This window comes from Pacificimonas flava, from assembly GCF_000342165.1.
In the GTDB taxonomy this organism is placed as follows: domain Bacteria; phylum Pseudomonadota; class Alphaproteobacteria; order Sphingomonadales; family Sphingomonadaceae; genus Pacificimonas; species Pacificimonas flava.
In genome coordinates, this window is sequence record NZ_AMRV01000004.1 from 1 (window position 1) to 56,857 (window position 56,857).

49 protein-coding genes, 2 other RNA genes and 2 pseudogenes (1 of these 53 cut by a window edge) are annotated in these 56,857 nt (G+C 64.8%); 27 read left to right on the top strand and 26 right to left on the bottom strand.

Going from position 1 to position 56,857, the window contains the following annotated elements; genetic code table 11:
- Positions 1-838: 838 nt before the first annotated feature.
- The 5 genes from C725_RS07225 to C725_RS07245 are packed head-to-tail and all read right to left on the bottom strand — an operon-like array spanning position 839 to position 12,287.
- Positions 839-1,384, bottom strand: a complete 546-nt coding sequence (locus tag C725_RS07225) for a phospholipase D-like domain-containing protein (protein WP_038282259.1) — start codon at positions 1,382-1,384, stop codon at positions 839-841.
- Complete coding sequence (locus C725_RS07230) at positions 1,384-3,603, bottom strand: hypothetical protein (RefSeq protein ID WP_008601470.1); 2,220 nt, start codon at positions 3,601-3,603, stop codon at positions 1,384-1,386. The genes C725_RS07225 and C725_RS07230 overlap by 1 nt, the downstream gene beginning before the upstream one ends.
- On the bottom strand, positions 3,596-7,936 hold the full coding sequence (locus C725_RS07235; RefSeq protein ID WP_008601472.1) for a helicase-related protein: 4,341 nt from the start codon (positions 7,934-7,936) through the stop codon (positions 3,596-3,598). The genes C725_RS07230 and C725_RS07235 overlap by 8 nt, the downstream gene beginning before the upstream one ends.
- Positions 7,933-10,683: a hypothetical protein gene (locus C725_RS07240; protein WP_008601473.1), complete on the bottom strand. Its 2,751-nt coding sequence runs from the start codon at positions 10,681-10,683 to the stop codon at positions 7,933-7,935. Before C725_RS07240 ends, C725_RS07235 begins: the two co-directional genes overlap by 4 nt.
- The gene (locus C725_RS07245) at positions 10,683-12,287 is read right to left on the bottom strand and encodes an N-6 DNA methylase (RefSeq protein WP_008601475.1); all 1,605 of its coding nucleotides are present in this window, start codon (positions 12,285-12,287) and stop codon (positions 10,683-10,685) included. Before C725_RS07245 ends, C725_RS07240 begins: the two co-directional genes overlap by 1 nt.
- Positions 12,288-12,913: 626 nt before the next feature.
- Between C725_RS07245 and C725_RS15320 the strand changes: the two genes are divergently transcribed.
- The 3 genes and pseudogenes from C725_RS15320 (at position 12,914) to C725_RS07260 (ending at position 16,096) form a co-directional block, all read left to right on the top strand.
- Entirely contained in the window at positions 12,914-13,459 is a 546-nt protein-coding gene (locus C725_RS15320) for a DUF6367 family protein (protein WP_051051262.1), read from the top strand.
- A 108-nt stretch (positions 13,460-13,567) separates the two neighbouring features.
- A complete protein-coding gene (locus C725_RS07255) occupies positions 13,568-14,695 on the top strand; it encodes a hypothetical protein (protein ID WP_149864593.1) in 1,128 nt (375 codons plus the stop codon).
- A 371-nt stretch (positions 14,696-15,066) separates the two neighbouring features.
- Positions 15,067-16,096 (top strand): annotated as a pseudogene (locus C725_RS07260) (IS110 family RNA-guided transposase).
- 354 nt (positions 16,097-16,450) lie between these two features.
- On the opposite strand, the pseudogene C725_RS16935 reads toward C725_RS07260, so the two are convergent.
- Positions 16,451-16,608, bottom strand: a pseudogene (locus C725_RS16935) (IS5/IS1182 family transposase); the annotation flags it as partial.
- A gap of 252 nt (positions 16,609-16,860) precedes the next feature.
- Here C725_RS16935 and C725_RS07265 point away from each other — a divergent pair.
- The 3 genes from C725_RS07265 to C725_RS07275 all read left to right on the top strand — a co-directional run bounded on the left by C725_RS07265 (position 16,861) and on the right by C725_RS07275 (position 18,670).
- Positions 16,861-17,388, top strand: coding sequence for a hypothetical protein (locus C725_RS07265; RefSeq protein WP_008601484.1), 528 nt, complete (start codon positions 16,861-16,863; stop codon positions 17,386-17,388).
- A gap of 129 nt (positions 17,389-17,517) precedes the next feature.
- Complete coding sequence (locus C725_RS07270; RefSeq protein WP_243442719.1) at positions 17,518-18,042, top strand: hypothetical protein; 525 nt, start codon at positions 17,518-17,520, stop codon at positions 18,040-18,042.
- Between the two features lie 4 nt (positions 18,043-18,046).
- Positions 18,047-18,670, top strand: coding sequence for a hypothetical protein (locus tag C725_RS07275; protein ID WP_008601487.1), 624 nt, complete (start codon positions 18,047-18,049; stop codon positions 18,668-18,670).
- 347 nt (positions 18,671-19,017) lie between these two features.
- Here the strand turns inward: C725_RS07275 and C725_RS07280 are convergent, their stop codons facing one another.
- The gene (locus C725_RS07280; protein WP_008601489.1) at positions 19,018-19,227 is read right to left on the bottom strand and encodes a hypothetical protein; all 210 of its coding nucleotides are present in this window, start codon (positions 19,225-19,227) and stop codon (positions 19,018-19,020) included.
- Positions 19,228-19,366: 139 nt separating this feature from the next.
- Between C725_RS07280 and C725_RS07285 the strand changes: the two genes are divergently transcribed.
- The 4 genes from C725_RS07285 to C725_RS07300 all read left to right on the top strand — a co-directional run bounded on the left by C725_RS07285 (position 19,367) and on the right by C725_RS07300 (position 24,175).
- The gene (locus tag C725_RS07285) at positions 19,367-21,016 is read left to right on the top strand and encodes a hybrid sensor histidine kinase/response regulator (RefSeq protein ID WP_008601491.1); all 1,650 of its coding nucleotides are present in this window, start codon (positions 19,367-19,369) and stop codon (positions 21,014-21,016) included.
- Between the two features lie 158 nt (positions 21,017-21,174).
- The gene (locus C725_RS07290) at positions 21,175-21,909 is read left to right on the top strand and encodes a Crp/Fnr family transcriptional regulator (RefSeq protein ID WP_038282265.1); all 735 of its coding nucleotides are present in this window, start codon (positions 21,175-21,177) and stop codon (positions 21,907-21,909) included.
- Positions 21,910-22,106: 197 nt separating this feature from the next.
- Positions 22,107-23,309, top strand: coding sequence for a toxic anion resistance protein (locus C725_RS07295; RefSeq protein ID WP_051051273.1), 1,203 nt, complete (start codon positions 22,107-22,109; stop codon positions 23,307-23,309).
- Positions 23,310-23,359: 50 nt separating this feature from the next.
- Positions 23,360-24,175 carry a hypothetical protein gene (locus tag C725_RS07300; RefSeq protein ID WP_008601496.1) on the top strand — a complete coding sequence of 272 codons (816 nt, stop codon included), beginning with the start codon at positions 23,360-23,362 and terminating at the stop codon, positions 24,173-24,175.
- 46 nt (positions 24,176-24,221) lie between these two features.
- On the opposite strand, the gene C725_RS07305 is transcribed toward C725_RS07300, so the two are convergent.
- Positions 24,222-25,841, bottom strand: a complete 1,620-nt coding sequence (locus tag C725_RS07305; RefSeq protein WP_078056196.1) for a sensor histidine kinase — start codon at positions 25,839-25,841, stop codon at positions 24,222-24,224.
- A gap of 133 nt (positions 25,842-25,974) precedes the next feature.
- Here C725_RS07305 and C725_RS07310 point away from each other — a divergent pair, with 133 nt between their 5' ends.
- From C725_RS07310 to xth, 9 genes are all read left to right on the top strand, one after another.
- Entirely contained in the window at positions 25,975-26,772 is a 798-nt protein-coding gene (locus C725_RS07310) for a response regulator (protein WP_008601500.1), read from the top strand.
- A 39-nt stretch (positions 26,773-26,811) separates the two neighbouring features.
- Positions 26,812-26,949, top strand: coding sequence for a hypothetical protein (locus C725_RS16510; RefSeq protein ID WP_008601502.1), 138 nt, complete (start codon positions 26,812-26,814; stop codon positions 26,947-26,949).
- 131 nt (positions 26,950-27,080) lie between these two features.
- Positions 27,081-27,728: a sigma-70 family RNA polymerase sigma factor gene (locus tag C725_RS07315; RefSeq protein ID WP_038282374.1), complete on the top strand. Its 648-nt coding sequence runs from the start codon at positions 27,081-27,083 to the stop codon at positions 27,726-27,728.
- A 303-nt stretch (positions 27,729-28,031) separates the two neighbouring features.
- Positions 28,032-30,713, top strand: coding sequence for a bifunctional [glutamate--ammonia ligase]-adenylyl-L-tyrosine phosphorylase/[glutamate--ammonia-ligase] adenylyltransferase (gene glnE, locus C725_RS07320; RefSeq protein ID WP_008601508.1), 2,682 nt, complete (start codon positions 28,032-28,034; stop codon positions 30,711-30,713).
- Complete coding sequence (gene bcp, locus C725_RS07325; RefSeq protein ID WP_008601509.1) at positions 30,710-31,183, top strand: thioredoxin-dependent thiol peroxidase; 474 nt, start codon at positions 30,710-30,712, stop codon at positions 31,181-31,183. Before glnE ends, bcp begins: the two co-directional genes overlap by 4 nt.
- Positions 31,184-31,194: 11 nt before the next feature.
- Positions 31,195-31,998, top strand: coding sequence for a ferritin-like domain-containing protein (locus tag C725_RS07330; RefSeq protein WP_008601511.1), 804 nt, complete (start codon positions 31,195-31,197; stop codon positions 31,996-31,998).
- 111 nt (positions 31,999-32,109) lie between these two features.
- Positions 32,110-33,204, top strand: a complete 1,095-nt coding sequence (locus C725_RS07335; RefSeq protein ID WP_008601513.1) for a M23 family metallopeptidase — start codon at positions 32,110-32,112, stop codon at positions 33,202-33,204.
- A gap of 56 nt (positions 33,205-33,260) precedes the next feature.
- Positions 33,261-33,587: a HesB/IscA family protein gene (locus C725_RS07340; protein ID WP_008601515.1), complete on the top strand. Its 327-nt coding sequence runs from the start codon at positions 33,261-33,263 to the stop codon at positions 33,585-33,587.
- A 24-nt stretch (positions 33,588-33,611) separates the two neighbouring features.
- Positions 33,612-34,385, top strand: a complete 774-nt coding sequence (gene xth, locus C725_RS07345) for an exodeoxyribonuclease III (protein ID WP_008601517.1) — start codon at positions 33,612-33,614, stop codon at positions 34,383-34,385.
- 23 nt (positions 34,386-34,408) lie between these two features.
- On the opposite strand, the gene C725_RS07350 is transcribed toward xth, so the two are convergent.
- The 7 genes from C725_RS07350 to C725_RS07375 all read right to left on the bottom strand — a co-directional run bounded on the left by C725_RS07350 (position 34,409) and on the right by C725_RS07375 (position 41,155).
- The gene (locus tag C725_RS07350; protein WP_008601520.1) at positions 34,409-35,557 is read right to left on the bottom strand and encodes a hypothetical protein; all 1,149 of its coding nucleotides are present in this window, start codon (positions 35,555-35,557) and stop codon (positions 34,409-34,411) included.
- Between the two features lie 129 nt (positions 35,558-35,686).
- Positions 35,687-36,481 (bottom strand): sterol desaturase family protein, encoded by a 795-nt coding sequence (locus C725_RS07355; protein ID WP_008601522.1) that lies wholly within the window; start codon positions 36,479-36,481, stop codon positions 35,687-35,689.
- A 185-nt stretch (positions 36,482-36,666) separates the two neighbouring features.
- The gene (lptG, locus tag C725_RS07360; RefSeq protein WP_008601526.1) at positions 36,667-37,767 is read right to left on the bottom strand and encodes an LPS export ABC transporter permease LptG; all 1,101 of its coding nucleotides are present in this window, start codon (positions 37,765-37,767) and stop codon (positions 36,667-36,669) included.
- Positions 37,767-39,023 (bottom strand): LPS export ABC transporter permease LptF, encoded by a 1,257-nt coding sequence (gene lptF / locus C725_RS07365; protein WP_008601528.1) that lies wholly within the window; start codon positions 39,021-39,023, stop codon positions 37,767-37,769. Before lptF ends, lptG begins: the two co-directional genes overlap by 1 nt.
- Before the next feature lie 93 nt (positions 39,024-39,116).
- Positions 39,117-39,509, bottom strand: an RNA gene (gene rnpB / locus C725_RS15360) — RNase P RNA component class A.
- A 12-nt stretch (positions 39,510-39,521) separates the two neighbouring features.
- A complete protein-coding gene (locus C725_RS07370) occupies positions 39,522-40,262 on the bottom strand; it encodes an N-acetylmuramoyl-L-alanine amidase (RefSeq protein WP_008601533.1) in 741 nt (246 codons plus the stop codon).
- Entirely contained in the window at positions 40,259-41,155 is an 897-nt protein-coding gene (locus C725_RS07375; protein WP_008601535.1) for a DMT family transporter, read from the bottom strand. The genes C725_RS07370 and C725_RS07375 overlap by 4 nt, the downstream gene beginning before the upstream one ends.
- Before the next feature lie 90 nt (positions 41,156-41,245).
- Between C725_RS07375 and C725_RS07380 the strand changes: the two genes are divergently transcribed.
- Positions 41,246-41,920: an SDR family oxidoreductase gene (locus tag C725_RS07380; RefSeq protein WP_038282267.1), complete on the top strand. Its 675-nt coding sequence runs from the start codon at positions 41,246-41,248 to the stop codon at positions 41,918-41,920.
- On the opposite strand, the gene C725_RS07385 is transcribed toward C725_RS07380, so the two are convergent.
- The 8 genes from C725_RS07385 to C725_RS07420 all read right to left on the bottom strand — a co-directional run bounded on the left by C725_RS07385 (position 41,814) and on the right by C725_RS07420 (position 48,871).
- Positions 41,814-42,818, bottom strand: a complete 1,005-nt coding sequence (locus C725_RS07385) for a CheR family methyltransferase (protein WP_008601537.1) — start codon at positions 42,816-42,818, stop codon at positions 41,814-41,816. The two genes, C725_RS07380 and C725_RS07385, sit on opposite strands and share 107 nt — an antisense overlap.
- Positions 42,815-43,945, bottom strand: a complete 1,131-nt coding sequence (locus C725_RS07390; protein WP_200858596.1) for a protein-glutamate methylesterase/protein-glutamine glutaminase — start codon at positions 43,943-43,945, stop codon at positions 42,815-42,817. Before C725_RS07390 ends, C725_RS07385 begins: the two co-directional genes overlap by 4 nt.
- A gap of 41 nt (positions 43,946-43,986) precedes the next feature.
- Positions 43,987-44,352 carry a response regulator gene (locus C725_RS07395; RefSeq protein ID WP_008601541.1) on the bottom strand — a complete coding sequence of 122 codons (366 nt, stop codon included), beginning with the start codon at positions 44,350-44,352 and terminating at the stop codon, positions 43,987-43,989.
- 70 nt (positions 44,353-44,422) lie between these two features.
- Positions 44,423-44,878 carry a chemotaxis protein CheW gene (locus C725_RS07400; protein ID WP_008601543.1) on the bottom strand — a complete coding sequence of 152 codons (456 nt, stop codon included), beginning with the start codon at positions 44,876-44,878 and terminating at the stop codon, positions 44,423-44,425.
- Entirely contained in the window at positions 44,875-47,412 is a 2,538-nt protein-coding gene (locus tag C725_RS07405; protein WP_008601545.1) for a hybrid sensor histidine kinase/response regulator, read from the bottom strand. Before C725_RS07405 ends, C725_RS07400 begins: the two co-directional genes overlap by 4 nt.
- Before the next feature lie 68 nt (positions 47,413-47,480).
- Complete coding sequence (locus C725_RS07410) at positions 47,481-48,113, bottom strand: histidine phosphotransferase family protein (RefSeq protein ID WP_008601547.1); 633 nt, start codon at positions 48,111-48,113, stop codon at positions 47,481-47,483.
- Between the two features lie 102 nt (positions 48,114-48,215).
- The gene (locus C725_RS07415) at positions 48,216-48,452 is read right to left on the bottom strand and encodes a cold-shock protein (protein WP_008601549.1); all 237 of its coding nucleotides are present in this window, start codon (positions 48,450-48,452) and stop codon (positions 48,216-48,218) included.
- 17 nt (positions 48,453-48,469) lie between these two features.
- Positions 48,470-48,871, bottom strand: coding sequence for a M67 family metallopeptidase (locus C725_RS07420; protein ID WP_038282271.1), 402 nt, complete (start codon positions 48,869-48,871; stop codon positions 48,470-48,472).
- 19 nt (positions 48,872-48,890) lie between these two features.
- On the opposite strand from C725_RS07420, the gene C725_RS07425 reads away from it, so the two are divergent.
- From C725_RS07425 to mtgA, 3 genes are all read left to right on the top strand, one after another.
- Positions 48,891-49,850, top strand: coding sequence for an RluA family pseudouridine synthase (locus C725_RS07425; protein ID WP_008601552.1), 960 nt, complete (start codon positions 48,891-48,893; stop codon positions 49,848-49,850).
- 105 nt (positions 49,851-49,955) lie between these two features.
- Positions 49,956-50,858, top strand: coding sequence for an RNA polymerase sigma factor RpoH (gene rpoH / locus C725_RS07430; RefSeq protein WP_008601553.1), 903 nt, complete (start codon positions 49,956-49,958; stop codon positions 50,856-50,858).
- A 74-nt stretch (positions 50,859-50,932) separates the two neighbouring features.
- Positions 50,933-51,655: a monofunctional biosynthetic peptidoglycan transglycosylase gene (gene mtgA / locus C725_RS07435; RefSeq protein WP_008601555.1), complete on the top strand. Its 723-nt coding sequence runs from the start codon at positions 50,933-50,935 to the stop codon at positions 51,653-51,655.
- Between the two features lie 340 nt (positions 51,656-51,995).
- Here the strand turns inward: mtgA and C725_RS07440 are convergent, their stop codons facing one another.
- From C725_RS07440 to ffs, 3 genes are all read right to left on the bottom strand, one after another.
- Positions 51,996-52,319, bottom strand: coding sequence for a YbaB/EbfC family nucleoid-associated protein (locus C725_RS07440; RefSeq protein WP_008601557.1), 324 nt, complete (start codon positions 52,317-52,319; stop codon positions 51,996-51,998).
- Positions 52,316-54,064: a DNA polymerase III subunit gamma/tau gene (locus C725_RS07445; protein WP_008601559.1), complete on the bottom strand. Its 1,749-nt coding sequence runs from the start codon at positions 54,062-54,064 to the stop codon at positions 52,316-52,318. The genes C725_RS07440 and C725_RS07445 overlap by 4 nt, the downstream gene beginning before the upstream one ends.
- Before the next feature lie 50 nt (positions 54,065-54,114).
- Positions 54,115-54,213, bottom strand: an RNA gene (gene ffs / locus C725_RS15765) — signal recognition particle sRNA small type.
- 89 nt (positions 54,214-54,302) lie between these two features.
- Here ffs and nudC point away from each other — a divergent pair.
- The 4 genes from nudC to C725_RS07465 form a co-directional block, all read left to right on the top strand.
- Positions 54,303-55,208, top strand: coding sequence for an NAD(+) diphosphatase (gene nudC / locus C725_RS07450; protein ID WP_008601560.1), 906 nt, complete (start codon positions 54,303-54,305; stop codon positions 55,206-55,208).
- Positions 55,209-55,246: 38 nt separating this feature from the next.
- Positions 55,247-55,780, top strand: a complete 534-nt coding sequence (locus C725_RS07455) for a J domain-containing protein (RefSeq protein WP_008601562.1) — start codon at positions 55,247-55,249, stop codon at positions 55,778-55,780.
- Positions 55,777-56,082: a hypothetical protein gene (locus C725_RS07460; RefSeq protein ID WP_008601564.1), complete on the top strand. Its 306-nt coding sequence runs from the start codon at positions 55,777-55,779 to the stop codon at positions 56,080-56,082. The genes C725_RS07455 and C725_RS07460 overlap by 4 nt, the downstream gene beginning before the upstream one ends.
- Before the next feature lie 136 nt (positions 56,083-56,218).
- Positions 56,219-56,857, top strand: the 5' portion of a protein-coding gene (locus tag C725_RS07465) for an OmpA family protein (RefSeq protein ID WP_008601566.1). 489 nt of this gene lie beyond the right edge of the window; only the first 639 of its 1,128 coding nucleotides appear in the window; the start codon lies at positions 56,219-56,221; the stop codon falls past the right edge of the window.

Genomic DNA, 56,857 nt, shown 5'->3' on the forward strand with positions numbered 1-56,857 from the left:
CCATATCGTTGTGACCTTCGCCGATGACCCTGCTACCCGCAAGCTCAGGAATACGAGTAAGACTGCGGAACGGCATGCGCGGCTTGCCCGTCGTTGGGACGAGCAAAACGAACGGCAGGTTTCGGGACTAACCGAGTTGTACCGGAATGACCGACATTGGGGCGCTTAGCTGCCAGTCTGCAACGCGCCCTCCATCCCGCCATACCGGATAAGCTCGAACGACGCTAAAAGCAGTCGTTCGCGCGGGCCGAGTGGTATGGCCGCCTATGGGACGAAGCTGTCATTCGGAAGCGGCTCGCTAAACGGCGGTTTTTGACAGTAGCTGCCATTCGCCCTGATCAAGGCCAGTGACCGGAACATGCCGAATTGACGACCGTCTGCGCCGCGTTCACATCTTTGGTCGCGAAACGGCACGTCGAAACTCTGGTGGTGAGCGGACCGTCCGCTTTGGACCGGCGGGTGGCGTAAACGGCCGTTCGTTTATTTGGCGGGGAAAGGGCTATATCGCCTGCCGAGATTCTACGAGCATGATCGGGCGCAGCGCTCCGGCTGCCGATCACAGCGCGCTTAATACTTTCCTTCAATGACCCGTCACAGTCGATGCCTCTTCCGCATCCGTGGCACTGCGACGCTGGTCGGTGCGGCCGCCGGGGCGTGTTCGCGGCTCGATTGCATGTATGTGTTGCTTAGTGTGCCGCGTTGAGGGGCAGGCTTGCGACCGTCGACGCGACGATCGGCATAGACGAGTTGCGAGGCCTAGTAACGCCGCGTGGTCGCCGCACCCTGAAGGGGAGCGTTTCGTCGGACCGGCCATAACGTTTTCGCCGCAGGCGGCGCATCAACCTTTCGCCAAGGACGTTACGGCGTCCAGCAGGACCTTGACGGCGGCGACGGCCGGGCCCTCGATCAGCATCCCGCACTCGAGATTGGTCGCCTTCGATCGCCGCAGCAGGTTGGCCGACCCGACATAGGCCGCGACGCCGTCGGCAAGGACGATCTTCGCGTGGAACGTCTCGCCAGTGCCGTCGGCGCCGCCGTAATCGATGATCCGAGTTGCGCGATCCTCGACCCGCCTACCTTCGGCCCCGCAGGCGAGAAGCTGCGTCGCATCGCGGAGGACAAGCACGCGCTCCGTCGCCGTGGTCGATTCGAACAGGCCCGCAGCCCAGGCCGCCCCGATGCGGTCGATGTAGGGGATCATGATGGCGAAGCGTTCGCGCGCGAGTCCAGCGATGTGCTGGAACGCGTCGGTGGTGTGCGTGAGCGCCACGTATTCGCTGGCGATGTCCGCGGCGAGTGCGCTGGCAAGCTGGCTCGGCTCGGGCGGCATCGTCACCACCAGCCGGGCGGTCGCCTTGGGCGACACCAGGACCTCCCGCGGCATCAGGCGATGCTTGGATCGAAGAAGCCGACGAGGTTGGGCGCGGTGCGCGGCTCCCACTCGGGTCCCTTGCCGCCCTTGAGAACCGCGCGCGACAGCAGCAGGTTCGAGGCGATACAGCTCACCTCGGATACCATGACGCACGCCGGGCAGGCGCCGCCGCGCGCGTCGCAGAGGCTGCCCGATCCGCAGCGCAGCGTCCTCGGGTCGAGCGCGCGCTTGAGGAACGCCTCGGCGTAGTTACGCCACATCGCGGAGATGTTGCCGAGGTCTGGGGTCATGCCCTTGCGGTAGATCACGAAGGAGAGGTCGGCGGGGAATATGTGTTCTCCGATCCCGTCGCGGTCAACGCCGGACGTGTCGGCGAGCGAGTGCATCATCTGGTGGGAGAGCGTGTGGAGCAGCAGGTAGACGTAGGCGGGCAGCGTGCGCGGGTAGCCGCCCTGGCCCTCGCGGTCCTTGAACTCCTCGAGAAAGGGTCCGAAGTCGGCGTAGCGCTCGAGATACGCCCGTCCGGCATGGTTGGCCGGCGCGTCGACGATCTGGTTTGCCTCCAGCCAGCGGAGGACCCGAGCCTCGTCCAAACGGAAGTATAGCGCCTCGTTGAGCTGCTGCGTGACGTAGACCGGGCGCTTGTTGTCGGCGATCGGCAGCTGGTCGAAAGCCTTGAGCCGGACGGGCATGTCGACGCGCTGGCCGTTGTGCTCCCGCTGGTAGATCGGCGTCGCGGAGACGCGGGTGTAGCCGAAGCTAAATTCGCATATCGGCAGTCCGCGGATCAGGACCAGGCGCTGCATGCCGAGATGGCCGAGCAGAGACCCGACAGTCTGCTGATATCTCGCCTTCCGAACCGGGTCGTTCACGACGTCGGTCAGCGCGACATCCGGGTTCATCACGTCCACGGCCGCGTGCCGCGCCATGGCCTGGTCGATGTGTTCGCGGACGAACGCGTCGTGCTGCACCGTGAGCCGAATCGGGTCGTATTGTCGCGTCCAGTCCTCACGCACTGCGATGGCCTGCAGGACGTCGGGGCTGCCAAGCTGGCCGCGTTCCGCGATGTCGTCGGCGAACCACGCTTCCCGGAGGCCGGCCGCCGCCTCGCGGTGCCGCTTGGCCGCGTCGGCCCGGCCGGAGGTCTCCGCCTTCTCCGCCATTCGCACGTAGGTCTCGTATTCGTCCCATTCGTCCGCGCGCGCCGGGTCGGCCTCGACGCCCTTGCGGATCTCGTCCTCGGATGGCTCGGCGAACGGTATGTCGTGTATCTGCGCTAGTCTGGCGACGAGGCGGTCGCGCCGCTTCGGGATCATGAGATCGACGACCGCGCTATCCTCGAACACGATGAAACTGGTTCGCTGGACATAGAAGGTCGAATTCGCCCGGTATGATACCGGGAGCATGTTGACCTCGATCCACTGGAACTGCCGGCCGCCGTCGTTCTGCTGGATCTGCAGGCGTTCGAGCGTGTCGGGGTTCGCCTTCTTCAGCGCCCTGGTCTCGCCGCAGCCCTCGCAGACGTATCGCCATTCCGAGAAAACAGGCGCAGCATTCCGCAGCTTGAAGCTGGAAGACCCGCAGGTGCACATCCTGATCTGCCGCGCGGAGCCGGTCTGCGGGTCGAAGTTGTAGTTGAACGGGCTGAGCGGCTCAATGTCGCCGGACCAATGGGCGTAGACGACGTCAACCTGCGTCCAGCGGGCTTCGTGGCCGTTGCACTTCCTCGGCAGCGGCTGCCTTGCCTGGTCAGCGACGCTGTCGAACTCGCGGGTGGAGCCGCAAATGCCGCACCGGTAGAGGAGTGGATAGGGGACGTATCCGACTTTGTCGGGGCTGGTCATCTGGAAGTCGGACCGCTGCACGCGGGCTTCGCCCGATTTCGAATCACGGAACGGGGTGTCGAGGACGAGTTCCGGCAGCGCGTCGGGCAGCACCTTCATCACCCGGTCGCGCCAGTTCGTCACCGCGTCGTTCAGGTTCTCGAAGATCAGCTCTATCGTCGTCGGCTTGAGGTCCTTCGCCTCGTTGGGCAGCGGGACCGAGCGGCAGATCCCCTTGCCTCCTTCCCACGTCATCAGCACGCCGGGCGCATAGGAGCCCGCGATCTGCACACGCGAGCGCGACATCGTCGGCGGTTCGAGCGGATCGGGATCGGCTCGCGCCGCGCCGATCGACGAAGGTCGCCGCGCCGGAGTGGTGCGCCAGTCTTTCCCAGCCTTGTCAGCCATTGCTGCCCCCGTCCGCGTCGAGTTCCGAGGCGCTGCCGCGCTGGGTCCTGATCGCCTTCATTACCTTCGCGATGTCGCGCCGGTCGATGTCCGCGGACCTGCCGCGTGCCCGCGGGTCGCGCATGGCTGCCACTATGTATCCGGCCTCGTCCACGTCCCGCAGCGATGTCATCGGCGGCTTGAAGACGGGCACGTCGGTCCAGTAGTCGCGCAGGGTTGGGATCGTCGCGAGGCTCGAGATGTGTCGAGCGAACCGCTCGACTTGGTTGTCGATCAGGCCCCGGTAGAATTCCTCATAGTGCGGCGATCCGAGGTGCGACGGGCCCTTGCCGGCGAAGCCGCTCGCCCGCAGCATGAACGAGACCAGCTCCTTGGTGAAGCCGAGGTGGTCGCGCTTCTCCAGCGCCGCGAGGCGGCTGACCTGGTCCATGTGCGGGACCTCGAACTTGCTGGCGTCTTCTTTGGCGATGAAGTCGCGCGCCTCGCGCAGCATGGCCCAGGCCTGGACGTAGGACGCCATGGTCCGCTTGATCGCGTTCTCCGCCCAGCGCTCCACGGCGGGAGGCGCGATCATGCGCTCGAGGAAGCGGTGGAAGATGTCGTGGGTCTCCACCACGTAGCGGTCGCGCCTGCTCTGCGGAGTGGGGAGCAGCATGACGAAGCCCACGTGCGTGCGGCCGACACGGCTGGACGCCTGGATGTATTCCGCGATGTCGGAAGGCAGTCCGGCGAAGAACATGCTGTTGAACCTGTCGACGTCGACGCCGTGGCTGATCGCGGAAGTGGCCACGATGTTGCGCACCGTGCCGGCGACGTCGGGGTAGTCGGCACCCGCGAACGAGCGGTCGGCGGCCTCCATCACCGCCTGGATCTCCTTCATGTCGATACCGCCGGAGATCAGCCGGCTGTCGAACGCGGCGTGGGCGCGGCCGATGCGTCGGTGCTCCTGCTCGACCGCCGCGCTTAGGGCGTCGATCACCTGGTCGCCGCCCTTCTTGTTGGTCACGTATGCGACGGCGATCCGGTGCAGGTCGACCAGCGCCATGATGTCGGCCTCGCGGCCCTGCCCGACGGCACGGTCGATGGCCGCTCGGCGCCAGTCGCCAGCGCGGCCTGGAGAGACCGCCGCACGGATTTTTGCGATCGTCTGCGGACGTCTCACCTCGTCGAGCATGCCTTCCCAGAGCGAGGTAACGATCCCGTGGAAGGCGGCGAGCACGCCGACGGTGGTCACGGTGTGCGTCGCATCGTTCGTCATGAGCGAGACGTAGAGGCGCATCCAGGGCGCCGTGGCCTCCGGTGCCTGCGCGAACGGCAGCGATGCGGCGAGCGCCACGCGGTTACCGTTCCCAGCGGGTGGGTCCGCGGGGGCCGCGAAGAATGAGTGGTAGAGGTCGGGACCCGGATACGGGAAGCGCAACGGAATGCGCTGATAGAGGGTCTCAAGCTGCCGCTCGGGGGCCGAGATAGTGGCGGTCGCGGCGATGATCTTCGGCATTCGGGCCGCGCCCCAGCCGTCGCCGCTCCAGCGTCTGGCCACGCCGAGCGCGTCGCCGGCCATGTCGGCAATGTCCTCGAGCGTCGTGTCGAGCAATGTGTCGAAGAGGCCGCTGAAGGTGCCCAGGCTCTCCTCGAGAAGGTGCGCCTCGTCCTGGATGATTAGCGACGGGAACGGATCGTGGAAGACGTGTCGTCCCGTGTCGTAGGCGGGATACACGTTCGAGCAGCGGTCGGCGGCGGGGTCTCGCTTGAGGTCGGCCTCGCTGCGCGGGTTGTCGAGGTTGCCGCGATGGTCAATGCGCCGCGCGAGGCCGAACATGCCCAGCACCTTGCTAATGGTGCTGGTGTTCTGTCCGAGCATCGCGAGCTTGTCGACGGTGCCGAGCATGATCGATGGTGCGCGCGCGTAGACGGCGTCATCCGTGAGCAGGAACGGGAGCGGATGGCGACCGCCGTGGGCCTTGTTCCAGTCGCAGGCGTCGTTGAAGCACAGTATCGCGGCGCGCTTGCCGAATTGGCCATCGGCCTCGTCGCGCCTCAGGCCTGTGGCCTCGCCGCAGACCGGGCATTCCGGGATCTTGTCGAACGCCTCGCGCGCGTCGACGTAACGCCGTCCGCGGTCGCGTTCCTGGTCGTCGCCGGTCTCGCCGTCGAGGGCGCTGTCGTCGGCATGCTCGTGGTCGCTCGTCAGCGGTATATCCGACTTGAACGCACCGTAGTGGTTCGGCGTGTTCTGGCTGCCGACCCAGAAACCCATCTCGAACGGCCAGGTGCCGACACCGTGCCGCTTGCGCACGAGCTCCGCCCTGACGACCAGCTTCAGCAATCGCTGCGCCTGCTGGAGCGTTAGCAGCCGGAGCGGGTATCGAATCATCGCGGTGATGCCGCGGTCCTTGCCGCGAAGGCGGTCGAGGAACATCGCGAACAGCAGCGTTCCGTAGAACGCCTCCGACTTCCCGCCACCGGTGGGAAAGTAGAGCAGGCTGACGCCGTCCTCGTCCAGCAGCGGATCGTGCGCCTCGCGCCACTCGTCCATCCGGGAGGCGAATACAGGCACGTGCGCCAGCACGAACGCCATCTGGAAGAGGCGCCATCCGCGGCCCGGGTCGAATGCGTCGCGCAACGCGAACGCCTCATTCGTCATGGTCCACGCCCGCCACGGCGCCGCACGCCGCTCGAGCGCCGTTCGATCCCCGCCGCCGCCAGCGACAAGAGCGTCGGCGGCCATCTTCGATGCGACCAGCAGCTCGACGCCGCGCTCGATGTAGCGCGCCTCAGCGCGCTGGGCTGCGATGTCCTTACGCAGACGCGCGGCCTCGATCGCGGCATCGGCCGGTTCGAGACCTTGGGTGACGGTATCCCTAAGCCGCGTCTCCTGGCCATCGATCCACCGCATGTATTCGCGGGGAAGCTCGAGGAGCCTGGACGCGTCGAAGGCCGGATCCTTGAGGACGGCGAACTGGAAAGGAAGTTTGAGGTTTCGCGCCACGATCCGGGGCTGCGCGAAGCGCGGGGCGCACGTGGTGCAGAGACGCAGGCTCGCACCGTGGGTTTGTGCCTCGACACCGCAGTTGAGGCCGATGGCGGGATAGTCCAGATGCTCGCGGAAGCGATACGACGGCTCGACGCGGTCGAGCCGCAGTTGCCGATGCGCGGCAGTCGGCATTTCGACTACAAGTCCCGCGTCGAAGACAGTGTTGCACCGGCCACGCGCGTCGGCCGGCGTCGGCTCGGGCGACTGATTGTCGAGCATGACGCGCATCGACACGGAGCTCGCGTCGAGGAAGTCTGTCTGGCGCTCGACCTTGACGACCACGCGGGAGAGATCGGGGAAGATGCGGTTCCGGTCGATGGGACGTGCTGCCAGCGCCACCAGGGCCGCGCGCCACTTCTCCTCGGTCAGCGTCTCGCCAGGCTGCACGGACACGTCGCGCCATGCGGTCGTTGCCCCTGGTCCGGCGACCCAGGCCTCGAGCTGAGAGGCCACCGCATCGCAGAGCGTCCGGTTGTATGCCTCGACCGCGGATGCGAGGTCGCCGTCCGGCGCGTCGCACCCGAACTCGAGTGTCGGCAGCTCGAGATCGAGCCGCGTCCACTTCCCCGGAATGGGTGCGGGGTCGATGAGGCCGAGCGGCAGCTCGCGGCGGTCGCGGATCAGTCGGGCGATCGGAGGCTGTGGCGGTTTCGCGTCCTCCGGCGTGTTCTGGTCGGTGTCTGCGACGTCCGCCGGAGGCTGCGGCGTATCGTCCGGATCCGCGTCCTCGGTGAGTAGCTTGATGCCGTGTGCGGCGTAGGCCTTCCGCCTGACCTCGGCCAGTATCTGCGCGCGGGTTGCGCGCACCTTCGAACGCTTCGCCTCGTCCATGCCCTTCCAGTCGGGCTTGTCGACGCCGGCGCCTTGCAGGGCCGGCATGCGCTCGGTCCGGATCGCGTCGTCGATCTGCTGCTGGATGTTCGCCCGCAACCGGAAGTCGAAGTCCAGCTCGCCACCGCCAGCGATCAGGTCCGCCCAGTCCGGGACGACCCTGACGTAGACGGAGAAGCGGGGCGTGATGCGCATCGTGGCTCCGGAACCGGCGACGGACATTAGATCCACGCCGACGGCGGCGACCCTGATGTCGGTCGTCTCGTCGGCTTGGCCCGACGTGTCGAACCGGGGCAGGAGCTGCCCTGCGAAGATGCCCCGCCTTGGCGAGCTGCCGAGCAGGTTCCGCCCGTGCTCGTCGCCGCCGGCGACGCGTTTGACCAGCGCGTTCACCAGTGCGTCGCATACCGCCTCCTTCAACTCGACGTCGATCTTGGAGAGCTCGCTGTTCGACTTACCCTTGATCATCCCTTGAAGCTCCGGACACTATCGACGACGGCCACGTGCTCCTCTGCCATGGACCGCAGCAGTCGGATCTGATCGGTGCGGTCTCGGTTGCTGGCCATCGTAGCGTGGGGGTCGGTGAGGATGCCCCGGAACGCATCATGGAACACGTTGCCGTAGCGCAAGCGGTGCGACCGCTGGGCGACTACCGCCCACCGCCAGAAGTTGCTCGCCATGCCCTCGCCGATCTCGAGGGCCTTGGTGAAGCGCATGAACGTCTCTCGATCGCTCGGCGCGTGTGGGACCACGTCGTGCAGGGGCTTTTCGAGTTCATTGGCCAGGTCGATCCAGTAGCGCGCACGTTCCGTCGTGACCGACTGGTCCCCCATTCGCGCGACAAGTGTCCGCAGCTTCGCCTGGATCGACGGTTCAGGGATTGCCGCGAATCGTTCGGCCACCAGCTCGTGGTAGTCGCGGATCTCCTCTGAGGCGGTGGCCTGGATGTTCACCAGCGTGCGTGCCCGCTCGACGAAGCTGTGGCCGATCACGCAGACCTCGTCGCCCGGCTTCACTGCCGAGGCCGGACGCTCGACGAACGAGGTGGTGGCGGCGCCGTCGTCGCGCAGCACGATCTCGGTGCTGCGGCGTGCGATTATCCGCTGCTTGTTCTTTAGCTCGATCTCGACGAGTTTGCGTTCGCCCCGACCGCCGCCGCTCAGGTCGACCACGGTGCCGTTCGGGAATTCAATGTCGTCGGTGGGCATCTCGAACCGGACGACGTGGCGCCCGATCTCCTCAACCCTGGCCTTCGCCTTCGACGCGAAGTTGCGGAGCCGGACGGCCAGCGGCGCAATTCCGATCTCATTCGCCAGCCGCTCGGCATCTCGGGCGGCGAACGCCAGCGTGTCGGCGTCCGCGAGCACTGCCACCTGTTCGGGCAGCCATGGCTGGCTGAGCGTGGTGAGGATGGCGGTCCGTGTGGGCGCGACGATGACCACGCGCTTGAACTGGTTCCTGGCGCCCTGCGGCAGGTCGGCGACCGCCTTAAGGACACGCTCCCCGCCGAACCGGACGAACTCAGACTCAATGCGCGCCGCGAGCTTGGGCTCGGTGCCGCTCAACCGGTCTGCAGCGAACTCGGCGACCAGGTCAGATCGGAAGACGAACACCGATTTCGAGCTCGACCGCACCGCCGGCTTCACGACGGACTCGAGCAGCGTCGTCATCGGGGTCGCCGCGTTGAAGGTCCGCATGATGTCCCGCGCCTTGCCGAGCGTCCCGCCGTCGGCGTCGACCTGGCTGGCGAGGCTGCGGGGATCGGCGAGCGTGCCGATGTCCGCGGCCGCCCGATAGACCGATAGCAGGTCGCTCGCCGCCGCGGCCGAGGCCTCCCGCTCCATGAAGCGGGCCAGTTCCGCGAGGGAGCCGGGCAGCGAGGCAGTGCGACGGATGGTGGCCATCAGGTTCCGGGCGGTCTCCGCTCCATTGGGATCGCCTCTGTCCGACAGGCTGTTCGCCAGGTGGCGGACTGCCTCTATCCCGTGCGCCGTGTCGCCGAAGAAGCCGCCGGCCTCGATGCGGGCGCCGCCCTCGAACGGCGATGGCGAGATGGAGACGGGCTGCACGATGTCCGGCGTCTGGGAATAGGTCACGTGCCCTGGCGCCGGGATCTGCTTGCCGTTCTTGCCAGGTCGGCGCGTGCCGAGGATGTCGAAGCGCGCGGTCCGGTAGGTCCATGGATCGTCGGCGATCGCGAGGACGCCGGTGGCCGGATGCACCTCGCGCAGGCAGGCTACCATCTCGGACGCCTTCTCTACCCAGTTCCACCCGAGCCTGTTGCGGGCGTTCCTTGTCAGGTCGAGGATGAGGAGGTCGGGGCTCCGCTTGATGGCGCGGAGGTCCACACCGATCCGCTCGCCGGCGCGGAGAGTGTAGAGGAAGAAGTCCGCCTTGTCCCGGTCGTCCGCCTCGTTCGAGCGGCTCTGCTTGGCGATGTCGGTCTTCGAGCGCGTCCGCCAGAGCAGAAAGCTGTTGGACGCCCGTTCGCCTCGCGGCGTCGCGTGCGGGACGATCTCGTCCAGGATCGGATGCTCGAATTCGGCGTAGTCGCGGCCGTCCGACGCGCGTCCGGTCAGGTTGCGGACACGGCCGAGCACCTGGTGAAAGTCTTTCGCCGCGTCGCCGCCGCCGTTCATGTATCGCTTGACGTGCTCGAAGTTGACCGCGCCAAACTTGTGGCGGCCCACATGCACCTGACGCGCCTGCGCGTGGGTGCTGCGGGCGTAGGGGAAGACCACCGCACGGACCTCGTCGGACCGGCGCCGCACCATCTCGGTTGCGCCCTGCGACGTCACCCTCTCCTGCTCGGCGCTGCCGACCGCCGCGATGGTTAGCAGCGCCGCGATCGCGGACGGCGAGATGCGGACCGGCGGCCACGGCATCACCACCTGAACCGAGCCGTCCGATGCGACCTCTGCGGCGGAGCGGACGATACGCTGATAGGCTGGCGTGACGGCGGCCACCTCGCTCAACCCGAGCCGGTGGAACGGTTGCGCCGCGAGCGCCGCCATGTAGCGCTCAACGTCCCGTGGGTTGCGTTCGGGTGCGGCCGGGGCACGCGGCACCAGACCGGCCGCTTGCGAGCGCTCGGCCCTTTCCTTCGCCATCTTCGACAGGAGCGCCTGGCGCTTGTCGAGTGTGGCCCGGCGCTGCTCGGCGCGGTCGTCGAGCCCCGTGCCAGGCGGCTCCTTAAATGGTCGGTTGCGCGCCATCAGGCGTCGACCGTCTCTGGCGCATGCCGGTATGCGGCGCTGGCCGCGGCCTCGGTATCGCCGTCGGCATCCTCGAGGGCGGTGGCGAAAGCCGTGGGTGGCGGCAGATCGAGCTGCCGTAGCAGCGTCACCGATACCGCGGCGGTGCCCGATACCCTGCGGTAGCGTTGGTCGACCGCGGCGGTATTCAGCAGCTTGACCGCCAGCTCCAGCTTCTCGGTGTCCGTGCCGGTCAGCACGATGGTGTGGTTCTCGGTGACGAAGCCGCCCCACTTCGACACAACCGACGGATCGACCATCGCGGCGATAAGCCGCCGGGGCTGCTTGTCGTTGGTCGTACGCTGCATGACGGCGGCGGTGCCGGTCACGATCGCCGCGCTGTCATCGGGGAAGGTGACGAAGTCGGTGCCGGCGTTCTTCTTTCCGCGCGGCATGCATGCAGTGCCGGGCCGCACGTTCTTGGCCCAGATGAGCGGATATCCGCGCTGGCGCCCGCGCAGCTTGGCGACGAGCCGGTCCTTCTCCCGGTTCCACACGAAGTAGCCGGCGCGCGCCGTCACGCCGTAGTCGGCCAGGGTCGAGCCGCCGACGAGCGTCGGGTCGATGGCGGGCAACGGCCATGCGTCCCACGGCTCCGCCGGCAGAGCCTGCCGGATTGCCGCCACGGCCGAGGGCATCGCCCCGACGACGGGGAAGCTGACGGCGGCGGCTGCGGCGTGGGCCTTCCCCTTGCGGGCGATCAGCACACTGATGTCCTGCGCCACGTCGATGAAGACGCCGTCGCGCCCGGGGATCGAGCCGACGGCGAGCACTTCCGCCTGGGAGCGGATGAACGCGCGCATGCGGTCGTATAGCGGACCCGCCCGAAAGCTGGACGGGATCACCAGCGCGACGATCCCGCCGGGCCGGGCGTGCCGGAAGCACAGTTCCGCGAAGAGCGCGTATTTGTTGACGTGTCCGCTGTGCGCGACCTTGCGCCATGCCCTGCCGCGCACGTCGTCGAGGCCGACGCGACCGTAGGGCGGATTGGCGATCACGAGACCGTAGGACGCGGGTATCGTGACCCGCAGCGCGTCACCGGTGATGATCACCTCTCGGTGGAGCGGCGAGCCCAAGCGCTCCGCGATCAGGCGTCCGGAAAGCGTGGCGAGTCCCGTGTCGATCTCGATGCCGTTGAGGCGATATGCCACCTCCTTGGGGTTGAGGCCGGCGATGGCCATGCGGCCAGCGAGGGTCGAGAGGAACGCCGCGCCCCCGGCCGCCGGATCGAGCACGGTGTCGTTCTCGATGTCGAAGCCAGCCTCGATCGCGAGATCCACCACGGCGTCGGCCACGGTCGGAGGCGTGAAGTAGGTGGCCTGCGACCGACGGATCTTGGTGGGCAGCAGAAGCGTGTAGAGCGTCCCGACCCAGTAGTGGCGCTCGTCCACCGGGAGCGCCTGCAACGCGCAGCGGAAGACGTCCAGGCCGGGGTCGCCGATGTCAGCGAGGAGGTCGAGGCAGATGTCGGCGCGGGCCTGGGGCGTGGTTGCCCGTTTGGCGAGCGAGCGGGCGGTTGTGCGCGCGTGCGCGAGCAGCGCTGCCTTCGTCCCCCTCGCTTCCATCCCGCATCCCCCTGCGCCGATCCCACTGCGCCCAGCAGTTATAGGACGGCGTTTTCTACCCGCAAAACCGTTCGGGGCCAGTTTCTTATCGTATTTGGATTCACTGCGACCGCAATGATTTCTTTCCGAGTTCGAACCCGGGTGCAGCGACGCCGCTCTTGAGTTCTTGGTCCCGAGGGAGAAGAGCTTCGCCTTTTAGGCCTGCAAGCCGATTTAGCGCATGCTGCGCAAGCTCCGGCTCCCGTGTGGAATATCGCGGAGTAGCCCGCCGCCTGTCTTGAGCGGCGTTTCGGCGATTGCCGATATTGGCAACCAGTCAGCACTACAAGACATACGCGACGCTTGTGCTCGCGTGGTCGGTGCTCAGCGCGGCCGGCAGGCCCACGATCTCGAAATCGCTCCAGCTGTAGCCCTTCGACAGCAGGCCGCCCTTGATGTCGGGATATGGGTCATCCGGCTCGCGGCAGGTTCCGACCAGCGCCCGTCGTCCCCAGCCGCTTGTTCAGAGGTCTTGAACAAAGCATATAGGAAGGCTCTGACCCGTGCTCGATAAATGGTACAACTGACTGCTGTGGTTCGGTGGTCAGATCCGAGGTCGAGCCGGAGCGAACGGAATATCTACAGTGATGACGCTGAATGAATTGCTTGGCTTTGCAGAGGTAGACGATCTCGGCACCCGCTTTCCTTACCTCATGCTCGAGATCGACGATGAGCTTCTGCGAGCGGTAGGGTTGCCGCTAGATGAAGGCGCTGGGTGGCGGGACTCTCGTGTTAGCGGCCTCAAGTACCGCATCGACCCCGCTAGACCGCAGATGATGCAGAAAAGGCATGTCCATGTCGCCGCTGCAAAGCACACGTCGACCAAGTCGAAGCAGGTGTCGTGGGACGACGAGGGCGGCCGGCATGACCGGCATTCTTTCAATGACAAGCTCGGCGCTCGTGGCGATTACCAAGACGTCGCGCACATGGCGCTCGGGTTGCCGCCGGAAACCATCCTTGAGTGGGTGGAGCCTGCCCGCGCCGGCCGGATCGTGACCCTACTTGAGGGGCTGGTCGGGAGTTCGGACCACGCCGACGCGCCGCTCAAGATGCGCGTAGTCTCGTCGCTGGGAGGTGCCGGCGGGAAGCGGACGGCGCTCGACGACGACGTGGAACTCGGACTGCCGCGTTGAAGCCAACAGCCTGACGGCTTGCGGGCGAGAGCGCGCTTTTCGCCTGATCCAGGTGCATAGGAGTGAGTTCGATCCAGCTTCTCGGGCCGCCGGCGACGGGCCGCGGCCGTGAGCGGCGTGGAAGTCGCCCGTCTGGCGGGTGCGCCTATCCGTACGTCGCCGGCGCCGGCCCCGAGCACATCGTGGGGCGGCCTGCACGAAGGGCTGATTAAATTGCGTCTTTGCCACGCCCGTGGCCGGTCGTACCTGCTACCGGACGCTCTGATTGGCTTCGGAGGCACCCGCTTCTTCCTTCCTAGCTTCTTCGGCCCGCGTGAGCTCGTCTTCGAAGTGCCATCCACCAATTCGCCGTTCGGACCCAAGCACCACGTGGCGACGCTGTATATTGATGTCGCCGCGCCTCGTGCGGCCGCAGCTACGCGCGTGGCGGTCACGTTCCGCTCTGACGACCGGGTGCGCGTCTACGACGACGGCGCCCAACTCTACCGTTGCACCTACCGCTCTCCGCTGGCCATTAGGCTTTCTGACCAAGTCGCGGGTGATTGCGTCACGCTGGCCGACGGAGATTTCGGTTTCACCGTCTATCACCACACGACCGCGGCGAACGCCGCCCTAATCCATTCCAGTGGCGAGCTGTGGTCGAGCACTTGGAACCTGGCCGGCACCGCAGAACTGGCAAACGTTTCGCACCTCTACTTCACGACGCTGTCGACAATCGAGGACGAAGCGGACCTGCGGCGTGTGGCGATGAGCTCTTTCGCAACGATCGGATTTCAGACGACCTCCGACCGATATCGCGAGGCTGCCGTCGCCCTGCCGGTCTACAAGGGCAGCGTTGACGCGCGTGGTTCCGCTATCCGCTTCGTAGTGCCGCTCAAGATCATTGCTCCGCCGCACCTCTTGTTTCATCCGCTGACGCGAGCCGAACAGGCCTACTACGAGGTGGTTGGACAGGAGATCGTGCGTGTGGCTGTAAAACCGAGCGTCGCGGGCACGATCACCAGCGACGAGGTCGGGGTACCGCCTCCAGGGCTCAAGCGGTTCAGCTACGTCGTCGAGGGCGACGCCTCCGGGTTGGACGGTCTGGTCGAGTCGATGCGAGAGGCAAGTGCATTCGGCGTTGCTCACATCGAGCCGTTGAACGTTGGACTAGATCTCTTCGAATTCTGGCAGGCCAATAAGAATCGCGACCTGCATTCGGGGCGGACTTTCGAGGCCCGCCTCCTACGGCATTGACGATCCGAAAGAACGGAGATGCGGATCCGCTCGATTAAAACCTGAATGAGCGTCCGGTTTCAGGATGCGTCGAAGCCAGCTTGGATGACCGATTATGGGTCATCCCGCGTATGGCGGGAACGCTGATGTTCATCGGAAGGGAGTGATCGAGGGCCAGGTGCGCGAACGTCAGCTATTGTCGGGACCAAACGTGTTCCGGAGTGAACGCGAACGACCGGGATTGGTCGTTAGCGGCCACCGATGAGCTGCCTCTCAACGTCAGCTTCGCTCTTTCGATCTGCTGAAAGCTGTCTGTCAGCAACTGATGCTGTGGACGGCTCTCCACCCCTCCTGCGGTAATATCGCGGGGTTGAGCTGGAAGGAGAGTCGAGATGGGCGACGTCGTTACGATCGGTCTGGATATTGCGAAGTCGGTGTTCCAGGTGCACGGGGTTGGAGCGGATGGCGAGGTTTTGGTGCGCCGTCGGCTGACGCGAGCGCGGATGCTGCCCTTCTTCGCGAAGCTGCCGCGTTGCCTGATTGGCATCGAAGCCTGCAACAACTCGCACTACTGGGCTCGTGAGTTGACCGCGCTTGGTCACGACGTGAAGCTTATGCCGGCGCAGTACGTGAAGCCGTATGTCAAACGGGGCAAGAAAGATGCTGCCGATGCGGGAGCGATCTGCGAGGCGGTGACGCGACCGACGTTGCGTTTCGTCGCGGTGAAGAGCCCGGGAGCAGCAGAGCCTGATGATGTTGCACCGTGTGCGGCTGATGTTGAACCGGCAGCGCACACAGATCTCGAACGCGATCCGCGCGTACATTTCGGAGTTCGGGGTGGTTGCTCCCGTCGGTCGGCTCGGCGTCGAGAGTTTGCTCGAGGTTGTCGCCGATGCCGAAGACGATCGCGTTCCGGCGGATGCGCGCCTTTGCCTGAAGATGCTGGCAGCGCAGCTCGAAGTCGTGAAGCGCCAAATCCTCGAGAACGACCGCCGCGTGCTCGGCAGCGCGCGTCGAACTGAGCTTGGCCGCAGGCTGATGGATATTTGTGGCGTCGGGCCGCTGCTGGCGAGCGCGTTCGTCGCCTCGGTCGCTGACCCTTTTGTGTTCAGGACCGGTCGTGACCTAGCCGCCTGGATCGGGCTAGTGCCCAAGCAGAACTCGTCGGGCGGGAAGCAACGGCTTGGCAGCATCACGCGTGCCGGCAACCGCTACCTCCGGCAGATGCTCGTCGTCGGCGCGATGGCGGTGATCCGCTACGCGGAGCGCCACGGCACGAAGAGGCCTTGGCTGGTTCAGCTGCTCGCGCGCCGCCCGGCTAAGGTTGCCGCGGTGGCGCTGGCGAACAAGAATGCTCGCATGGTCTGGGCGCTGATGACCAGCGGAGAACGCTATCGCGAGCTGATGCCGATGGCGGCGTAGAGTTGAGACGCGGAGGGGCCGCGTCGACGAGGTTGGAAAGGGCAAAGAGGAGTTGATGCACAAAGCCGTTTGAAACCGCCGGATCGGGAAAACCCATTTTGGGACGTGGCGCTTCGAGCGCGAGCTTTAGGTCGGAAACCGGTTCACGCGAAAGGCATCATGGCCAGCGGCGCATGACACAGCCGCATCGAAAGGCCAGACACATGGCCGCCTCGACCAGCGGAATGCAGAACTTCAAATACCCCTTGCCAACGGAGGGACGTCCACACCCGGCGCAAGTTCTGCCGAAGAAGTCGACCTCAGCGACGATCGATGAGAAACGCAGCTTACAGGCGACCTGGCTTCCGTTTCCCATCAGGCTAGTGCGAGTCTCCGAAACGGCGCAAGCTTCGCCATTTTCCGGCAGTTTTGTACAGTCGCGGCGAGGTGGAACTCATCTTTCGCTCCTTTGGGACGCGCAGCCGCCAGAGATCCAGCTTGAGAAGGTGGTTTAGGTGAGGGAAGAGCGTTTCGCCCTACTTCTGCTGGCGCCGTGACAAAGGACACGGCTCGGTGATGATCCTACGCAGCCGCGCGGACGCGGCTAGCATCGTAATCCTGAAGCTGATTGCCGAGGCTCTGCCAAAGGGTGGGTGAAGTTGCGCGCCTGGGCGCGCCCAAAGATCTGAAGAGAAAGAAGGGTGGCTGAACGTCGAAAGACGAAAATTTACCCTGCGCCGGGGCCAGCGGCCGGACCTCGGCGCCTCTTACAGAGGCTCTTTTGCATGAAGTATCCAACACCCGCAGACCGCGCCGAACCGGCGCGCATCGAAGCTTGCGCACAGCGCCTAGCCGAACATTTAGGCTGGAAACCGATCGCACGTCCCGAGCTGCTGCCGCCGCCGCTGCGCAACTATCTTTATGAGCCCTCCGCGGACCTCATCCTGATCTCGTCGGTGAACGAATGCCTTTCCAACGTCCTGGCAGGTATCCGTTCGGTGCGCTGCACTGCGCTGATGGTGGAATGCGGCAGGCGGACCGATGGCCGGCCCACGCTCTACTGCGTTCTCATTCGATGCGTGCGCGGGAGAGAATATACGCACGCAGAGCTGCGTCTCTGGGCAAGCGAAACCGGGGATTTGTTCCTCGTACCCGACCCAGACGGTACGGAACCGGACGGCGCTAGTTACGCGCTGCGCCGCTGCCGGATCGAACCGGCTGACGCGCCCTTCTCGAACGCGCGCGACCTCGAGCGCGGACTCGCCCGAGCCGAGACAATGTTTCTAACCGAGCGGCCGCAGGCCGTGCGCTGACGGCGCGAGCGCAGCTGTCCCCAGAAATGAACGGTGCTTGGCCGGTGGCTGAGCACGATAAATGAAAAAGGGTGTGACACGCGGCCTTGCTCTGCCGCCGCGTACACTCAGAATCCAAAGGCAATTCCGATGACCATTACCTTATTAGACCGTCCGGGAACGGGCGAACCCTTGATGCCGCCCGCGCGCCGCAGCGTAGCAGCGCGCGTGCATGCGTTTGCAACCGAGATCGACGATCTGGTCGATACACGCATATCGCGCGCCGATCCGGTCCTCGCGGGCTGTGTCGTGATGCACTATGCCGGGATCATCCTCGCTGGCACGTCCTGCCGGCGCCCGCTGCTCTTTCCGGAGGGCGAGGTACTTGCCCGGCGGTCGGGGCTCGACCTCATCCTCCTCCGCTTCGATGCGCAGCCGCGCGGCGTGACCTTCGATATCAGGCTTGAAATGGATGGTAGCTGGCTCACCAACTTTGCGGTGTGGCGCGGGCAGGGTGAGATGTGGCTTGTGCCTGAAGGCAGCGCGGAGGGCTGCATCCAGGTCACGCCGTTCGGTCTCGAGGTTGGACTTCCGGCGCCGTTTTCCTCTTTCTGTGAACGCGAAAAGGGAATGGTCCGTGCGCTCACCTTTCCGAGCTTTAAGGAGGGGTACTAATCTCATGGCGAAGACAGCAAAAGCTGCCCCGGATAAGAGTGCTGCAGCAGAACTGAAGAGCTTTACCAACGGCGCCGGCGCGCATCCGAACTTTTCGTTCACACGCTATTGGTGGGACGGGGATGGGCCGCGTGACGGGATCAAAAGCTGGGTCGAGAAGAAGCTCGCGCCCGGCGAAGACCCGGTGTTCGGCAAGGCCGCGAAATCGGAAGTGCTCATCCCTGACGCGGCGTCTTCCGACTACGCAGAGGCTGGTTTTCTCTTGGAGCAGTTCGACACGAAACTTCCGGCGTTCGAACGGCATGCGTTCATCCAGGTAAAGATCACCCTAGAAGAGAGCATCTCGTGGACAGCGGGCTACGAGAAGGTTCGCGCGTATGCGCGAGAGCACTTCGTCGGTGATGGCCATCCCGTTATCATTGTTGCGCATGTGCCAGGCGCGGCGGGCTCGGCGAACGCAAACCATGTGCACATCATTGTCCTGAGCCGAACGCTTGGGATCAACGGCTTCGGCCAAACGAACCACACACTCTGCTCCGACCGGGGACACGGTCATGCTTGGGAAATGTGGGGGAGAGGAACGAGACACTCTTCGAGTGCCACAAAGGCCTCCTCGGCCCAGCACTGAGGAGAAGGCCGCTTTCAATTCCTTAGCTGATGCGCTCATCTTCCTAAGTTGGAGATGAGCGCATCGAGAGGCGTCAAGTGCTTTCGGAATTTTCTAATGGGGGCGAAGTTTGCTTCACCCAGAATTCATGCCTTAGGGCCCCTTACGAAAGCGTTAAGCGCTTGGGGGCATCGCTGGGGGCACAGCCACAGAGATACAAAAGAATTTAGGAACAATTATATGGAAATATCGATGTATTTCGAATCCCACCCTCTCCGCCATTTGCCTCCGGTCGGCCCGTATGGTGCGGTATCGCCGCCGATTGCCGCATTCACGCCTGGCGCTGATCGTCACGCGTTGGCAGCCGCTTATGTCGGTGGCGTTCGGGCTTCTTCCACGACGCAGATCGGATGATCGCCGGGATTAGAGCCGCCGCCCAAGTCTAGACAGATATCGTTATAGCGCAACTGATGGAATTTCATGCCAGTCCAGAACGCTGCGGCAGCGACGAGAAGGATGGCAAAGATCCAATAGCGGTTGTTCGACCAATAGCGGTTATTCGAAATGCGTCGCCTCATGTGTATGTCGCCTTCACGCGTTGCTGTTTCAGCTTATTTTGAAAGTTGTTGCAAGGAACTTCATACCGGCGCGAGCCTTTGTGGATAGGTTGATTGATTGCCATGTTGGCAGCCTGGACAGGATGACGCAGTTCTCCCGATGTTGAAATCTCTCAAACGAATTCTGACAGCTAAGAACATCAATCTCAACTATGCAGCCGCGTTGCTTGTCATTGCGCTCCTTCTGGTCCTGACCGCAATCACGGCATTTCTGAACTATCGGGAGACGCTGGGGAACACCCGTCAGGAGTTGGGTAGCCTTTCGCGGCTCCTTGATGAGCAGACGAGCAACTTCTTCGGCAGCGTCGACCTGGTGCTCGACAGTCTGGCAGAGGCGCAGCCCCAGGCGCTGCCGCGCTATGATCCCGACTTTTCCGCCACTCTCCGCACGCGCGCGAACGGCATTCCTTACGTGCGGGCGCTGTTCATGATCGATGCTCGCGGCGAGCTGGTGCAGGATTCCGATCCGCATGCATCCGTTCCCGTCGATCTGTCGGATCGCAGCTACTTCCGTGCCTTCCTCGATGATCCGGATCTCACCTTCCTCATCGGGGAGCCGATCGTCAGCCGGACGCAAAAGGTCCGCTCGATCCCGGTGCTTCGTAAGCTCACCGCGGCGGACGGCGCGTTTGCCGGATTGATCGGCGCGTCGGTCGAGCCGCGTTATCTGAACGCCTTTTACAACGAGCTTGAACTGGACGATGCCGCCGCCGTCGCGCTGTTCAGCACCGACGGCATGGTGCTCGCCTCGCGCGCGCCGGGCGACGACCGGATCGTCTACAGCCCCAGGCGCTTCTCAATACCGGAACATCTGCCCGAAGCCGGCATGGTCCACAGTGATGCGCTGGATGGGCGCGACCGCATCATCAGCTACCATCTTCTACCCGAACTCGGGCTTGGGGTCGCGGTGGGCGATGGAATGGACAGCGTGCGGCGGCAATGGTGGCAGGCGACGTGGCCGATGCTGCTGGCGGTGGGCGCCCTCGTCATTCTCATCGCCTGGCTCACCTATGTGCTCGACAGGCGGCAGAAGGAGCGGGTGCAGCAGGTCCAGCGCGCCATTACCACGCAAAAGTTGGAGGCGCTGGGCCAGATGACCGGCGGGATCGCACACGACTTCAACAACGTGCTGGCGGCGGCGGCGGCGAGCCTGAGGCTGATCCAAAGCCGCGGCCCGACACCGGAGATCATGACTGCGACCGAACAGGCGCTGGCCCGAGGCGAGAATCTTGTGCGACAACTCATGTCGTTCGCCCGGCGCCGCGACCTCGCCGTTGCGCGGCATGACGCAAATGCCCTGATCGCCAATCTCGACCAGGTGCTCAAGCACGCGGCCGGGCCGGATGTCCGCTTGAAGATCGAACTGGCCGAGCGTCTGCCGCTTTGCTGGACCGATCAGACGCAGTTCGATGCAGCGCTCGTCAACCTGGTCGTCAATGCACGCCACGCCATGCCTGACGGCGGCACGATCCGAATCACCACGGCGCTGGCGCAGCGAACCACGGACGCAGGCGAGCTTCCGCCAGGAGCTTATGTCGCGGTGATCGTGACCGACACCGGCGTCGGCATGACCCCGGCAACGCTGGAGAAGATCTTCGAGCCCTTCTTCACCACCAAGGGCGAGACCGGCACCGGCCTCGGTCTCGCGCAGATTTACGGCTTCATGCGTCAGGTTGGCGGCGCCGTTCTGGTGGAGAGCGCACCGGGACAGGGATCGACGTTCCGTCTGCTGTTTCGCAGCGATGCATGACCTTTGCCTAAGTCAGGAGAGCGGCGTTACCTGCTCGACCCGTTGTCAGCTTCTGAGCGTTCGTCCATGCTCAGGGGCGAAAAACGGATACTGTTGCGCATCGATAACGTCTTCCTGTCCGTTCAGCCCCTGTGAAACAAACAAAAGGGGTACGGCGAATGAGTGCGGAAAGCTGTCTGGTGGCAAAGCTGGGCCATTATACGGACTTGGGCAATGCGGACCGGCTTCTGCTTCAGGATTTCGAAAAAGAAGAACTGACATTCAAGAAGCGCGATCTCGTTCGGCGGGAGGGAGAGCCGACGCGATCCTTGTTCGTCGTGAAGCGGGGCTGGTTTTTCGGGCATTCCATGCTGCCGTCTGGGAAGCGCCAGGTGCACCGCGTCTTTCTTCCCGGCGATTTCATCGGCACGCACGAAATCGTGTGTGCCGAGGCCACCTACGATATCTCGGCAGCGTCGGACGGTGTTCTGTGTCCGTTCGATAAGAGTGGGCTGAAGGTGGTTTTCACCCGTTCCCCGCGCCTGACGGCCCTCCTCTACTCCATCGAGGCGTTGGATCAGGTGACGCAGGACGACCGGCTGCGCGCCGTATCGCGCATGGACGCCGCAGGCCGTCTGGCGCATTTCTTTCTGCAGATGTTCAGCCGCCTGCGCATTTCCGGCGAACAGGTCGGACGTTCGATCCGGCTGGAAATGAGCCAGGAGCTGATCGGCGACACGTTGGGTCTGACGGGCATTCACGTGAACCGGACGCTGAAGCAGTTATCCGATGAGGGGCTTATCGAACTATCCGCCGGCGTACTGACCTTGACGGACGAGGCTGGACTGAAGGCGCTGTGCGATTTCGATGACATGCACTACCGTATCGATACCAGCTGGTTCCCGGATACCTGATCCCTCGGCAGGTTCCGCGCGTTCCCTGCGCCGAACCGGCCGCATACCCTTGCCCGGACGAAGCGTATTGCCTACCTAATACACAAGGGGAATTGCGATGCGGGGTCATCCGCGCATTCGCGATTGCTTGAGCGGAACCGGACAAAAGCGGCTATGCTTTCTGTCGGCAAGCCCGCCGCGATGATATGTGGGAGACGATGATGAGCCAGACGGATACCGGCGCCGAGACGAAATTGAAGCTGGACGCGCCGGACCCCGTTGTGAAGGTTGACGGCGAGAAAGCGGCGGGCCTCGTTCCCATTGACGACGAGAAGAAGTCGCAGCTGGAGGCGAACGTCGAAAGCTTCATCGCCGAACTGACTCAGCAGGACGCGAACTCGCCGGAGTTCGGACGCCGTGTCGATCAGCTGACGTCTTTGGGGCGCAGCGAAATCCAAGAGGCCGCGAGCTATTCGAACCGGTTCCTCGATCGTCCAACACGCGCCATGAACAGCGAGACCGATATCGGCAAGGATCTGACGGAGCTGCGCCGGACGGTGGAGGATCTCGATCCGGGCAAGCGCGGCAATCTGCTGACGCGCAAGAAGCTGTTCGGTCTGATTCCCATGGGATCGAAGGCGCGCAGCTACTTTGCCGGCTACCAGTCCGCGCAGACGCATATCGCCGCGATCCTCGACCGGCTGGCGAGCGGCAAGGACGAACTGCTTCGCGACAATGCCGCGATCGATGTGGAGCGGCAGAACCTGTGGAAGACAATGGGCAAGCTGGAGCAGATGATCTTTGTGGCGAAGACGCTGGACGCGAAGCTGGAGGCGAAAGCGGCGGAGCTCGATCACAGCGATCCCGACAAGGCGAAGGCGATTCGCGAAAGCGCCCTGTTCTATACGCGCCAGCGGGTCACGGACCTGCTGACCCAGATGGCGGTGACGGTGCAGGGCTATCTGGCACTCGATCTGGTCAAGAAGAACAACGTCGAACTGATGAAGGGCGTCGATAGGGCCTCGACGACAACCGTGTCGGCGCTGCGGACCGGCGTGACCGTCGCGCAGGCGATGACCAATCAGAAGCTGGTGCTGGACCAGATTACCGCACTGAACACGACGACGGCCGGTGTCATCGATTCGACCGGCGAGATGCTGCGCACTCAGACGGGGGAAATTCACAAGCAGGCCGCCTCTGCCACCATTCCGCTCGACACACTGAAACGGGCCTTCGAAAATATCTACGCCACGATGGACGAGATCGACAGTTTCAAGGTCGAGGCGCTTGGAAACATGAAGCAGACGGTTCAGCTTCTGGAGGGCGAGGTCGAGAAATCACGCGGTTATATCGCGCGGGCAGAAGGTACGGAGCAGGCGAAACTCGCCGGCACCAAGCCAGCCTTCGCCGCGATTGAGTAGGGCCCCGTGACGAACTGTCCCTTCCACCCGCCGTCCGGAGTGCATGTACGATGAGCAATGTCGACACCGTCCTCGCGCGATATGATGAGATGAACGCCCGCGCGGAGCGGAAACTGCGCGAGCTTGCCCGCTCGCAAGAGGGGCGTGCCGCCGCCAGGCGTTTGCGGCAGCGGGGCGGCAGCGGCGTCCGGACGCGTGTTATTCGCGCAGCCGGGGTGCTCGTCGCGACCTTCATTGCTCTGGCGCTGTTCTACGGCGTCTTCGGCGCGATCGGCATCGACGGCTTCATTCTTCTGGTGGCGGCGCTTGCGATCGCGCTCGGCACGGCGCTGTTCTGGCCGGCTCGAAAGGCTCCGGCGCCGACCATCGACACGATACGCAATGCGGAGCTTGCCGCTCTTCCGGTTCGGGTCGAGCGCTGGCTGGAGGCGCGGCGTGCCGCGCTGCCGGCGACAGCCGCGCGCCAGGTGGACGAGCTTCTGCTCCGCCTCGAGGTGCTGGCAACTCAACTTGAGAAGGTCGAAGGCAGTGCACCTGTGGTGCAGGATGCGCGCAAGCTGATCGGAGAGGAGCTGCCGCGTCTCGTCGACTCGTTCACCAGCGTGCCGGAGGCCTATAGGCAGCGAGGCAGTGAGGCAGAGGCGCAGCTGCATGAGGGGCTGGAAACGATCTCCGCGGAGCTGAAGCGCCTGTCGGAACAGCTTGCGCGCGGCGATCTCGACCGCCTCGCGATCGAGGGACGTTTTCTCGAAATCAAGTATCGGCAGGGCACCGCCGCGTCAGGCGGCGATGAGGCGGGTTCGCCGCAGACCGCGCCAGCAGGAGCGTCGGGGCCGGCGGGCTCTGGCGGTCCGGGGCAGGGGTGACGCCGCAGCGCGTCTCATCGCATCCGCCGAGGGAGGACGGCCGAAGCTATTCGTTGCCGAGCCGAAAGCTCAGCATGATCGTGTTCGCATCCTCGTCATAGGACAGTTCACCACGAAGTTGCCGAGTCATGCCCTGGACGATCCGGCCGCTTGCCGTGCGGAGGCCCTCACCGGAAAGGGTGGCGCCGCCGATGTCGTCTCCGGAGATGGTGAGCATTCCGTGCCCCTCGTCCGTGCGCAGCAATTCCACATGCGCTTCCATGGACAGACCAGGCTCCAGACGCGCGGCTTCCCCCGCGAGGAGTTCCGTGATCAGGAAGGACAGCGGCACGGCGGCGTCCTGTCCGACGAAAACGCGGTCGAACCGGTTGGTTAAGTGCACGGCGACACCAACGACGTTTTCGATGCTGCTCTCGAGACTCGCAAGCAGATCGTTCAGCAGCGCCCCGACATCGACCCCGCGCGCATGGTCGTCGGCATATAGCCAGCGATGCACGAGGGCCAGAGCTTCAACGCGCATCTGGATGATGCCATAGGCTCGCCGCTCTCCGGCGACATTCGTATCCCGCGCCTTGATGCTGAGCAGACTGGTGATGATCTGCAGATTGTTCTTAACACGGTGATGGACCTCGCGGACAAGGCGCTGCTGCTTTTCCAGCGCAGCTTCTCGATCTTCGCGATCACGCCGCTGCTTATCGGCAAGGGAATCGTACGATGCGGCAAATGCGGCGAACTCCGCTGTATTGCCGACGCGGGGCTCCAGCGGATCAACGACCCCGCTTCTTGCACGTTCGTCGATGCCGGCCTGCATGGTGCGAAGCGGGCGGATCACGAGCCGCCGCAGTGTCAGCCAGGCAATGGCGAGGGCCGCCAGCCACATCACGGGCGGGGCTATGATCGACGCGAGACGTCTGGCCGAGAATGCTGGGACCGGCTCGTCATACTCGATCATCAGGCCGTTGATCCGCGTCGGTGCGCGAAAGCCATAGCGCCCGTCCGAAACCACGATCGGTTCCGGCATCTCCAGGCTGGTCGGCTGTTCGCGGGTCACCTGCACGGCGAGGCGCGACCCTGCCGGCCGTGAGACTTCGTTCAGCCGCGCCTGTAACGCCGTCAGAGGGATGACCGCCGCGATACCGGAGGGCGTGGATACGGCTGTCCGGTCGCGTACGGCGAAGATGACGTTCCTGCGTGCGGCATCGAAGAACAGTTCGCCCGGCCGTCCATTGTCCTCGCGAAACCCCTTGGCCGCATAGCGCGCCTCTTGCGCGTTCAGATCCGGCCCGCCCGGCGATCGGCAGGTGACGCGGCCCGACGCATCGATCTGGCTGACGCTTTCGAACATGGGCTCCAGATCGACGATCCGCGTCAAGGCCGCCTCGCATGTGTTGAGATTATCGTCGAGATCCAGGCGCAGGCTGAAAGCACGCAGGGCCAGCCCCTCATCGGTGATGATATTGTCGACCTCGTCGGCCAGTCTGACCGCGCGGCGCTCGATAAGCGCGATGCTTTCCCGATATGCATCATCATAACTGATCGCGGACAGGCCCGCGGAAATCAGCCCGATCGGCAGAAGCGCGATGGTCAGCGCTGTCAAAACCCGCCGCGACAGGGGTTTCGACATGCTGGATGAACTTCGCGTGGAAACTTCTGCCGGGTCGCTCATTGTGCCCTATTGAACCCGCCTTACGGCGGGCCGTTCCATTACCGCTGCCCTTGCTCTTGGCGAAAAACCCGTTTCTAAGGGCGGCGAATGAAATGAAGGCCGGACACAGTCTGGCCAGAGGAGAGAAATCTAGATGTCGCTCGCCACTGAAATCGCCCCTCATCTGCCGTATCTGCGCCGCTATGCCCGCGCGCTTACCGGCTCGCAGAGCGCGGGCGATGCCTATGTCCGCGCAGCGCTTGAAGCGATTGTCGAGGCGCCGGAATCCTTTCCGAAGGACGTGGACGCGCGCATGGGACTTTACCGGACGTTCCACGCGATCTGGGGCTCCGCGAACGTGGATGTGAAGCCCGATCCGGCCGAATCTTCCGAATTTGAGAAGATCGCCCACGAGCGTTTGGCCGGCATCACGCCGCTGTCGCGTCAGGCGCTGCTGCTGACCGCGATGGAAGGGTTTTCGAACGAGGACTCCGCCTATCTGATCGACCGTGAACCGGAAGAGGTCAGCACGCTGGTCAAGGAAGCGCTGAGCGAGATCGAGAAGCAGACGAAGACCAGCGTTCTCATCATCGAGGACGAGCCGATCATCGCCATGGATATCGAGAGCATCGTCGTCGATCTGGGCCATGAAGTGACAAGCATCGCAGTGACGCGCGACGAGGCCGTTGCGGCGGCCGAGGAGCAGAAGCCTGGGCTGATCCTCGCCGACATCCAGCTGGCCGACGATTCCTCCGGCATTGATGCGGTGAAGGACATTCTGGAAAAGTTCGCCGTACCGGTGATTTTCATTACGGCCTTCCCGGAGCGCCTCTTGACGGGCGAGCGTCCGGAACCGACCTTCCTGATCACGAAGCCGTTTCAGCGGTCCACGGTAAAGGCCGCTATCGCTCAGGCGCTCTTTTTCAAGTCAACGGCAGCAGTCCCGGCCTGACGGCTTGCTGACGATCCAATCGAGTAAAAGGGGTTTGCTATGGACGAGAATCACGAAGAAGTCGCGAAGGAGCAGGCAAGGGCAGGGGAGACGCCGCACGTCGGTAGGTATGTGCTGCTGATTTCGACGGTGCTGCTCGCCATCGCCTTTCTGGTAATGCTTGTCGTCTTTTCCTAAGTTTATAAGAGTTTCTGGCGGGGGTTCGAATGGCTGATCTGGCCGAAAATCAGAATGAGGCAGTGACCGGCGACGTCGGCGGTTTCCTGCGTTCGGTCTTTGCGGAGAGCGCATCGCAGGCGCTGCCGCCGATGTTCGCCGAACTCCTTGATCGGCTTCAGTCGGCACCTTCGCAGGCGCCGAAGCCGAACACCGAGCAACTGTCCGACGGTGATTTCAAGGCGGAACTCGCGCAGGTAATTCCCCATCTGCGTGCGTTCGGCCGCTCGCTCAGCGGCAATCGTGACGTCGCCGACGATCTCGTTCAGGAAACCCTTTTGAAGGCGTGGGCCGCACGGCACCGCTTTCAGGCGGGCACGAACATGCGCGCCTGGACCTTCATCATCCTTCGCAACCTGTTCCTCAGCCAGATGCGCCGGGCGCGCTTCAAGGGGGAATGGGACGATTTTACCGCGTCCAAGCTGCTCGCCGCGCCGGCGGGGCAGGACCGGCAGATCGAACTCGCCGATCTGGAGCGCGGACTGCTGCAACTGCCGCAGGCCCAGCGGGAGGCGCTGATTCTGGTGGGCGCGGGCGGTTTCGCCTATGAGGAGGCGGCCGCCATCTGCGACTGCGCTGTCGGCACGATAAAGAGCCGGGTGGCGCGCGGCCGGGCCGCGCTGGAAACGATCCTTGCCGACGGCAAGATGCCGACGCGTACGGAAAGTGTGCCGTCTGGCGCCACCGAGGGGGCGCTGTCCAGCATCATGTCGCAAGTCGACAATCTGTCCAGCCGGTAGGCGGGGGCGGGCGCAGGTCCGTAAGTGCCGCCGGGAGCGTCATTCGCGTGGACGGCGCGACGCAGCTATTTCAGCTTATCCAACGTTTCCTGCAGCGCGGGTGACAGCGGTTCGTCGAGCGAATCCCGATACAGCTTGCGCAGAGAGGCACCGAACCGGCGATTGCGCTCCGATTGGGTGCGTTCGTTGTCGGTCGGGTCGTAAGGCGTTCGTTCACGGTCTGGGCGGGAAGATGGCATGTCCTACAAACACCGGGTCACGTTGGCGCGTTCCGTCCACTGACCGCAAAATTCGCGGAGCTTCATGACGGACGCCATTCAGGATGCGGTGGACCGGGCGCAGCGTTATTCGCCGTTCCTGCGCGGCATCGTCCGCCGCCGCCCGGACTGGCCCCGCGCTCTTATGGACGAGGGGCCGGATGCGTTCCTCGCGCCAGCACTCGCGGCGCCTTTCCACGGAACCGAAGAGGAGATTCGGGGCCGCCGGCAGCGCACGGCGTTCGGGGCCGCCATCGCCGACCTCTCCGGGGTCTATGACCTGACGGCGGTCGTCCGCGCGCTCAGCGATTTTGCCGACCTTGCCATAGATTGGGCTGTCCGCACGGCAATATCAGAGCGCATTCCTGGTGCTCGGCCGGAGGGGTTCGTCGCGCTTGCGCTCGGCAAGCTGGGCAGCCGCGAACTCAACTATTCCAGTGACGTCGATCTCCTTTACCTGTTCGACGGGGACCGGTTGCCGATGCGGAGCGGGGACGACCCGGCGGAGGCGGCTAACCGCATCGCCCGGCGGATCTCCGAACTTCTCCAGCGGCGTACCGCACACGGCTATGTCGCGCGGGTGGATTTGCGACTGCGGCCCGATGCGGAAGCGTTCGGCATCGCCACTCCGGTGCGGCGCGCGGAAATCTATTATCAGGGCGAGGCGCTGACCTGGGAACGCGCCGCCTTCATCCGCGCGCGCCCCGTGGCCGGCGACATCGCCATGGGCGAGCAGTTTCTGCGCACGATCCAGCCGTTCATCTGGCGTCGATCGCTCGACTACACCGCCGTGCAGGCGATCGAAGATGTGTCCTTGCGCATTCGCGACCATGCGAAGGGCCCGGAGCGCTTCGGTCCCGGATTCGACCTGAAGCGAGGACGCGGCGGGATTCGGGAAATCGAATTCTTCGCACAGGCGCACCAGCTGATCTTCGGCGGCCGGGACGAGTCCCTGCGCATGCCGGAGACCCGCGCCGCCCTCATCGCGCTGAGCGCGGGGCGGCGCATTCAGGTCGAGGACGCAGCCGAACTGTCCGCGACCTATGAGGCGCTTCGAAACGCCGAACACAGGCTGCAGATGGTCGACGACGAGCAGACGCACAGCATTCCGGCCCGCAAGGAGGAGCGAGAGGCCCTGGCGGGGCTGGCCGGCTGTTCCAGCTTCGCCGCCTTTGCCGAGCCGCTCCTCCCGCGTATCGAGCATGCGGCTGCGCGGTACGAGGCCTTCACCTCGTCCGCTGCGCATCCGGCCGTTCCGCGCGGCAAGGCTTTGGCATCATGGCTCCGCGAGCAGCGATTGGCCGCGCCGAAGGAGCTGGCCACGCTGATCGCCAAGTGGCGGGAGGGCGCATATCGCTCGCTGCGCAGCGACCCGGCCCAGCGAGAGCTGGAGAATGCGCTGCCTGTGCTGGCGGAGGCGTTCGGACATCTGACGGCGCCGCACAATGCGCTACGCCGCTTTGACGACATGTTATCCCGAATGACGTCGGCCGTCCGCTTCCTCGCGCTCACGACGGCGAACCCGGGCATTGCGAACCTTCTTGCCCGCGTCATGGGGCACGCGCCGATGCTTGCCGGAAAGCTCGCTCGCCGGCCGGAGCTGCTGGATGTGCTGATCGGGGCGGACCTCGATCATGGCGCATCCGCTGCAGACTACCGGAAGCAGGCAGAGCGCCATGTCGCCCGGAGCGGCGATCTGGAGGAAGCGCTGGATGCGATCCGGCGCTGGTCCGGCGAGCAGCGGTTCCGTATCGGCGTGTCGCTTCTCGAGCGCCGTATCGATCCGCTGGACGGGGCACGCGCCTATTCCGACATTGCCGACGCAGCGCTGGTCGCCCTGATGCCGGCGGTGGAACTCGCTATGGCCGCGCAGCATGGCAAGCTTCCGGGCGGCGCGGTGCCCATCGTCCTGGCCTTCGGTCGCTATGGCGGGCGGCTTCTCACCGACCAGTCCGACCTCGACCTCGTGTTCCTCTTCTCCGGCGAGCATGACGCCCCATCGGACGGCGAAAAGCCGATTGGGGCGACGACCTATTTCAACCGGCTGTTCCAGCGCTTTGTATCGGCCGTCACCGTGCCGACCGCTGCCGGGCCGCTTTACGAGGTGGATACGCGCCTGCGCCCGTCCGGCAGTGATGGGCTGCTTGCCGTCAGCGTGGACACCTTCACGGACTATCAGCGGCAGCGGGCGTGGGCCTGGGAACATATGGCGCTGACGAGAGCGCGTCTCGTCTTGGGAGACGCGGCGGCGCAGGAGGTGTTTACCGGAATCGAGGCCGGTCTTTACCAGGAGCGTGATGCGGGCGAACTGATGCGCCGCGTGATCGACATGCGCGCCGATATGGACCGGGCGCATCCCCAATCCGGCCCGTTGGATGTGAAGCGGGGACGTGGCGGTCTGATCGACCTGGAGTTTATCGTGCATTATCTGCAGCTCAGCATGCAGACCGGCTTCAATCCGGATCTGCGCCTGGCCATCGACGCGCTCGCCTCTGCCGGCTTGCTGTCTGGGGAGATGGGAGAGGCGCACGATCTTCTTGCGCGGTTCCTGGTCCTGTCGCGGCTGGTCGGGGACGAGGCGGAGGGGCGCAACTCCGCGATGACGCGCGCCATGGTGGCAGAGGCTTGCCACCGGGCGGGGTGGGACGACATGAAGGCCGCCATAGGAGATGCCCGCCGCACCATCGCGGCGGAGTGGAAGCGAATTTTTGGAGAAGCCAAGACATGACGAAGGATCTCTCGGCTGGCGATGCGGCCCCTGATTTCGAACTGGCCGGCGAGGATGGTCGCACATTCCGCCTGAGCGATTTTCGGGGGCGCAAGCTCGTCCTCTATTTCTATCCGAAGGACGACACGCCGGGCTGTACCAAACAGGCGATCGGCTTCACGCAGGAGAAGGATGCGTTTGCCGAAGCGGAGACGGACATACTCGGCGTTTCGAAGGACACGGTCGAAAAACACGGCAAGTTTCGCGCGAAGCACGACCTGGACGTGTATCTGGGTAGCGACCCGGAGGGGGAGGTCATCGATCGTTACGGTGCCTGGAAGGAAAAGAAGCTGTACGGCCGAACCTTCATGGGGATCGAGCGCTCGACATTTCTGATCGACCGCGACGGAAAGATCGCGCGCGTCTGGCGAAAGGTGCGCGTGAAGGATCATATCGACGCGGTGCTGGCGGCGGCGCGGGATCTGGACTGACCGATCAGCGAATGACCAGCGTCTCCAGCATCGGGGCTGCCGCGCGGGCGGTTCTTCTGGCGGCCTCGCCCCCGGAAAAGGCGGCGCTCAGCCGTGCGCTCGCGGAGCGTTACCGGGCCGGGGATCTTGCCGCAAACTGGGACACCGCCCTGCCGTTGCGTCCTGCCAGGCCTGCGAGACCCGAATTGCTGCCGCCGTCACAAATGCCGAAGCGCGGCCGGGCCGGGTCGGAGCGTTCGCGCATCGCTCTTCTGCATGCCCTCGCGCATATCGAACTGAACGCCATCGATCTGGCCTGGGATGCGGCGGGCCGCTTTGGCGGCGCGATGCCCGCCGCCTTCACCGCCGACTGGATCTCCGTCGGCGATGACGAGGCGCGGCACTTCCTGCTCCTTTCGGATCGGCTCGCGGCCTTCGGCGCGGCTTATGGCGATCTGCCCGCACATGATGGCCTTTGGGAGGCGGCGATGGCGACCAGCAACGATCTCGCCGCGCGCCTGGCCGTCGTTCCGCAGGTTCTGGAGGCGCGGGGGCTGGACGTTTCCCCCGCCACGATCGCACGTCTGCGCGCGGCCGGGGACGATGCGAGCGCGGACGTCGTGCAGACCATCTATCAGGATGAGATCGGTCATGTCGCGATCGGCAATCGCTGGTTCCGCCGATTGTGCGAATCGGCTGGGAAACCACCGCCCGACCACTTCCGTTCGCTCGTTCGGCAGCATTTCAAAGGCCGCGTAAAACCGCCGTTCAACGACTCGGCGCGCGCACAGGCCGGACTGACGATAGACTATTATGTTGGCCTTGATCGCCATTAACCAAGCGAACAGGAATTGGGCTTAGGCCTTCGGGCTGGCAGGTTTTATTCGAAGAGAGGGCCGGCGGCCCGGGGCGAAGCAGCCCGCGGCCGTTCGCTGGGGAAGATCTTGATGACAAAATCAGTGCTGTCGGGCGCACAGGCCGCCTTTCGCAAGTTTTTCACCGACCGCGAACTGATGCACTATTCCGAGCGTACGGGCATGCAGGTCCTGCGACTGACGGCGAAGAAGCAGCTGCTGTTCGCCGCCGGCGTCTTCGGCCTCTTCTCCTACAGTGCCGCCATGACCGGTATCGCCGTTGCGGGGCCTGGCGATGCACCCACCGCGGCAGAGCGGGCGGAACTCGCGCAGATGCAGGCGCAGGTTGCGCAGTTGCAGGATGAGGTTGCGGAGAAGGCCGCGGCGCTTGAGGCGCGGCAGGACATGCTGGCGGAGGTTCTTGTCGGCGAGGAGGGTCAGGTTCTCGGCAGCGGAGACGAGACGGAGACCGCAGGCCTGATGGGCCCGCTGAACGCCGTGGAGCAGCGCCAGTTCGCGCTTGCAGAACTGGCGACGGACGAAGCCCGCGCGCGCTTTGACGCGCGCCGCGCGCACCTTGAGAAGCTCGGCCTGCCGGAGGCTCGCTTCACGCACGCCGCCGATCTGGGCATGGGCGGTCCAGAGGTCGAGGTGGGCAGCGCGGAGGCGGATCTCGGCGGGTCCGACGCCCGCTTCAAGGAACTCTTCCTCAGCTGGAAACGCCTGGACACGCTGGAGAAGGAAATGTCCGGCGTTCCGAAGCGGAAGCCGGTGCAGAAATTCACCTACACCTCCGGTTACGGGGTGCGGCTCGATCCGTTCCGTGGCACGACGAAGATGCATACCGGCGTCGACATGGCGGGTCCGGTTGGCGAGACGGTCGTGGCGACGGGCGCGGGTGAAATCATCCGTGCGGGCTGGACGGGCGGTTATGGCAAGATGGTCGAGATCGACCACGGCAAGGGCCTGACGACACGCTATGCCCATATGTCGAAAATCAATGTGAAGACCGGCGACCGGGTCGGCCCCGGTGAAACCATCGGTGCCATGGGTTCCACCGGCCGTTCGACGGGTTCGCATCTGCACTACGAAGTGCGTCTGGATGGCCGCGCGGTTAATCCCATGCCGTTCCTCGAAACCATGGATGTGGCGGTTCGCGAGGATACGAGCGCCATCGGCGGCGAGTAAGGCGCGCCGGTTTTCTTCGGCTTGAGGGAACGAGGCAGGCTGCCTATCTTCCTGTCATGGCCAGCGTGACCCTTTCCCCCTCCGCCGCGGCGCGCGTCGCCGCAATCGCGGCAAAACAGAATGTCGCCCCGATCCTGCGCCTGAGCGTGGAAGGCGGCGGCTGCGCCGGATTTCAATATAAATTCGGGCTGGCGGACGCTGCCGATGCCGACGATATCGTCGCGGAAACCGACGGCGTGACCCTGGTGGTCGATCCGGTCAGCATGGATCTCGTCGGCGGATCGCAGGTGGATTTCGTGTCCAACCTCGGCGGCGCGTCCTTCCAGGTGAGCAATCCGCACGCGGCAAGCGGCTGCGGATGCGGCACCTCCTTCTCCGTCTGACATCCGCCTGATAGGGAGGCGGGCATGAGAATCGCCACCTATAACGTCAACGGTATCAAGGCCCGCCTGCCGCGCCTCCTGGAATGGTTGGCAGAAACGCAGCCCGATGTGGCCTGCCTGCAGGAAATCAAGTCGCAGACGGATCTGTTCCCGGTGACGGACATCGAGGCGGCAGGCTATCACGCGCTCGTTCACGGCCAGAAGGGGTTCAACGGCGTCGCTATTCTGACGAAGGAGCCGGCGCAGGAGGTGCAAGTCGCGCTGCCGGGCGATCCCGACGACGATCACGCACGCTATATCGAGGCGGATTATCGTGGCGTTCGGATCGCCTGCCTATACCTGCCGAACGGTAATCCGCAGCCCGGTCCGAAATTCGATTACAAATTGTCCTGGATGGAGCGGCTGCGCGCACGCGCGTCTTCGCTGTATGAAGCGGAGATTCCGACCGTCATCACCGGCGACTTCAATGTCGCCCCGGAGAACCGGGATGTCTTTTCAATGCGCGCGATGGCAAACGACGCTCTGGTGCAGCCGGAAAGCCGCGCGGCCTATCGCGCCATCCTGGCGCAAGGGTGGCTGGAGGCACTGCGCGCGGTGCATCCGCACGATGACAAGCTCTACACCTTCTGGGATTATCAGGCAGGATGCTGGCCGCGCGATGCAGGGCTGCGCATCGACCACCATCTCCTCAGTCCGCAGATCGCCGACCGTCTTCTCGATGCTCAGGTCGACCGGGAATATCGCGGCCGGGAAAAGGCCAGCGACCACACGCCCGTATGGATCGAAATCGCGGACTGAGGAATGCCCACGCCGTGGCGGCGTTACAGGGCCTTCTCGTAGACGCGGTAGGTCTTCGTGATCTTCGATTTGATCACGTCGGCAATCGACAGCATCGGCTTGTTGTCCTCGAGGATCCAGCCGATCTCGCCCCGGGTGGCGCCGTAATTCGCAACGCTCGCGCGGCGGATATGCTCGATCATCAGGAACGCCATGAAGGTCGCCAGGCGGCCCGATTGATGCGTTTTCCGCACGCCCATCAGAGGAACGCGCATGCGGGAAACCTGCGGCCGGCGCAGGCGCCAGAGCAATTTCGCCCAGCCAAAGGGAAACAGGCGGCCGTTGAGGTCCTGCGTCAGCTCGTTGAGGTCGGGCAGGGTGATCATGAAGGCAACGGGCTCGCCGTCCACCTCGCAAATGCGGATCAGGTCTTCGTAGACGATGGGTTTCAGCTTCTTGCCGACATGCGCCACCTCGGCATCGGTCAGGGGCACGAAGCCCCAATTGTCCGACCAGGCGTCGTTCAGGATTTCCAGGATCAGGGCGGCCTCTTCGTCGAAGCGCGACTTGTCTACCTGCCGCATGCGGATGCGATCCGATTTCTCGGCGAAATCGACGATGCGCGCCACGGCGGGGGGGAATCCCTCCTCGATCGGGAGTTCATAGGCGTAAATCGTCTTCGCCGTCTGATGCCCGTCCGCCGTGACGAGATCCTCGTAATAAGCAAGATGATGTCCCATCATCACCGTCGGCGGCAGGTCGAAGCCGCCGACCAGAAGGCCGGGCTCGTCCCAGATCGACAGGCTGAAGGGGCCCAGCATGCGCGTCATGCCCTGCTGGCGCAGCCAATCCGCGGCGGCGGTGAACAGGGCGTTTGCGATGCGCTGGTCGTTCTCCGTCTCGAACATGCCCCACTGGCCGGTGCCGGCACCCATATTCTCCAGCACCAGCTCGTCCACCTGGGCGGAGATACGCCCGACGACGCGGCCGCCGCGCTCGGCAAGGAAGAATGCTGCGCGGGCATGCAGGAACCATGGATTGGTCTTCGGTCCGGCGATCAGCTGATGGACATCCATCTTCAGCGGCGGACGCCAGCTCGGATCGTCCTTGTAAAGGCGAAAGGGCAGGTCCACGAATGCCTTGTAATCGGCCCGACTTTCGCAGCGGCGGACGGTGATATCTTGCATGTTCACGGACATTTCCCCTTGCCGCCGATGGTGGCGGTTCCCGCCGCTTCGGTTGTTCCGAATGTCCGGCGGATGAAACAAAACGCGCCGCCGCACAAGGGCGCGGCAGCGCGTGAAATCTTTGCGAGGCCGGGGCTAGGCTGCCTCCGTGCCCTCCATCCGCTCCTTCGTCTTGGCGCGGCGTTCGGGCTTCTCATAGGTGCCGCCGGACATCTTCGAAACCCAGGGCCAGCGCTTGGCGGCCTCCTCGTCATAGCCGAGGTTGAACACCGTGGCGGATTTCCGCGGCCGGTCCTTGCGCTCGTAGAAGGTGCCGAACAGCCGGTCCCACGAGAAATCCGTGATGCCGAAATTGCCGGTCTCGTCATGGAAGTGGTGCGCCATGTGGCGCGCCTTCATCTGCTGCAGGAACTTGTTTCTCGGCTTGTAGGCAAGGTGCTGGATGCAGTGGACGAACTCGTACACGCAGGTCATCAGCATGCCGGAGGCCAGCGCGACCCACAGACCGCCCATGCCGCCGATGACATAGCCGACCGGGCCCATGATCAGGACGATCGCGGGCAGGGTGGTGTAGAGCGCGCCGAACAGTACCTCCAGATGATTGGGGTCCTGGTGATGGTCGAAATGGATCCGCTTCCACGTCGTCGCGGTCAGCGGCGATTTGTACATCCACTGCGAATGCAGAACCCAGCGGTGCAACACGTACCAGGCCAGCGGATAGGCGACGACGGCGATACCACCGGCCAGAATACCCTCGAACAAGGTCGGCGGGTTCTGCGCCGCGAGGTAGATGGCTGCGGCCGAAAGGACCAGATAGGCCTGAATCGCATAATACTGGAAGTACGCGATCACCAGGTCCTTGAATGTCATCTTGTCGAGATAGTGGGATTTATTCCACATGCCGACACGATAGCCCTTCAGAATATTCACCTGTCTACTCTCTTCTCTTTTGGAAACCGGAACGGGCTTGCCGTTCCTGCCGCTCTCGACGCGGACTTTCTCTGGAGCATAATATAGGAACGCAATGCGGCGATTTTGCGGCCCGGCGCTGTACCGAACCTGAATCGAGCCGCTATCCGTCACTTTTATGCAACAGTGTGGGCGCCGGCGGGGCTCTATTCCTCCGTTCGGAAGATCAGCGCCTCGCCGACGATCAGGAACAGGAGGAAGGGCCCCCAGGCCGCCAGCAAGGGCGGAGCGGCGCCGAACTGACCCATGGCCAACATGGCATTGTCAGCCACGAAATAGGCAAAGCCGAGGCCGAGACCGACCACGGACCGGATGAACATCTGGCCGGATCGGGCAAGTCCGAACCCCGCGACCGCACCCAGCAGGGGCATCAGGACGGCGCTGAGGGGTTTGACGATTTTCTGGTGCCATGTGGTGCGCAGGGCGGCGGTCGACGCGCCGGTGGCCTCCATCCTGTCGATTGCGGCCGACAGTTCCATGCTGTTCACCTCGTCCGGGTCGGGCGAACGAACCGTGTAGACGTCAGGGTCGATTCCGCGCCCGACCATCAACGGAGACGACCGCACCTCCTCGCCGGTTTCGACGTCGAACCGGCGCACCCCCTCCAGTCGCCAACCCTCATCCCCCGCATAGGTCGCGCGCGTTCCCCTGATGTCCGAAACGAGGCGATTGTCATCCCGGCGAAAGACCCGGACGTCCGTCAGCACCATGCCGGCACCCGTTCCGGACACGCGCTCGGCATGAACGATATCACTATCTCCGGCCTGCCAGCGGTCGCTGCGGTCGTCCGGCATTTCCGGGTCATAAGCGCCATAATCCGCCTTCTGCCAGGCATCGAGTTCCGCATTGGTGCGAGGCAGGATGGTCTGAGCGAAGGCGAAGTGCAGGCCGCCGACCAGCAGCGCTGTCAGCATCATCGGCGCCATGATGGCGTGCGGCGACATGCCTGCGCCCTTCATGATGACGATCTCGCTGGACTGGCTGAACGAGGACCAGGTGAGGAGCGCGCCGAGCAGAACCGCAAATGGCAGGAAGGTATCGGCGAGTTGCGGCAGGCGCAGCTTCACATAGTGCAGCAGTGCCGCATTGCCGTTTCCGGGCGCCGCGAGGATCACTTCCGACTCGGTCAACAGATCGAGGACCTGCAGCAGACCGATGAGAACGAAAGCGAAGGCGAGAATGCGCAGCGCGAAGGTCTTCGCCTGATAGCGGGCAAGCATGTTCGAGGGCCAGGGGGAAAGCCGCATCACGCCTCTGCCTCTGCCTCTGCCGCGCTGCCGGGTTCGCGCCTGCGGCGGCGAAGAAGGCGAAGGGCCGCGCGCAGCGGCCGCGCTGCCTTCGCCGCCGTCGTCTCCAGCATGCCGATCGGCTGCCCTGCCGGCCGGAACGCCAGGACATAGAAGAACCACACGCATAATGCCGCAAAACCAGCGAATGCGGCCCATTGACTGAAGACGATCGGCACCTCCCCCGCCGCGCCTGACCGCTCCGCGCTTTCGGAAATCTCGTTATAAACGACAAGGATGATCAGGGCCGCGAACACACCGAGCGCACTGCCCGATCGTTTCGGCGGCACCGCCAGGGATATGGCCAGCAGGGGTATCAGGAAGGGCACCACGATCTGTACCAGCCGGCGGTGAAAATTCGCCTGAATTTCGCGTTCGATCTTCGCCGTCAGATCGCCGGGGCTGCCGATATTGCGGTAGAGCTCGGCGATCGTCAGTTCGGCATCGTCGCCCTGTGAGCCGCGTTCCCGGAACACATCGATCTGCGGCAGGGGAACGGCAAGATCGTAATTTTCGAAGGAGAGCACCCGCGGTTCAGGTTGGTCGGGACTGTCATGGACCAGCGTTCCCTCGCGCAGGCGCAGAAGGATGATGTTCGGATCGTCTGTCGACAGAAAGGTGCCGCTTTCGGCGGCGGCGGTTGCGCTGCGCCCGTCCGCGCCGCGCGTATTCAGGAAAATGCCGCGCAAGTCCGCGCCGCTGTCGCGGCTTTCCTCGACCCGCAACGTCGTTCCTTCGGCGACCGTCACGAATTCGCCGACCTTGATGGACGCCCCCAGGGCGCCCGAACGAAGCTCGAACTCCAGCCCCTCATAGGCATAGCGGGTGACGGGTTGGATAAAGCCCACGATGATGATCGTGAGTGCCGACAGCGCCGCTGCATAGGCATAGGGCACGCGCAGCATTCGTACGTAGGAGATGCCCACCGCGCGCATCGCGTCCAGTTCGCTCGACATGGCCAGTTTGCGAAAGGCGAGCAGGATGCCGATCAGCAGGCCGACGGGGATGCCGAGGCCGAGATATTCGGGAAAACTGTTGCCGAGCAGGCGCCAGACGACCGAAATCGGGCCGCCCTCGTTCACCACGAAATCGAACAAACGCAGCATCTTGTCGAGCAGCAGCAGCATGGCTGCAATCACAAGCGTCGACAGAAGCGGCAAGGCGATCAGGCGCGCGAGGTAACGATCGAAGCGGGTCAGGGTCACAGCTTCGCGCATAGCGGAGGGGGGCGAGCGGGGAAAGTCGGTATGGCCGCTGCGCCCTCTCTGTCCGCGGCCGGCCGCCGCCATGCGGCCTGCGCCGCAGGGCGTGAGGTCAGAGGGCCTGTAAGCCGGGTTCTGTCCGCCCGGACCTTGCGGCGAACGGGTTGGACGATCATTCCTCTAGGACCGCACTTGCGTGCGGCCGCCAGCAACCTACCCGGGCGGTCCAGGCCGGATCTGGCCCATGCGCCGCCCCTATTCGGTCTTGCTCCCGGTGGGGTTTACCATGCCGCCTGCATTGCTGCAGTCGCGGTGCGCTCTTACCGCACCCTTTCACCCTTGCCCTTGCCGCCAGAGGCTGCGCGGGCGGTTTCCTTTCTGTGGCACTTTCCCTGGGGTCGCCCCCGCCGGGCGTTACCCGGCACCGTTGATCCGTGGAGCCCGGACTTTCCTCCCCGCCTGCCTTTCGGCGCCTGGCGCGGCGATCGTCCAGCCCTCTGACCTTCCCTTCAATTAGGGTCGGGGCAGGTGCGTGCCAAGCCTCAAGGCGCCCGCACTGCGGCGCGATAGCAGCGCAAGAAGGATCGTGCGCGTTTCGGCATCGATCGTTCCATCGACCCGGTCCGGTCGCCAGCGGCGCTGGAACGCCGTGACCGCCCTTTCCGGCTGATCCGCCTCGTAGCCGAAGCGGCCGAGAGCGCGCATCGTGCCCACGTCCGACCAGTGCGGATCGTCCCATATGTCATCGCCGCCGGCATGGGGGCGGGCCTCCGCCTGCCCTCGCTTCGCCAGCGTTTCCCACGGGAATTTTTCGCCCGGATCGTCCTTTCGGTCGGGCGCGAGGTCGGAATGCCCGATCACGTTCTCCGGCGCCACGCCGTGCCGTTCCAGAATGTCCGGAAGCAAGCGCGTCAACGCTTCGATCTGCGCTTCGGGAAAGGCGGCATAGCCATGCTCGTGACCGGGATTGGCAAGCTCGATGCCGATGCTTGCGGAATTGACGTCGCGGACGCCGCGCCAATAGCCCCTGCCGGCGTGCCAGGCGCGCCGGTTCTCCGGAACCAGTCGCCAGATTTGCCCGTCCTCTTCAATCAGATAGTGGGCGGAAACCTCCGCCTCCGGATCGCAGAGCCGTTTGCGGGCCGCCTCCGCAGACAGCATGCCGGTATAATGCAGAACGACGATGCTGACCGGCAGCGCCCGCTCGTTCTGGTTTGGCGACGGGCTCTCGGCGATGTCGGGCCCGGCTGTCACCGGCGCGCTCTCCTCACCCACTGTTCGGCGATCTCCGGCTCCTTCTTCGCGCTGCGCAGGGTGATGATGGCGACGCCGACGAAGCTGACGAGCGCACCGACGACCAGCCCGGTCGTAATCGGCAGGTCGAAGTAAAAGACGGCAACGCCCGCGGAAATGAGCGGTGTCGGCAGCGTCAGCGGTACGATGACGCTGACATCGTATTTCTGCAGCAGCCAGCTCATGCCGGCATGGCCGACCAGCGAGGAGAAGATTGCCGAAAAGGCAATCCATCCCCAGACGCCCAGCGGTGCGGAGAACGAGGAGACCAGCGCGCCGGGTTCGAAGATCAGCGATGCCGCGCCCAGAATGGGAACGCTGATGAGCGCGAGCCAGCCATGGATGTTCATCACCGGAACGCCCTGCAAGCGGCGGAAGAGCAGAGAGCCGACGGCCCAAAGCAGGCTGGAGATGACGGTCAGGCCGACGCCAAGGCGCTCCGACCAGATGGCGGGATCGAACCCCATGATGACGATGCCGACGAAGGCGAGCGTGACGCCGGCGATGCGGATCCAGCGGATGCGCTCGCCGAGGAAGATGACGGCAAGGATCAGGCTGAACGGCGCGCCGAGCTGCGCCGCGATCGCAAGCGCCGCCACATTGTCGGTCACGGCCAGCGAGGTGTTCACGAACAGCATGAAGCCAGCGCCGGCAATGATGGCCGTGGTCGCGATCAGGCGCATGCGGCCCGGAACCCAGCGAATGAACGGCAGCGTCACCAGCAGGGCGATGGCGTAACGCAGCGTCACGGCGGCAAGGGGCTCGACCGCGTCGACCGCCACCTTCACGGCGATCATGTTCATCGCCCAGCACAGGTCGATGAAAACGATGAAAAGAAGGTGGATCGGGGCCATGGTTCTCGGGCTAGGGACTTTGCGGCTTCAGGGGAACGAAAAACACGGCGAAAACGCTGGCAGAGGCATATCAGCAGGAGCACAAGAGACATGCCGAAATGTTTGATCGTCGGCGCGAGCCGCGGCATCGGGCGGGAATTCGTCGCGCAGTATCTTGCCGACGGGTGGGAGGTTCACGCCACGGCGCGCAAGGAATCGGATTGCGCCGAACTCCGGGATTCCGGTGCTTCCGCCTATCTCGCCGACGTTGCCGATGAGGACGCGCTGTCCCGCCTGGCCGGCGATCTGCCGGGCGATTTCGACCTGATCGTCCACAATGCCGGGGTCGGCACGCAGGAGCGGGAAGGTCCGATCGACGATGTGGACCCGGCGGATTGGGAACGGGTGATGCGGATCAATGCGCTCGGTCCGATCCTTTCCGCACGCCGGCTGAAGGGCAAGCTGAAGGCGCCGGGCGGCACGTTCGCCGTGCTCAGCTCGCTGATGGGCTCGATCGGCGACAACGGCTTTGGCGGCTATTGGACCTATCGCATGTCGAAGGCGGCAGCGAACATGGCGGTGAAGAACATGGCCATTGCGTTTTTGGAGGATGGGATCGGCGTGGTCGCCCTGCATCCAGGCCACGTCCAGACCGACATGGGCGGCAGCGGCGCGCCGGTCAAACCCGCTGATTCGGTGTCGGGAATGCGATCGGTGATTCGCGATGTTCGCCCCGGGCAGGATGCACTGTTCCGCGACTATCAGGGCAAATCGCTGTCCTGGTGATGTCGAGGGTGGGACTGTAATAGCCTCGGCTGCCGGCGGCCGGCCGGAACAGGTCCTGAAAGCCGAACAGCGTTTCGGCCGCCCCCAATATGATAACGCCGTCCGGGGCCAGCGCCGTGCGCAGCCGTGCCAGAACCTCGGCCTTTCGCTCGCGCCCGAAATACATCAGCACGTTGCGCGCGAAGATGATGTCGAAGCATTCCCCGCCGGGCAGGGGGTGCATCAGGTTTCGCGGCAGGAATCGCACGCGGGAGCGAATGTCGTTTTTCAGCCGCCACCGTTCTCCCTCCTTGGTGAAGTGCTGCAGCAGCCTGTGGGTGCTGAGGCCGCGCTGCACCTCGAACTGTGTGTAGAGCCCTGACCGTGCGCGGGTCAGGGCCGATCGCGACAGGTCGGTTCCGAGAATCTCGATACCCCATCCGTGCCAACTGGCCCGCTCCTCGGCGAACATCATGGACAGGGAATATGGCTCCTGCCCCGTGGAGCACGCGGCGGACCAGATACGCAGACGGCGCTCTGCGCTGCGCGCTGCCTTCAGTCGCGGCAGGACGCTCGCTTGCAGCTCGTCGAACGGGGCGCGGTCGCGAAAGAAGAAGGTCTCGTTGTTCAGGAGCGCCTCGGCGATGTCCGGCTCCAGCCGCGACGGGTCCTTGGCCAGCGCAGCCGCAAGCGCGTCGAGATCGGCGCAGCCTTCCCGCCGCATGATCGCCGACAGGCGGGCTTCGAGGAGGTAGGATTTTTCCTCGGAAAACTTCAGGCCGGAATAGCGCGCGCAGAGATCGGCATAAACCGGAAAGCTGCGCGGCGGAGCGGCGGTGACCGGCCGCAGGGCGGGCGCAGCACCGGCTGCCGCGCAGCGGGCGGCGGGCCGCGGGAAGGGCGATGCCGGAGCGGTCATGCCGCAAGCTCCGTGCGGATCAGGCGCGACAGGGCGCTGAGGGGCAGCACGGCGTCGCTGAGGCCGGCGCGCGCGATGCTGCCCGGCATGCCCCAGACCGTCGATGTCCTGGCATCCTGCACGTAAAGGCGCGCGCCAGCGGCCTTCAGCTCGCGCGCGCCCTCCAGACCGTCGGAACCCATACCCGTCAGCACGATTGCGAGTGCGTGCTGGCCCCAGGCGGCGGCGCTTCGAAACAGCGGATTGACCGACGGCCGGCAGAAATTTTCCGGCGGCGCGTCGGTCAGAATGGAAACCGCCTTGTCGTTCCTCGTGCGTCTGACTTCCAGATGACGTCCGCCCGGCGCCACGTAGATATGCCCGGACTCCAGCACTTCGTTATCCCCGGCTTCCCGTGCGGGATGTCCGCTCGTGCGTGCCAGATGCTCGGCGAAGACCGCCGTAAAGGTCGGCGGCATGTGCTGCGTGATGACGATCGGGGCAGCGAGCTGTGAAGGGAGGTTCGCCAGAAGGGTGAAGAGGGCGTTGGGCCCGCCGGTCGATGCGCCGATGACGACGATTGCCGGACGGGGGCCGGGCGAATATCGAAGCGCGTTGCCGATCCTTTGCGGCGCCTGCGCCGCCCGCTGCGCCGGGCGCAGCGAACGGCCCGCGGGCGCGCGGCGACCGAGCGCCTCGATCCGGCGCAGGAAATCCGCGCGAAACCCCTGTGCCTGGCTGCTCGCCCAGCCGCTGTCCGGCTTTGCAAGTGCATCGGCCGCGCCCATTTTCAGCGCGTCCATCGTGATGCGCGCGCCGCGGCGCGACAGCGTCGATGCCATCAGGATGCGGACGCCCGGCGACAGCGCCAGAAGTTCTGGAAGAACATCGAGCCCGCCAAGCTTGGGCATTTCGATGTCCAGGATGACGATGTCCGGATTGCAGCTTGCGATCAGTTCGCGCGCCTCCTCTCCGTTTTTTGCAGCGGCGACGATGTCGATACCGGCCTCGCGCAGCCAACGTTCGAACAAGGCGCGCGTGACGCCGCTGTCGTCGACCAGCATGACGCGAATGGGCCGGTCCGCGGGGCGTGGGTCAGGCGGACCGGCCGCTGGAAAGGGCTCTGTGGGCATAACGCCGAATGTCATGTCGCCGTCCGAAGGGCTCGCCGGCTTCGCGTCGGGCCCGGTCAGATCAGACCGACCTGCTCCAGCTTGGCCTTGATGATCTCCCGGTCGAACGGCTTCATGATATATTCGTCCGCACCGGCATCCATGGCGGCGCGAATATGCTCCATGTCGTTCTCCGTCGTGCAGAAGATCACCGTCGGGCGCTTCTCCGCCGGTCGCGCCCGCAGATTCTGCAGGAACTGCAGCCCCCCCATGACAGGCATGTTCCAGTCGAGCAGAATGACATCCGGCATGGCCGAGCCGCAACGATCCAGCGCCTGTTGACCGTCTCCGGCTTCGTCGATGTCGAACGAGAAATCCTCCAAGATACGTCGCGCGACCTTTCGGATCACCTTGGAATCGTCGACGATGAGGCAGGAATGCATGGTTGAACGTCCTTTTTTGCGGGCGGCTATGGCCTGTATGATTCTTTAGAACGGACTGGTTGCCAGCCCGTTAAGCAGCGGCAACGATCTGCGCATCCGGGCACCCGGACAGCAGCGCCGCCGCGTCGAGCTCCAGGATCAGGTCTTCTTCCCGTCGCACGATCCCGCGCGAGACGGCGCGCCAGTGCGCCGGCAGGGTGGGTGGATCGGGCTCGCGGTCCGCCTCGGAGACGGCCAGCACCTCGCCGACTGCATCGACGATCAGCCCGTGCGCCTCTCCATCGAGGGATACGACCACGCACATGCTTCGCTCGCCAATTGTTGGTGGAAGACCAAGACGCGCGCGCAGGTCGATGGCGGTGACGATATGCCCGCGCAGGTTCATCACGCCCGCGATCCAGGGCGCCGCACGGGGCACGGGCGTCACTGTTCCGAGACGGATCACATCCTGCACCTGCATGACGTCGATGCCGAGCGCGCGGCCAGCCAGGCTGAGAGTAACGATTTGCGTCGCCGAATGCGTCATGCCGCGCGGTCCTTCAGGCTGGTGGCGAGTAGAGTCAGAAGGCGCTCACGGTCGAACTTCGCGACGTAGCGATCGAAACCCGCCGCGATCCCTGCGTCCATATCGTCTTCGCCCGCCAGGGAGGACAAGGCGACCATCGGTACCTTGGCCCAGGCGCCGCCGCCCCGAACCGCGCGGGCGAAATCGAGACCGGATTTTCCGGGCATTTCGATGTCGGACAGGATCAGATCGACGCGCTTTCCGCTTTCCCGCATGGCCAGCGCTTCGTCGACGCCCGCCGCGGTCGTAACCGTGTATCCGGCGGAATCGAGGAGCGGTTTCAGCATGTTACGAAAAAACGGGCTGTCATCGACGACAAGGATGTCGGCCTTGATACTGCCCGGGGTTGGCCGGGCGCTGTAAAGCATGTCGCCTTCGCGGTCAGAGCGGCGGCGCAGCAGATATGCGACATCGATGAGGTCGGTCGCCTTTCCTGCGATGATTGCAGTGCCGAGGCGGGCGGGGTCAGAGGAACTGATCTCCAGCGAAACGGCGGCATCCACAATATCGACGACCTCGTCGACGGCCAGGGCGACGGTGTCGTGGAGGTCGGAGAAAACCAGCGCGATCTGCCGGCCCGTCTCGGCCGGGCTCCACGCCTCGTCCATACCGACGAGCGGAACCAGCCGCTCGCGCAGTTGCACGACATAGCCTCCGCCGGCGCGTTCCACGGCAGCAGCGTCCAGATCTTCGATGCGTGTGACCAGCGACAGCGGAACGGCAAAGGGCTGTACATCCCGGCCGGCGCGAAACACCAGCATCGCATCGCGCCCATCCTCGGGCGCTGCGGCCTTGTCGTCATTCGCCGGATCCTCCCCCGCCACGTCGGCGAGATCGGCGGCGATCCCGTTCATATCCAGGATCATGATGACGTTTCCGTCCCCCAGAATGGCGTTGCCGGAATAGAGCGGAAGGTCGGAAAGCGTACGGGACACGGGTTTCACGACCAGTTCCTCCGTGTCGTAAATACGGTCGACGATGATCCCGAAATGAAGACCGGCACTTCGGATCACCAGAACATGGTCGGCGGCGGTGGGGGGGATTTCCGCATCTTCAGCGGCGTCGCCGTACAGGGCCGTGCTGAGGCTTGCCAGCGGCAGCAAACGTCCGCGCAGCCTTAGGACGGGGGCACCCGCGACATGCTCGATTCGGTGTTCGCTGCCCTCGCCCGTGCGCACCAGCTCTGCGACGGCGATCTGCGGAACGGCAAATCGCGCCTCCCCGACGCCGACGATCAGCGCCGGCATGATGGCCAGCGTCAGCGGTATGCGCAGCTTGAAGCGCGTGCCTTGCCCGGGGGTGCTGTCCACCTCGATCGCGCCGCCGATCTTTTCGACGTTCGCGCGCACGACGTCCATACCCACGCCGCGGCCGGACACGTTCGTCACCGCTTCGGCCGTGGACATGCCGGGGTGAAAGATCAGTCGGCACAATTGCGGTTCGCCCGCTGCCTTTGCCTCCGCCGCCGTCATCACGCCCGACGCGACGGCCTTCTCACGAAGCCGGTGCGTGTTGATGCCTCGCCCATCGTCCGCGAGGGTGATGGTGATATGCCCGCCCTCCTGCGTGGCCGAGAGGCTGATCGTGCCTGTTTCGCGCTTGCCGGCGGCTGCGCGCTCGGCGGGCGCCTCCAGGCCGTGATCGGCGGAATTGCGGACCATATGCGCCAGCGGGTCCTTGATGAGTTCCAGCATCTGCCGGTCGAGTTCGGTGTCGCCGCCCTCCATGACCAGATCGATGCGCTTGCCGAGGTCGACCGCGAGCGTGCGCACCATGCGCGGCAGGATGTTCCAGGCGCCGGAGATGGGCTGCATGCGTGTACGCATGACGCTTTCCTGCAACCGCCCGATCTGCGCGCTGAGCCGGTCGATGGGGAGGGCGAGGTCGGCCGCGTCTTCACGCCGGCGTTCCTGCATCAACTGATTGCGGGTCAGAACCAGTTCCGACACGCTGGTCATCAGTTCCTCCAGCAGGTCCACGGACACGCGAATGGTCTGCGCGGCGCCGCTTCGACCGAGGGCCGGAGGGTCTTGGTCCTCCGAGGGGTCAGTAGATGCGGGTTCAGGGGGCGCGCAGGCGGCCGAGCCGTTCCCGGCTTTGTCATCCTGCGCCGCGCGGTCCTCAGCGGCGAGCCCTTCGAGCCTCTCGATCAGGGCGGTGTCGTCGCCCTCGGGTTCCGTCTCGGTCTGGGCGAGGCCGGCGGTGATGCTTCGAACCCGGTCGATGGCATCGAGTGTTGCCGTGACGATGGCCGCGTCGACGACGATCTCGCCGTCACGAACTTTGCCGAGCAGCGTCTCGGCGGCATGGGCGACCCGTTCCAGCCGTGGCAGACCGATGAATCCGCAGGAGCCCTTCACCGTGTGGACGAGGCGGAAGATCGTCGCCAGCGCTTCCATGTCATCCGGGTCGCGCTCGAACTTTACCAGCTCGTTGTCGGCAGTTTCCAGATTTTCCGCAGTTTCGTTCAGAAACTCCTGGAGAAGTTCGTCCATGCGCTGAGCGGTCCCCGAAATGATCTCGGGCCCGGTTTTGCGCAGCCAGTGGTTAAGGTGGCTTTAAATCAGCCCGGCAGAGTCACGCCGAAGACGAGGACGCCTTCCTCCTCCATGATGTTGACGCCCACGCCGGCCTCCTCGGCCAGCATGTGCACCAGATACGCGCTGGCGGCGCGCGGCGTCAGTTCCTCCAGCGTGACGCCCCCGGTCAGGGCGCTGCGCAGTTGCTCGTCGAGGAGTACGCGCGGTCCCTCTGCCCGCACGACCACTTCGGTGGCGCCGTTATGAACTTCGCTGGCAACGAGCAGCGTTCCGCCGCGCAGCAGCGCATCGCCGGCGATCATCGCGAGATTCAGGAGCATTTTGACCGCGCCCTTGGGCAGGGAGTGGCCCGCCACCTGCCATTCCACCTGCGTGCGCTTGTCGGACCCGAACAGCCCCTCCAGCGCCGCCTGCGCCTCCCGCGTATCGACATTGTCGCCGAAACCGCCAGCGGCACCGAATGCAAGGCGGAAGAACTTCAGCTTGTTCGCGGTCTGACGTGCGCTGTCCGCAAGCAGTTCCATGCAACGCGCGCGCATGTCCGGATCGGTTTCGTCGGCGAGCAGTTCGACGCCGTTATAAAGCGATCCCACCGGGCTGACGAGGTCGTGGCATAGGCGCGAACAGAGGAGGCTGGCGAAATCGGCGGAATTCATAAACCCTCTTCAATCGGTAGCGATGACCCTAAACCCCTCACGCGAAGCTTGTCACCCCGATAAGGGATCGGACAGCCTCGATATGAGACGGGAAGCAGACCGCTAGCCGTCGTTGCGACCCACCGAACGGGGCTGAATGCGGCGAATTCCAAAGGCAGCGACGCGGCCGTCGTGAAGTTGGGTCAGTTCGAACTCGACCCGGTCGCCCTCGCCCACCTCGTTCAGTCCGCTCGCCTTTAGCGCGGAAATGTGAACGAAAACGTCGACCGCACCCAGATCCGGCTTGATGAACCCGAATCCCTTCTTGCGGTCGAACCATTTCACATTGCCCTGCGCCAAGACCTGCCTCGAATCCCTTAGAACCGTTTCAGCGTGATAGGCCGAAACCGCCCGTGAAGACCAGTTTCACCTGTAACATAGGCGCCTATCGCACCGGGCGCTGCGATGATCCACAGCCGCCCATCGGGGGCCGCGCGTGCTGCATCCGTGACGGAGGGCGCGATGTCGCCGCTCGGATGCGAATGGAAGTAGCCAAGAAGCGCAGAACCGCCGCTGCGTGCGGCGCGCTGGACCGCGAACAGCGCCTGCGGATCGATTTCGAAATGGCGCTTGGGCTCGGCTGCGACATTGGCCGCGGGCAGGGCCGTATCGATGCGCGTTCCCTCGCCCAGCAGCAAACCGCACGCCTCTTCCGGCGCCGCGGCAGCAGCGTGTTCCAGAATTTGCGCGGACGCGCCCCTTGCGATTCGCCACGTCATCGACGACAGCGACTGCCGAATGACGGACGCTTTGTCGACGGTAGAGGTATGGATTGCGGAGACGGCGGCCGGCATGCGGCTCGACCGCGCGCTGGCCGACGCTCTTCCGCAATTTTCCCGCGAGCGGCTGAAGGCCCTGCTGAAGGCCGGGGCGGTGCAGGGCGGGCGGGGTGTCGAGCGCACCGCCAGCCGCAAGGTGACCGCTGGAGAGCGGCTGACCGTCGATGTGCCCGCGCCGACGCCTAGCGCGGCGGAGCCCCAGGATATTCCGCTCGACATCGTGTACGAAGATGCGGGGCTGATCGTCGTCGACAAGCCGGCGGGCCTCGTTGTGCATCCCGCTGCCGGCAATCGCGACGGAACGCTCGTCAATGCGCTGCTGCATCATTGTGGCGGAGAACTCAGCGGCATTGGCGGCGTCACCCGGCCGGGAATCGTCCATCGCATCGACAAGGATACCTCCGGCCTTCTGGTTGCTGCGAAAACGGCTCATGCCCACATGGCGCTCGCCGCGCAGTTCGCCGCGCACAGCGTCGGCCGCCGCTATCTCGCCATCACGCGCGGCGTGCCGGTGCCCCCGGCCGCCCGTGTCGAGGGAAATGTCGGCCGCTCCCCCAAGAACCGCAAGAAGATGGCGGTGCTGGACGATGGCCGGGGCAAGGCCGCCGTCACGCACTACCGCACGCTGCGCGCCCTCGAAGATGCGGCGCTGATCGAGTGCCGGCTGGAGACGGGGCGCACGCATCAGGTGCGCGTCCACATGGCGGCGCAGGGCTTCCCGCTTCTCGGCGATCCGCTGTACGGCGGGCGCGGCGTCAGGTCGCAGTCCGCGCTTCTGAAGCGTCTCGGCTTCGCGCGTCAGGCGCTTCATGCCGCGATCCTGCAATTCGAGCATCCCGACCGCAAAGAAATTCTCACTTTCGAAAGCCCGCTGCCGGCGGATATGCAGGAACTGGTAAGCGCGCTTTCTCGTTCTTGACATGAAGGGAAATCGCCGGGCGGCGCCGTATATAAAGGGCCGCTGAAAAGCGAAACGCAGGCGGGCGCCGTACCCGGACCGCCGGCGAAGAGAGGATAAAGAGGCATGGCAAACGCAGTACCGGCGACGATCCCCGCACTGGGCGGGGGCAATTCGCTCAACCGCTATCTCAGCGAGATCAAGAAATTCCCCGTCCTCCAGCCGGAGGAGGAATATATGCTGGCGAAGCGCTGGAAGGAGCATCAGGATCGCGATGCCGCCCACCGTCTCGTGACCAGCCATCTGCGTCTCGTCGCGAAGATTGCCATGGGCTACCGCGGTTACGGTCTACCGGTCAGCGACCTGATCTCGGAGGGCAATGTCGGGCTGATGCAGGGCGTCAAGAAATTCGAACCCGACAAGGGGTTCCGCCTGTCGACCTATGCCATGTGGTGGATCCGCGCTTCGATACAGGAATTCATCCTGCGGTCCTGGAGCCTCGTGAAGATCGGCACCACGGCGGCGCAGAAGAAGCTGTTCTTCAATCTTCGCCGCATGAAGAGTCAGATCGATGCGCTGGAGGACGGTGACCTGCATCCGGACGACGTCAAGAAGATCGCGACCGAACTGAAGGTCTCGGAGGATGAGGTCGTCTCCATGAACCGCCGCATGTCGCGGGGCGGTGACACCAGTCTGAACGCGCCGCTGCGCGCCGATGAAGGCGACAGCGAATGGCAGGACTGGCTGCAGGACGACGATCCGCTGCAGGACGAGATTGTCGCCGACGAGCAGGAGGCGGATGTGCGCCATGATCTTCTGCTTGCCGGGCTGGATACGCTGAACGACCGCGAGAAGCATATCATCACCGAGCGGCGCCTGACGGAGGAACCGCAGACCCTGGAGGAACTCAGCCAGGTCTACGACATCAGCCGGGAGCGCGTGCGTCAGATCGAGGTGCGGGCCTTTGAGAAGCTGCAGAAGGCGATGAAGGACCTCGCTGAAGAGCGGAAGCTGCTCGAACCCGCCTGATCGCCATCTGCCTTTGACCCGCTCCCCGATTTCCGTTTAAGCCTCGGAAATCAGGGAGGGGTACAAGGCGGTTTATGGCATTGGCACGGAAGAAGCGGCGTGGATTCCGCAAGAAGAAGCGCCAGCCCCTCCTGCGATTTATATTTCGAGCGCTTGTCGCCGTTTTCGCCTTCTCGGTTCTGTGGACGCTCGCCTACCGCTTCGTTCCCGTTCCCCTGACGGTTCCGATGATCCAGGATTATGCCGGGGGCCGGCCCGTCCGGCGCGACTGGGTATCCTTGGAGCGCATCAGCCCCGATCTTGCGCGCGGTGTCATCGCGGCGGAGGATGCCAAGTTCTGCGCGCATGACGGCTTCGACGTCGCAGCCATCGAGAAGGCGCTGGAGGAAAATGAGGAAGGGGGGCGGCTGCGTGGCGCTTCGACCATTTCCCAGCAGACCGCCAAGAACGCGTTCCTTTGGCCCGGGCGCAATTTTGTGCGAAAGGGGCTCGAGGCCTATTTCACCGTCCTGATCGAGTTCCTGTGGGGCAAGGAACGGATCATGGAGGTCTATCTGAACATCGCCGAGATGGGACCGGGCGTCTATGGTGCAGAGGCTGCCGCCGAGTATCATTTCGGCAAGTCCGCCGCCCAGCTGACGCGAACCGAGGCCGCCCGCCTGGCGTCCATTCTCCCAAACCCCATCGAGCGGAACGCCGGCACCCCGGGCCCCTTCGTCCGCCGCCACTCCAGCAACGTCCAGCGCTGGATCGGCATCGTCGAAGCCGATGGGCAGGACGATTGCATCTACGGCTAGGCCGCGCCCATGCGACGCCCAAGCCGCTGCACCAGCCGCTATGATCCTTGCCAGCCTCGCTCGGCCGAGGGACGTGACGATCGTGCTCCGCTGCCTAAAGGCGGTCGAAGCGTTCTCATCTCCCGGCGCGAAACGGGGGCAACCCTGGCACCTTTCTGGTGCGACAGTTTGACCTCGCGAACGAAATACAGGGAACGCTGTTTCGCCTCGTTGAAAATTCGGCCGAGATATTCCCCCAGCGGCACCGCGGATTTCTGATGCCGCTCCTCATCGCTTGCGTGGCCCTCGGTTGGCATCGTTGGAGAGGTGGGGGCGCCAGTCCGCCCGCCGCCACCCCGTCTTAGAACGGAAGTTTGAAGCCTGGGGGGAGGGGGAGGCCGCTGGTCATCTTGCCCAGCTCTTCGGCGGATTTGGCATCGGCCTTGCCGCGCGCGTCGTTGAAGGCGGCGGTGACGAGGTCCTCGACCATTTCCTTGTCGCCCGGCGTCATCAGGCTTTCGTCGATGCTGACGCCTAGGATGCGGCCCTTGGCGGTCGCGCGGACCGTGACGAGACCGCCGCCCGCCTCGCCGGTCACTTCCATCGTGTCGAGCTTTGCCTGCGCCTTGTTCATTTCCTCCTGAACGCCTTGCGCGGCCTTCATGATGTCTTCGATGTTGTTCATAACGCGTTCCTTTGCGTGCTGTGGGCGGAGACGCCCGCGCCGTCCGCATCCTCCGTTCCCGTCAGGTCATATTCGATCAGCTGGGCGGCGGGAAAGATATCCATGACGCGGCGCACGGCCGGATCGTCGAGCACAGACTGCCGTTCGGCCGCCGCGCGGGCTTCCTTTTGCTCCTGAACCGTCGCGGCGCCGGCCACATCCTCGAAACGTACGGAAAGGTCGACGCCGAACTCCCGCCGTACCTCCTCCCGAAGCTCGCGGACGCGCTCGTCATGCGCGCGGCCGGACAGCACCAGTTCCGTTTCGCTGAACCCGACGCAGGCCACCTGATCGTGCAGCCACGCCTCCACCTTCGGTTCCGCCTTCACGAAGAAATCGAGAAGCTGGTCGTATGATTTCGGCAGCCCCTGAAAAACCGGCTGACGGGGCGGCGCTGGGTGCGCCTGCGCCGGCGACGCGAGCGCGGTCGGGGCGGCGGTAGCCGCAGGAGCCTCCGCCGGTGCGGCTTGCGCGCTGCTTGCCGCCGCGCCGTCCAGCGCCTTCAGAAGAGCGCCCGGATCGGGCATCTGCGCGGCGTGGATCAGGCGCAGGATCGCCATTTCCGCCGTTTGCAGCGCCATGGTACCGCGCTTCACCTCTTCCAGTCCCTTCAGCAGGAGCTGCCAGAAGCGGTGCAGCACACTGGCGGACAGCTGGTCGGCCCATTCCGCCAGCTTCTGCTTGCCGTCGGCGGAGGTGACGAGGTCGACGTCCGCGCCCACCTGCATGCGCGTGATCGAATGCACCGTCTCCAGCAGCGCCTCCAGCGCCATGTCGGGACCGACGCCGAGCGTGTACTGCGCGTTCAGTTCGCCCAGCGCGCCCTTGCTGTCGCCCTCCAATATGCGTGCGAGCAGGTCGCGTGTGCGGTTCCGGTCGCTGAGGCCCAGCATGCCGCGCACCGCCTCTGCCGTGATGGCGCCGGACCCATGCGCGATGGCCTGATCGAGGAGGGAGAGGCCGTCGCGGACGGACCCCTCCGCGGCGCCGGCGATCAGCTTCAGCGCATCCGGCTCGATCTCCGCGCCTTCCTTTGCCGCGATCTCTCCGAAATGCTGCGCCAGCCGCTCCGCCGGAATGCGTTTCAGGTCGAAGCGCTGGGTGCGGGACAGGACGGTGACGGGGACCTTGCCCACCTCCGTCGTCGCCATGATGAACTTCACATGCGCCGGCGGCTCCTCCAGCGTCTTCAGAAGCGCGTTGAACGCGTTCTTCGACAGCATGTGGACTTCGTCGATGATGTAGATCTTGTAGCGCGCCGACACGGCGGCGTAGCGGGAGGCGTCGATGATCTCGCGCACGTCGTCGACACCGGTGTTGGAGGCGGCGTCCATCTCCACCACGTCGATGAAGCGCCCCTCTCCGATGGCGCGGCAGGGTTCGCACTGGCCGCACGGGTCGATGGTCGGGCCGCCCTTGCCGTCCGGCCCGATGCAGTTCAGCGCCTTCGCGATCAGGCGCGCAGTGGAGGTCTTCCCGACGCCGCGCACGCCCGTCATCAAAAAGGCGTGGGCGATGCGGTCCTTGCTGATCGCGTTCGCCAGCGTCTGCACCATGGCATCCTGACCGATCAGGTCGCCAAAGCTGGTGGGCCGGTATTTGCGCGCGAGCACCAGATAGGGCTGAGCCGGCGCGGCGCGGCCACCCTCGGCGGCGGGTGCGTCCACGGCATCCTCGGTGGGCGACTCTAGGGAAAATTCCGACATGGCCCCGAACCTAATGGCTCCGGCCCGGAAAAACGAGGGTGCTTTGACGTTGAGGTGGGAGCCGGAACGACCCGCAGACGGTATCGTTACGGCTGCTTCCTTCCGGACCTGACCGGGTTCGCGAGCGCCGCGTCCGCCCGACTCCCGCGCCGCCATATGGAGAGGCGAAGGGCGCTTGGCAAGTTCTGTCTCGGGGGAGTTGCACCCGCGCCCTCGCTCTGCTTCAGGAGGACGCAGCATGGTAGATTTTTTCGACCGCCCGTTCACGGCTGCCGCGACGGGCTTCACCGGGTCCGCCCTAGACCGGGCCGATGCGATGCGCGGCGACGAGCAGGCGGTTTTCGCTGCGCGCATGCATCCCGGCGCGCGCTGGCTGATGCTTGACGATCTGCGGCCGCACTGCACGGCGGACGGGGCGCTGCACTGGGCGCGCCGCGCGGATCTGCCGGAGGACGCCGAACATGTCTTTCTGGGGTTGCAGGACGGCCTGCCACGCTTCGCATGCGCGGGGTGCTATGGCGATGACGACGCCGCGCCGCAGGACGCGCGCGCGGCCGCCATGCACCTGCCGGCTGGTGACGGCGCCGTGCTGGCGCAGGCGCGCTCGCTCATCGACTGGCACGGCCGCCATCGCTTCTGTGGCGGTTGCGGTGCCCCGACGGAGGCGCGGAAGGCGGGCTATGCCCGGCAGTGCACCGGCTGCGGCCTTGAACATTTTCCGCGCACCGATCCCGTCGTCATCATGCTGGCCCTGCACGGTGAGGGGGCGGGACAGCGCGCGCTTCTCGGTCGGCAGGGGCGTTTCCCGCCCGGCTTCATGTCTGCGCTCGCCGGCTTCGTCGAACATGGCGAGAGCCTGGAGGAAGCCGTACGCCGCGAACTGTTCGAGGAAACCGGCGTGCGGACGCACCGCGTCGCCTATGTCGCCAGCCAGCCCTGGCCATTTCCGTACAGCCTGATGATGGGCGCGTTCGCGGAGGCACCATCCGATCAGATCAAGGTCGACGGCGAGGAGATCGTGGAGGCGCGCTGGTTCACCCGCGACGAAATCGCCGCCGCGCTGGCCGGGGAGGGCGAACTGCAGGTGCCGCCGCCCATGGCGATCGCGCACACGCTCTTGAAGACCTGGATTGAGAACCCATGATGGGGGATCACTGTCAGTTGCGAGATTTGTCCTAGACGATGGCACCACCGAAGAAATCCTGGGGCTTCCCGCGCTGGGGAGAATATGAGGCGAAAGGCTTCGACGCCGCCACCGTGCGTATCTGCGATCGGCACGGCTGTGAGGAACGGGGTGACTGCCCGGCACCGAAATCGCCCAACAGCAAGGATCGCTGGTATTTCTGTGAGAAGCATGCCGGTGAGTACAACCGGAGCTGGAATTATTTCGAGGGGCTGACCAAGGAGCAGCAGGCGGAGCGCCAGCGGGAAGAAGCCGCCGCGGCGTCTCATTCGACCGCCGCGCAGTGGGGCTGGGCGGGGTCTGGAGACGGGTCGCGCAGCCGCGCCGAGATGGACGCGCTGGACCTTTTCGGCCTCGATCCCGATGTGGATTTCGACCAGATCAAGCTCGCCTACCGCAAATGGGCCAAGGATCATCACCCCGATCGCAAGCCGGGCGACAAGGAGGCCGAGCGCCAGTTTCAGGCTGGGCAGGCCGCCTACGACATTCTGAAGCGCGCCGAGGACATGAAGGAATGGAAGGGCGCGGATTGAAACCGGTCCGCGCGCGCTGGAACGGCGCCATTCTGGTCTGCGGCAAATGCTCGAAGAAGGTGAAGGGCGGTTTTGGCCGCGGCGGGAGGAAACCGCTTGCAAAGGCGCTTCGAAAACATTGCCGGATCGCCAAGGGGCACGAGGGGCATGTCGGCATTGTCGAGACGAAATGCCTCGATATTTGCCCCAAGGGTGCGGTCGTGGCTCTGAACTCGGCGCAAACCGGCCTTTGGCACATCGTGCAGCCCGGCGCCGACCTCGACGAGGTGGCGCACACTCTGAACCTTGACTGCCCGAAATAGCGTCCTGCCATCTCCGGACGCGCGTCTGGCCGGTGCCCTTTCCGGACCGACTGCAATCATCCTGTCATGGAAACGCGTCATGCTGGCGCCCGTTCGGCCGCCCGCAAGGCCGTGCCAGATAAAAGGGATTTACCGAATGAGGACCTTATCCTGCGCTGTCGCAGCGCTCCTCGCTGCAAGCGCGCTCGCGCCTGCGGCTGCGAAGGACAATTCGCTCTACATGGGTATCGAGGGCGGCTATCTGCTGCCGGGCGATGCCGAATTCACGGATGGAGACGACGTTCGCCGTGTGACGATCGATCATAGCGGCTCATATGACCTCGGTGCCTTCGCCGGTTATGATTTCGGTTTTTTCCGCGCCGAGATTGAGGGTAGCTACAAGCGCCTCGAGGGCGATACCATCTATGTCAGCGATGCCGTTCCGGCTCTGCCCGGCGGTGGTGAAGGCCTCGATTCGGCGCTCTATCGCAGCGGCACGTTCCCGAATGCCACCGACGATTCGCGCATCCTCAACGGCATGCTCAACCTGATGATCGACGTTGGCGGCAATGACGGGATTGGCTTCATGGCCGGCGGCGGCGCCGGTTTTGCCAGCCTCGACCTCGAATATGCGCTTGCTGATGGCGGCCCCAACATCGTCGACGACACGGATTTCGCTTTTGCCTATCAGGGCGTTGCGAAGATTTACGGGCCGGTCAGCGACAATGTCGATTTCGGTCTGAAATACCGCTACATGCGCGTGCCGGAATTCGATGCGGCGTTCGCGAACAGCGCG

What these genes read in the sequence shown, in the direction of transcription:
- C725_RS07225 (WP_038282259.1), bottom strand. Translation starts at nt 1,384, where the DNA reads ATGCCGCGGGAGGTCCTGGTGTCGCCCAAGGCGACCGCCCGGCTGGTG.
- C725_RS07230 (WP_008601470.1), bottom strand. Translation starts at nt 3,603, where the DNA reads ATGGCTGACAAGGCTGGGAAAGACTGGCGCACCACTCCGGCGCGGCGA.
- C725_RS07235 (WP_008601472.1), bottom strand. Translation starts at nt 7,936, where the DNA reads ATGATCAAGGGTAAGTCGAACAGCGAGCTCTCCAAGATCGACGTCGAG.
- C725_RS07240 (WP_008601473.1), bottom strand. Translation starts at nt 10,683, where the DNA reads ATGGCGCGCAACCGACCATTTAAGGAGCCGCCTGGCACGGGGCTCGAC.
- C725_RS07245 (WP_008601475.1), bottom strand. Translation starts at nt 12,287, where the DNA reads ATGGAAGCGAGGGGGACGAAGGCAGCGCTGCTCGCGCACGCGCGCACA.
- C725_RS15320 (WP_051051262.1), top strand. Translation starts at nt 12,914, where the DNA reads ATGACGCTGAATGAATTGCTTGGCTTTGCAGAGGTAGACGATCTCGGC.
- C725_RS07265 (WP_008601484.1), top strand. Translation starts at nt 16,861, where the DNA reads ATGAAGTATCCAACACCCGCAGACCGCGCCGAACCGGCGCGCATCGAA.
- C725_RS07270 (WP_243442719.1), top strand. Translation starts at nt 17,518, where the DNA reads ATGACCATTACCTTATTAGACCGTCCGGGAACGGGCGAACCCTTGATG.
- C725_RS07275 (WP_008601487.1), top strand. Translation starts at nt 18,047, where the DNA reads ATGGCGAAGACAGCAAAAGCTGCCCCGGATAAGAGTGCTGCAGCAGAA.
- C725_RS07280 (WP_008601489.1), bottom strand. Translation starts at nt 19,227, where the DNA reads ATGAGGCGACGCATTTCGAATAACCGCTATTGGTCGAACAACCGCTAT.
- C725_RS07285 (WP_008601491.1), top strand. Translation starts at nt 19,367, where the DNA reads ATGTTGAAATCTCTCAAACGAATTCTGACAGCTAAGAACATCAATCTC.
- C725_RS07290 (WP_038282265.1), top strand. Translation starts at nt 21,175, where the DNA reads ATGAGTGCGGAAAGCTGTCTGGTGGCAAAGCTGGGCCATTATACGGAC.
- C725_RS07295 (WP_051051273.1), top strand. Translation starts at nt 22,107, where the DNA reads ATGATGAGCCAGACGGATACCGGCGCCGAGACGAAATTGAAGCTGGAC.
- C725_RS07300 (WP_008601496.1), top strand. Translation starts at nt 23,360, where the DNA reads ATGAGCAATGTCGACACCGTCCTCGCGCGATATGATGAGATGAACGCC.
- C725_RS07305 (WP_078056196.1), bottom strand. Translation starts at nt 25,841, where the DNA reads ATGAGCGACCCGGCAGAAGTTTCCACGCGAAGTTCATCCAGCATGTCG.
- C725_RS07310 (WP_008601500.1), top strand. Translation starts at nt 25,975, where the DNA reads ATGTCGCTCGCCACTGAAATCGCCCCTCATCTGCCGTATCTGCGCCGC.
- C725_RS16510 (WP_008601502.1), top strand. Translation starts at nt 26,812, where the DNA reads ATGGACGAGAATCACGAAGAAGTCGCGAAGGAGCAGGCAAGGGCAGGG.
- C725_RS07315 (WP_038282374.1), top strand. Translation starts at nt 27,081, where the DNA reads ATGTTCGCCGAACTCCTTGATCGGCTTCAGTCGGCACCTTCGCAGGCG.
- glnE (WP_008601508.1), top strand. Translation starts at nt 28,032, where the DNA reads ATGACGGACGCCATTCAGGATGCGGTGGACCGGGCGCAGCGTTATTCG.
- bcp (WP_008601509.1), top strand. Translation starts at nt 30,710, where the DNA reads ATGACGAAGGATCTCTCGGCTGGCGATGCGGCCCCTGATTTCGAACTG.
- C725_RS07330 (WP_008601511.1), top strand. Translation starts at nt 31,195, where the DNA reads ATGACCAGCGTCTCCAGCATCGGGGCTGCCGCGCGGGCGGTTCTTCTG.
- C725_RS07335 (WP_008601513.1), top strand. Translation starts at nt 32,110, where the DNA reads ATGACAAAATCAGTGCTGTCGGGCGCACAGGCCGCCTTTCGCAAGTTT.
- C725_RS07340 (WP_008601515.1), top strand. Translation starts at nt 33,261, where the DNA reads ATGGCCAGCGTGACCCTTTCCCCCTCCGCCGCGGCGCGCGTCGCCGCA.
- xth (WP_008601517.1), top strand. Translation starts at nt 33,612, where the DNA reads ATGAGAATCGCCACCTATAACGTCAACGGTATCAAGGCCCGCCTGCCG.
- lptG (WP_008601526.1), bottom strand. Translation starts at nt 37,767, where the DNA reads ATGCGGCTTTCCCCCTGGCCCTCGAACATGCTTGCCCGCTATCAGGCG.
- lptF (WP_008601528.1), bottom strand. Translation starts at nt 39,023, where the DNA reads ATGCGCGAAGCTGTGACCCTGACCCGCTTCGATCGTTACCTCGCGCGC.
- C725_RS07375 (WP_008601535.1), bottom strand. Translation starts at nt 41,155, where the DNA reads ATGGCCCCGATCCACCTTCTTTTCATCGTTTTCATCGACCTGTGCTGG.
- C725_RS07380 (WP_038282267.1), top strand. Translation starts at nt 41,246, where the DNA reads ATGCCGAAATGTTTGATCGTCGGCGCGAGCCGCGGCATCGGGCGGGAA.
- C725_RS07385 (WP_008601537.1), bottom strand. Translation starts at nt 42,818, where the DNA reads ATGACCGCTCCGGCATCGCCCTTCCCGCGGCCCGCCGCCCGCTGCGCG.
- C725_RS07390 (WP_200858596.1), bottom strand. Translation starts at nt 43,945, where the DNA reads ATGACATTCGGCGTTATGCCCACAGAGCCCTTTCCAGCGGCCGGTCCG.
- C725_RS07395 (WP_008601541.1), bottom strand. Translation starts at nt 44,352, where the DNA reads ATGCATTCCTGCCTCATCGTCGACGATTCCAAGGTGATCCGAAAGGTC.
- C725_RS07400 (WP_008601543.1), bottom strand. Translation starts at nt 44,878, where the DNA reads ATGACGCATTCGGCGACGCAAATCGTTACTCTCAGCCTGGCTGGCCGC.
- C725_RS07405 (WP_008601545.1), bottom strand. Translation starts at nt 47,412, where the DNA reads ATGGACGAACTTCTCCAGGAGTTTCTGAACGAAACTGCGGAAAATCTG.
- C725_RS07410 (WP_008601547.1), bottom strand. Translation starts at nt 48,113, where the DNA reads ATGAATTCCGCCGATTTCGCCAGCCTCCTCTGTTCGCGCCTATGCCAC.
- C725_RS07420 (WP_038282271.1), bottom strand. Translation starts at nt 48,871, where the DNA reads ATGACGTGGCGAATCGCAAGGGGCGCGTCCGCGCAAATTCTGGAACAC.
- C725_RS07425 (WP_008601552.1), top strand. Translation starts at nt 48,891, where the DNA reads ATGACGGACGCTTTGTCGACGGTAGAGGTATGGATTGCGGAGACGGCG.
- rpoH (WP_008601553.1), top strand. Translation starts at nt 49,956, where the DNA reads ATGGCAAACGCAGTACCGGCGACGATCCCCGCACTGGGCGGGGGCAAT.
- mtgA (WP_008601555.1), top strand. Translation starts at nt 50,933, where the DNA reads ATGGCATTGGCACGGAAGAAGCGGCGTGGATTCCGCAAGAAGAAGCGC.
- C725_RS07440 (WP_008601557.1), bottom strand. Translation starts at nt 52,319, where the DNA reads ATGAACAACATCGAAGACATCATGAAGGCCGCGCAAGGCGTTCAGGAG.
- C725_RS07445 (WP_008601559.1), bottom strand. Translation starts at nt 54,064, where the DNA reads ATGTCGGAATTTTCCCTAGAGTCGCCCACCGAGGATGCCGTGGACGCA.
- nudC (WP_008601560.1), top strand. Translation starts at nt 54,303, where the DNA reads ATGGTAGATTTTTTCGACCGCCCGTTCACGGCTGCCGCGACGGGCTTC.
- C725_RS07455 (WP_008601562.1), top strand. Translation starts at nt 55,247, where the DNA reads ATGGCACCACCGAAGAAATCCTGGGGCTTCCCGCGCTGGGGAGAATAT.